This is a genomic window from Mucilaginibacter sediminis, assembly GCF_051903035.1.
In the GTDB taxonomy this organism is placed as follows: Bacteria; Bacteroidota; Bacteroidia; order Sphingobacteriales; family Sphingobacteriaceae; genus Mucilaginibacter.
Map to the genome: position 1 here is coordinate 3,918,739 of NZ_CP170602.1, position 57,671 is coordinate 3,976,409.

Annotated in this window: 42 protein-coding genes (1 of these 42 running past the window's edge); 21 read left to right on the forward strand and 21 right to left on the reverse strand. The window is 43.1% G+C overall.

Translation table 11 applies throughout. From position 1 onward, the window contains the following. Positions 1 to 145: 145 nt before the first annotated feature. The 3 genes from ACFGVS_RS15975 to ACFGVS_RS15985 are packed head-to-tail and all read left to right on the forward strand — an operon-like array spanning position 146 to position 6,092. Entirely contained in the window at positions 146 to 1,414 is a 1,269-nt protein-coding gene (locus tag ACFGVS_RS15975) for a glycoside hydrolase family 2 TIM barrel-domain containing protein (protein WP_439694696.1), read from the forward strand. After that, entirely contained in the window at positions 1,411 to 4,398 is a 2,988-nt protein-coding gene (locus tag ACFGVS_RS15980) for a glycosyltransferase family 2 protein (protein ID WP_439694697.1), read from the forward strand. Before ACFGVS_RS15975 ends, ACFGVS_RS15980 begins: the two co-directional genes overlap by 4 nt. 5 nt (positions 4,399 to 4,403) lie before the next feature. Continuing rightward, a complete protein-coding gene (locus tag ACFGVS_RS15985; RefSeq protein WP_439694698.1) occupies positions 4,404 to 6,092 on the forward strand; it encodes a hypothetical protein in 1,689 nt (562 codons plus the stop codon). 189 nt (positions 6,093 to 6,281) lie between these two features. On the opposite strand, the gene ACFGVS_RS15990 is transcribed toward ACFGVS_RS15985, so the two are convergent. The 3 genes from ACFGVS_RS15990 to ACFGVS_RS16000 form a co-directional block, all read right to left on the reverse strand. Beyond that, positions 6,282 to 6,671 (reverse strand): nuclear transport factor 2 family protein, encoded by a 390-nt coding sequence (locus tag ACFGVS_RS15990; RefSeq protein WP_439694699.1) that lies wholly within the window; start codon positions 6,669 to 6,671, stop codon positions 6,282 to 6,284. Positions 6,672 to 6,738: 67 nt separating this feature from the next. Beyond that, on the reverse strand, positions 6,739 to 7,578 hold the full coding sequence (locus ACFGVS_RS15995) for an MBL fold metallo-hydrolase (RefSeq protein WP_439694700.1): 840 nt from the start codon (positions 7,576 to 7,578) through the stop codon (positions 6,739 to 6,741). A 132-nt stretch (positions 7,579 to 7,710) separates the two neighbouring features. After that, positions 7,711 to 8,292 (reverse strand): Crp/Fnr family transcriptional regulator, encoded by a 582-nt coding sequence (locus ACFGVS_RS16000; RefSeq protein ID WP_274211506.1) that lies wholly within the window; start codon positions 8,290 to 8,292, stop codon positions 7,711 to 7,713. A 509-nt stretch (positions 8,293 to 8,801) separates the two neighbouring features. On the opposite strand from ACFGVS_RS16000, the gene ACFGVS_RS16005 reads away from it, so the two are divergent. After that, positions 8,802 to 11,732: an ATP-binding protein gene (locus ACFGVS_RS16005; RefSeq protein WP_439694701.1), complete on the forward strand. Its 2,931-nt coding sequence runs from the start codon at positions 8,802 to 8,804 to the stop codon at positions 11,730 to 11,732. A gap of 302 nt (positions 11,733 to 12,034) precedes the next feature. Beyond that, positions 12,035 to 13,696: a glycoside hydrolase family 28 protein gene (locus ACFGVS_RS16010; protein WP_439694702.1), complete on the forward strand. Its 1,662-nt coding sequence runs from the start codon at positions 12,035 to 12,037 to the stop codon at positions 13,694 to 13,696. 39 nt (positions 13,697 to 13,735) lie between these two features. On the opposite strand, the gene ACFGVS_RS16015 is transcribed toward ACFGVS_RS16010, so the two are convergent. After that, positions 13,736 to 14,194, reverse strand: coding sequence for an SRPBCC family protein (locus ACFGVS_RS16015; RefSeq protein WP_090643912.1), 459 nt, complete (start codon positions 14,192 to 14,194; stop codon positions 13,736 to 13,738). Next, positions 14,175 to 14,516 (reverse strand): ArsR/SmtB family transcription factor, encoded by a 342-nt coding sequence (locus ACFGVS_RS16020; protein ID WP_090642197.1) that lies wholly within the window; start codon positions 14,514 to 14,516, stop codon positions 14,175 to 14,177. Before ACFGVS_RS16020 ends, ACFGVS_RS16015 begins: the two co-directional genes overlap by 20 nt. A gap of 1,455 nt (positions 14,517 to 15,971) precedes the next feature. On the opposite strand from ACFGVS_RS16020, the gene ACFGVS_RS16025 reads away from it, so the two are divergent. The 3 genes from ACFGVS_RS16025 to ACFGVS_RS16035 all read left to right on the forward strand — a co-directional run bounded on the left by ACFGVS_RS16025 (position 15,972) and on the right by ACFGVS_RS16035 (position 21,613). Then, positions 15,972 to 19,001, forward strand: a complete 3,030-nt coding sequence (locus ACFGVS_RS16025; RefSeq protein ID WP_439694703.1) for a ligand-binding sensor domain-containing protein — start codon at positions 15,972 to 15,974, stop codon at positions 18,999 to 19,001. Between the two features lie 52 nt (positions 19,002 to 19,053). After that, on the forward strand, positions 19,054 to 19,680 hold the full coding sequence (locus ACFGVS_RS16030; protein WP_274211500.1) for a response regulator transcription factor: 627 nt from the start codon (positions 19,054 to 19,056) through the stop codon (positions 19,678 to 19,680). Positions 19,681 to 19,810: 130 nt separating this feature from the next. Beyond that, positions 19,811 to 21,613: an IPT/TIG domain-containing protein gene (locus ACFGVS_RS16035; protein ID WP_439694704.1), complete on the forward strand. Its 1,803-nt coding sequence runs from the start codon at positions 19,811 to 19,813 to the stop codon at positions 21,611 to 21,613. Between the two features lie 483 nt (positions 21,614 to 22,096). Here ACFGVS_RS16035 and ACFGVS_RS16040 read toward each other — a convergent pair whose 3' ends face one another. The 6 genes from ACFGVS_RS16040 to ACFGVS_RS16065 all read right to left on the reverse strand — a co-directional run bounded on the left by ACFGVS_RS16040 (position 22,097) and on the right by ACFGVS_RS16065 (position 33,346). Then, complete coding sequence (locus tag ACFGVS_RS16040) at positions 22,097 to 22,732, reverse strand: hypothetical protein (RefSeq protein WP_439694705.1); 636 nt, start codon at positions 22,730 to 22,732, stop codon at positions 22,097 to 22,099. Between the two features lie 32 nt (positions 22,733 to 22,764). Then, positions 22,765 to 26,304 carry a DUF6443 domain-containing protein gene (locus tag ACFGVS_RS16045; protein ID WP_439694706.1) on the reverse strand — a complete coding sequence of 1,180 codons (3,540 nt, stop codon included), beginning with the start codon at positions 26,302 to 26,304 and terminating at the stop codon, positions 22,765 to 22,767. A gap of 31 nt (positions 26,305 to 26,335) precedes the next feature. After that, the gene (locus ACFGVS_RS16050; protein WP_439694707.1) at positions 26,336 to 29,797 is read right to left on the reverse strand and encodes a hypothetical protein; all 3,462 of its coding nucleotides are present in this window, start codon (positions 29,795 to 29,797) and stop codon (positions 26,336 to 26,338) included. Between the two features lie 108 nt (positions 29,798 to 29,905). Beyond that, positions 29,906 to 31,009, reverse strand: coding sequence for a hypothetical protein (locus ACFGVS_RS16055; protein WP_439694708.1), 1,104 nt, complete (start codon positions 31,007 to 31,009; stop codon positions 29,906 to 29,908). 18 nt (positions 31,010 to 31,027) lie between these two features. Continuing rightward, positions 31,028 to 32,215 (reverse strand): hypothetical protein, encoded by a 1,188-nt coding sequence (locus ACFGVS_RS16060; protein ID WP_439694709.1) that lies wholly within the window; start codon positions 32,213 to 32,215, stop codon positions 31,028 to 31,030. Between the two features lie 747 nt (positions 32,216 to 32,962). Further along, a complete protein-coding gene (locus ACFGVS_RS16065; protein ID WP_439694710.1) occupies positions 32,963 to 33,346 on the reverse strand; it encodes a hypothetical protein in 384 nt (127 codons plus the stop codon). 158 nt (positions 33,347 to 33,504) lie between these two features. Between ACFGVS_RS16065 and ACFGVS_RS16070 the strand changes: the two genes are divergently transcribed. From ACFGVS_RS16070 to ACFGVS_RS16095, 6 genes are all read left to right on the forward strand, one after another. Next, complete coding sequence (locus tag ACFGVS_RS16070) at positions 33,505 to 34,002, forward strand: GNAT family N-acetyltransferase (RefSeq protein WP_439694711.1); 498 nt, start codon at positions 33,505 to 33,507, stop codon at positions 34,000 to 34,002. Positions 34,003 to 34,012: 10 nt separating this feature from the next. Beyond that, entirely contained in the window at positions 34,013 to 34,504 is a 492-nt protein-coding gene (locus tag ACFGVS_RS16075) for a MarR family transcriptional regulator (protein WP_439694712.1), read from the forward strand. A gap of 161 nt (positions 34,505 to 34,665) precedes the next feature. Then, complete coding sequence (gene uvrB, locus ACFGVS_RS16080; protein WP_439694713.1) at positions 34,666 to 36,690, forward strand: excinuclease ABC subunit UvrB; 2,025 nt, start codon at positions 34,666 to 34,668, stop codon at positions 36,688 to 36,690. Positions 36,691 to 36,893: 203 nt separating this feature from the next. After that, a complete protein-coding gene (locus ACFGVS_RS16085) occupies positions 36,894 to 37,142 on the forward strand; it encodes a DUF4834 family protein (protein ID WP_274211493.1) in 249 nt (82 codons plus the stop codon). Between the two features lie 6 nt (positions 37,143 to 37,148). Continuing rightward, on the forward strand, positions 37,149 to 37,436 hold the full coding sequence (locus tag ACFGVS_RS16090; protein ID WP_090642147.1) for a hypothetical protein: 288 nt from the start codon (positions 37,149 to 37,151) through the stop codon (positions 37,434 to 37,436). Between the two features lie 91 nt (positions 37,437 to 37,527). Next, positions 37,528 to 40,014 carry a YfhO family protein gene (locus ACFGVS_RS16095; protein ID WP_439694714.1) on the forward strand — a complete coding sequence of 829 codons (2,487 nt, stop codon included), beginning with the start codon at positions 37,528 to 37,530 and terminating at the stop codon, positions 40,012 to 40,014. Positions 40,015 to 40,076: 62 nt separating this feature from the next. On the opposite strand, the gene ACFGVS_RS16100 is transcribed toward ACFGVS_RS16095, so the two are convergent. Both ACFGVS_RS16100 and ACFGVS_RS16105 read right to left on the reverse strand, forming a co-directional pair. Beyond that, positions 40,077 to 40,838 (reverse strand): glycosyltransferase family 2 protein, encoded by a 762-nt coding sequence (locus tag ACFGVS_RS16100; RefSeq protein WP_439694715.1) that lies wholly within the window; start codon positions 40,836 to 40,838, stop codon positions 40,077 to 40,079. Continuing rightward, positions 40,835 to 42,094, reverse strand: coding sequence for a glycosyltransferase family 4 protein (locus ACFGVS_RS16105; protein ID WP_439694716.1), 1,260 nt, complete (start codon positions 42,092 to 42,094; stop codon positions 40,835 to 40,837). The genes ACFGVS_RS16100 and ACFGVS_RS16105 overlap by 4 nt, the downstream gene beginning before the upstream one ends. Before the next feature lie 188 nt (positions 42,095 to 42,282). Here ACFGVS_RS16105 and ACFGVS_RS16110 point away from each other — a divergent pair, with 188 nt between their 5' ends. Both ACFGVS_RS16110 and ACFGVS_RS16115 read left to right on the forward strand, forming a co-directional pair. After that, positions 42,283 to 42,789 (forward strand): serine acetyltransferase, encoded by a 507-nt coding sequence (locus tag ACFGVS_RS16110; protein ID WP_274211488.1) that lies wholly within the window; start codon positions 42,283 to 42,285, stop codon positions 42,787 to 42,789. Between the two features lie 16 nt (positions 42,790 to 42,805). Further along, complete coding sequence (locus tag ACFGVS_RS16115; RefSeq protein WP_439694717.1) at positions 42,806 to 43,561, forward strand: class I SAM-dependent methyltransferase; 756 nt, start codon at positions 42,806 to 42,808, stop codon at positions 43,559 to 43,561. Positions 43,562 to 43,582: 21 nt separating this feature from the next. Here the strand turns inward: ACFGVS_RS16115 and ACFGVS_RS16120 are convergent, their stop codons facing one another. The 8 genes from ACFGVS_RS16120 to ACFGVS_RS16155 form a co-directional block, all read right to left on the reverse strand. Beyond that, a complete protein-coding gene (locus ACFGVS_RS16120; protein WP_274211486.1) occupies positions 43,583 to 44,500 on the reverse strand; it encodes a glycosyltransferase in 918 nt (305 codons plus the stop codon). Positions 44,501 to 44,515: 15 nt separating this feature from the next. Further along, positions 44,516 to 45,289 carry a methyltransferase domain-containing protein gene (locus ACFGVS_RS16125; protein WP_439694718.1) on the reverse strand — a complete coding sequence of 258 codons (774 nt, stop codon included), beginning with the start codon at positions 45,287 to 45,289 and terminating at the stop codon, positions 44,516 to 44,518. A gap of 56 nt (positions 45,290 to 45,345) precedes the next feature. Continuing rightward, a complete protein-coding gene (locus tag ACFGVS_RS16130) occupies positions 45,346 to 46,842 on the reverse strand; it encodes an oligosaccharide flippase family protein (RefSeq protein WP_439694719.1) in 1,497 nt (498 codons plus the stop codon). Positions 46,843 to 46,916: 74 nt separating this feature from the next. Next, positions 46,917 to 47,924, reverse strand: a complete 1,008-nt coding sequence (locus ACFGVS_RS16135; RefSeq protein WP_439694720.1) for a glycosyltransferase — start codon at positions 47,922 to 47,924, stop codon at positions 46,917 to 46,919. A gap of 397 nt (positions 47,925 to 48,321) precedes the next feature. Continuing rightward, positions 48,322 to 49,125: a methyltransferase domain-containing protein gene (locus ACFGVS_RS16140; protein WP_439694721.1), complete on the reverse strand. Its 804-nt coding sequence runs from the start codon at positions 49,123 to 49,125 to the stop codon at positions 48,322 to 48,324. A gap of 402 nt (positions 49,126 to 49,527) precedes the next feature. After that, a complete protein-coding gene (locus ACFGVS_RS16145) occupies positions 49,528 to 50,382 on the reverse strand; it encodes a glycosyltransferase (protein WP_090642125.1) in 855 nt (284 codons plus the stop codon). 165 nt (positions 50,383 to 50,547) lie between these two features. Then, a complete protein-coding gene (gene typA / locus ACFGVS_RS16150) occupies positions 50,548 to 52,359 on the reverse strand; it encodes a translational GTPase TypA (protein ID WP_090642122.1) in 1,812 nt (603 codons plus the stop codon). Between the two features lie 164 nt (positions 52,360 to 52,523). Continuing rightward, positions 52,524 to 53,339, reverse strand: a complete 816-nt coding sequence (locus ACFGVS_RS16155) for an alpha/beta hydrolase (RefSeq protein WP_439694722.1) — start codon at positions 53,337 to 53,339, stop codon at positions 52,524 to 52,526. A gap of 135 nt (positions 53,340 to 53,474) precedes the next feature. Between ACFGVS_RS16155 and ACFGVS_RS16160 the strand changes: the two genes are divergently transcribed. The 5 genes from ACFGVS_RS16160 to ACFGVS_RS16180 all read left to right on the forward strand — a co-directional run. Continuing rightward, entirely contained in the window at positions 53,475 to 54,182 is a 708-nt protein-coding gene (locus tag ACFGVS_RS16160; protein WP_439694723.1) for an alpha/beta fold hydrolase, read from the forward strand. A gap of 42 nt (positions 54,183 to 54,224) precedes the next feature. Then, positions 54,225 to 55,310, forward strand: a complete 1,086-nt coding sequence (locus ACFGVS_RS16165) for an ATP-grasp domain-containing protein (RefSeq protein WP_439694724.1) — start codon at positions 54,225 to 54,227, stop codon at positions 55,308 to 55,310. Positions 55,311 to 55,395: 85 nt separating this feature from the next. After that, positions 55,396 to 55,824, forward strand: coding sequence for a hypothetical protein (locus tag ACFGVS_RS16170; protein WP_439694725.1), 429 nt, complete (start codon positions 55,396 to 55,398; stop codon positions 55,822 to 55,824). A gap of 5 nt (positions 55,825 to 55,829) precedes the next feature. Continuing rightward, positions 55,830 to 56,927 (forward strand): carboxylate-amine ligase, encoded by a 1,098-nt coding sequence (locus ACFGVS_RS16175; protein ID WP_439694726.1) that lies wholly within the window; start codon positions 55,830 to 55,832, stop codon positions 56,925 to 56,927. A 7-nt stretch (positions 56,928 to 56,934) separates the two neighbouring features. Continuing rightward, on the forward strand, positions 56,935 to 57,671 hold the 5' portion of the coding sequence (locus tag ACFGVS_RS16180) for a type 1 glutamine amidotransferase (RefSeq protein WP_439694727.1). It continues 94 nt past the right edge of the window; 737 of the gene's 831 nt are visible here — the first part of the coding sequence; its start codon is at positions 56,935 to 56,937; its stop codon lies off the right edge, out of view.

Here is a 57,671-nt window from a genome sequence, read left to right on the forward strand (position 1 = left end):
TGTATGTTTAGTTTCAAAAATATAACGTCTAAAATCAACCTTAATCACTAACCAAAACTCTATTTTTAAGCGAATTGGCCTAAAATTTATGATATTTTACTCTTTCAGATTAGTCGTCATTCATTTAATTTTAATATCCTGTTTTTTGTCCTTTGGCTGTAATAAAGCGCAACCCGTTAATAACGCCGGTAAAACAGTTTACATTAAAAATGAAAACGGCAAGTATACTTTATACCGCCAAGGCCAACCTTTTTTGGTAAAAGGGGCGGCTGGCTATACCAATCTTAAACGTTTAAAAGAAGCAGGCGGCAATACCATAAGGGTTTGGGATACTGTGAACCTGGCTAATATTTTAGACTCGGCACAGGCAAACAATTTAGCGGTAATAGTGGGCTTGCCCATGCCCCCAAGCCTCCGGATGGATGAGTTTTACAATACCCCGCAGGCTGCAGTTTTTACGAAAGAAATTACCGCTGTAATTAATAAATATAAAAACCACCCTGCCCTTTTATGCTGGTGCCTGGGTAACGAGCTCACATTCCCCTTGAGGCCCCGGTTTAACAGGTTTTATACTGTTTTTAACAACCTGATTGATATCATTCACCAGAACGACCCACAGCACCCCGTAACTACAACGGTTATGACCTTTCAAAAACAAAACATCTTTAATATAAGGTATCGTACCAATATTGATTTCATCTCTTTCAATATTTTTGGCTCGATACAAACCTTAAAGCAGGATCTGCAGGATTTTAAATGGCTTTGGAGCGGGCCGTTTTTAATAGCCGAATGGTCTATCGAAGGGCCCTGGGTAGCTGCCAAGCAAAATGCATGGGGCGCCTATGTAGAAGATGCCAGCACAAAAAAAGCCGAGCAATATTTAGCCACCTACCGTAACTATATGCCGGTGAATGATCCAAGGTTTTTAGGTTCGATGGTTTTTTACTGGGGCCAAAAACAGGAGCTTACACCAACCTGGTTTAGCTTTTTTGACGAGCATGGCACCCAAACCGAAGCAGTTGATGTGATGCAGTATTTATGGACGGGTAAAAAGCCCCCCGCTAAGGCACCGGATGTAAAATATATGCTGTTGAACGATAAAGGCGGGCACGATAACATTTTGTTGGGCCCCGGAGCCACAAGTTATGCTAAGGTTTATATGAATGGAACGGATACCGCTAAACTGAGATATAAATGGCAGCTGCTTGCCGAGGATTGGTTTAAGCCAAATGGTATTTTTAGCGAAAAACCGCCCAAAGATATCAAAGGTTCATTTATTGAAAATACCGGCCGGACGGTAAAGTTTAAAACGCCTGTTAATGAGGGGCCGTACCGTTTATACGTGTACGTTTATAATAATAACGGTTATTTTGCAACTGCGAATACGCCTTTTTACGTGCTGAATAATCCATGAATAGTAGTAACATAAAACCACCTTCAAAAAAACAGTTAGTTAATTTAAGGCTGATGATAGTGATAGGGCTGGCCTGCATGTTTTTTTTCATGTATAGCTTACTCCAAACATCTGTTATTGGTTATAAGCCACTTTACTGGCTGCTTATTGTAACTTTTGTTTACACCTTTTTTAAAGTAATTTATGAATGGTACCACTATTGGTCAATCAGGGTGCCGGCTACACCACCCGCAACCAGGCAATATACGGTAGATATTTTTACAACATTTTGCGCCGGCGAACCTTACGAAATGATTTTGGAAACCCTTACTGCTATCCAAAATATAACTTATCCCCATGAAACCTATTTATGCGATGAAGCCAACGACCCGTACCTGAAGGAGGTTTGTGCGCAACTCGGAGTACACCATGTTACCCGTGTAAAAAAAACGAATGCCAAGGCAGGTAATATCAACAATGCTTTGGCGCAATCATCCGGCGAATTGTGCCTGGTGCTTGACCCTGACCACGTACCTTTCCCGGAATTCCTTGATCCCATCGTATCTCATTTCGATAATCCAGAAATAGGGTATGTGCAGGTAGTACAGGCATATTACAACCAACATATTGGCTGGATAGCAAAGGGTGCGGCACAACAAACCTACCATTTTTACGGCCCCATGATGATGTGTATGAACAGCTATGGTACCGTACAGGCTATTGGCGCCAACTGTACCTTCAGGCGTACCGCGCTGGAATCAATTGGCGGGCATGCTGCAGGGCTGGCCGAAGATATGCATACCGCTATGCAGCTGCACGCCAAACAATGGAAATCTGTTTACGTGCCGCAGGTACTGGCCCGCGGCCTGGTGCCTGCCACATTATCGGCCTATTACAAGCAGCAAATAAAATGGTCGCGCGGGGTGTTTGAGCTTTTGGTTACTTCCTACGTTAAGCTGTTTACAAAGTTTACCTGGCGGCAAAAAATCCATTACGGATTGTTGCCACTTTTCTATTTATCTGGCTTTATTTTCCTGATCAATTTTTTGATCCCGGTATTATCGCTGTTCATGAATGTGTACCCGCTGAAAATAGATTTTTCGGATTTTTTGGTTATCAGCGTCCCGTTTATTACCTCAGTTGTTTTAATACGACATTTTGTGCAGGAATGGGTAATGGAGGATAACGAAAGGGGATTTCATGCAGTTGGCGGACTTTTACTTATTGGAACCTGGTGGATTTTTATATTGGGTTTTGTTTATACCATTATTCGTAAAAATGTGCCGTATATTCCTACTCCAAAGGATGTAAAAGATGAGAAAAATCTAAAAAACAACCTGCCCAACATCGTGGTGATGGTGGTTTCATTGGCGGCTATTACCTACGGGCTTTATACCGACTGGAGCCCTTTTACCTTTTTCATGTCGGCGATTGCTTTGCTTAATTGCATGTTTATGGTATTTATGCTTATTGCCAGTTCTGAGCTCAAGCTGCAAATGTATTTGGGCAATCATAGCACCATGTTCAATATAGCAAGTAACCTAAAAACAGGCAAAAAATATTTTTGGTTACTAAGAAGGAAGGTATATACCGGGGTAAGAAAAGTTAGCTTGATACTCACAGTACTTGTTATTTGCATAAGCATTTATGTTTCAAACGAGAATGCAGACAATGCGGCAGATAATGGCGGTGCCGGCTACGGAGGACTGCACAACGGCGAAAACTCCATTATAAAAAATAGCAGCACCGATACTGCGGGCCTATGGCAAATTGTTAATCAAAACAAATTATATGCGCCGGTAGCCAGGCCTGCACTGTTACCTGCTGATAGCGCTAACACTGAAAAGGGCGGGCTTGCTCAAGTTAAAAACTTGTTGTTAAACCCGCATTTTTTCACAGACGTTAAGGGTGTTATTTATACTAAAGGACACTATTGGTATAAAAACATATCGCCACTCACAAAAAAAATAATCGTCGATGATTTTGAAGAAATACATAAGGCCGGCATAAACACTGTAAAGATATACGGGCCTAATATTTACGATCGCTCTACTTTTGATGCCGCCGCGCAGCAGGGGCTTAAAATTCATTACGGTTTTTGGATACCCGATGCCCAGAACTTTATTGATGATACCAATAATTTAAATGACATAGCCAGGCTTATTTTAAAAACGGTAAACAAAAATAAAGATAACGCCAGCATTACCGCCTGGAATTTGAGCAATAGCAGCTATCAGCAGTTAAACCGGTTTTATCGCGCACCCCAATTATATTATGCGCAATACCACTATATTAAGTGGCTAAAGCAATTAGTTGCCAACATAAAGCATGCCGATCCGGCCAGGCCCGTAACTTTTGATGTGTTATCGGTACCGGCATTGGCCGCAACTGTAAATTTACTGCACGCGCAAATACCGGCTATAGATGCCTTTGGACTTATTATAGACGATAAGAGATCGTTAAAATACGTTACCGCCGGTATTGGCGCCCCATACTTTATCAGCAATGCCAATCCAAAAAGTTTAAAAGATGTTATATGGCCGCGGGGAGGCATTTTTTATGCCAGCTGGCAGGATCAGCAAAGTGGCTCAATTACCACTTTTGATGGCTTAAAAGATGTATGGGGCCGTAATAAACCCTATGTTCATCAAATAAGTACAACCTGGCATGGTACCGAACCTGTTAATAATTTGCCGCCTGTAAGGATTTTGAAACCTGCTTTAACAACCAATGCCGGCGCATCATTGCCTTACAGCGCATTGATATACGCTTATAATAAATGGAATATTGCTGCCTATTTAAAAACCGACCTGCGTTTTGAATGGTACCTGGTTAAAATTGATGCACTTGGTACCGCCACAAACATGAATAAGGTTGGCGAAGGCGCCATTGTGTATGTTAATATACCGCCAAACAGCAACAGTTACCGTTTATACATGATAGCGGTAAGCGGCAATAATGTTAATGACGATTATGTTACGTTAAATACGCCACTTAAAAATTAACAACCTTGAAAAGTACCCGTTCAAAACGTTATTTATTTATTGGTTTGGGCATTGTATTGCTTGTTGCGGCCCTTTGGCTGCTTAACCCCTGGTACCGGTCGTATTATCTTAATATTTATTACCCGGCAGACGATCGTTTGGTTGCCGTTTTCAACGCTAACAACGCAGGCAGCGATTCACAACCGGCTAACGTAGCATCATATAAGGCTGTTTGGCGAAATACCGCGCAGTGGACAGACAAAGGCGACATTGACAAGGAACTGGCAAAGCACGATGTAATGTTAACTGTAGAAACCTGGCTATCAGGCGTAAACTATAATACCAACGTTTTAACAGAACTTAAAAAAGGGAAATTTGATAGCCAGATAATTAAATTAGCCTCTATAATTTCAAGGGCACCGCACCAGGCATACATCCGCTGGAATCCCGATATGGAAGTACCTACCAATTTTTATCCCTGGCAATACCAATCACCCGCATCATACATTACCTCGTTTAATTACTTCGCAAAAAAGCTAAAGCAATACGCACCCAAAGCTAAGGTGGTGTGGGCCCCATCCGGATACCCCGGTGATACTGAATACTGGCCCGGAAATAAATACGTTGATTATGTAAGCATCACCCTTGGTAGCCCATCCGAATACAGCGTTAATTATTATCCGCTTGCCAAAACGCCACAGGAAATGATAAGGCAAAAGCTGCACCGCCTTCGGTTTATTAATAAGCCCGTATTAATGGTGGATGCGTGGAATATTACAAAGGGGGCTTTTCAGCCGTCATGGCTGGCCGAAGAGAAGGCATACATTAACAAATACCGCCAAACGGTATACTCCGATAGTAATTATACCGATAGCTGCAAAGCCAAACCGATCAGAAAAGTGCTGCAGGTTGGTGTGTTTGACCCGAATAAACGATTGCTTAATCAAAAAGCTATTAGTGTAGAGCATTTATTTACCGATTTGGGCGAAGTAGAACGTGGCGATTTTGGAAAGAAATTTTTGGAGGTTACCGGCAGGCACCATGACGTTATTGTTACTATGGAGCCCTGGAAAGATGCTGCCCACAAAGCCGATACCCTTACATTGGAGAGGATATTGAACGGCACATTTGACCAGCAGATTAAAAAATTATTCGGCATTATTTCGGCAACCAGGCAAACAGTGTATTTGCGGTGGATGCACGAAATGGAGATTCCGATTCACCGTTATGCATGGCAAAGTCAGGACCCGGTTACCTACATTGCCGCCTACCGCTATTTTATGCAGTTTAACGGCGGCCCAGGCAAAAATGTAAAAAAAGTTTGGGGCCCCGCGGGCGACAGAGGCTCGGCTGATTTTTGGCCTGGCAGCGATGTAGTTGATTATATAAGCATTGCCATTTATGGCCTGCCTGATAAAAACATCACCGATCCGGATAAGCAGGAAGCATTCAGCACCATATTCAACCGCAAATATTTCAGGATGAGATTTTTGGATAAACCCTTATTTATAACCGAGTTTGGCGTTAAAGGCCCGGAAAGTTTTCAGGACCAGTGGCTTGCCAATGCCGCCAAAACAATAAATGCCAACCCGCATATTTTTGGTGTATGTTACTTTAACTTATATGATAACCCTAAAGCCTGGGGCAGCATTAAAGCGCCCGACTGGAGTATGACACCCAAATCGATGGCTAAATTTTGCAGCCAGTTAAAATAGTAATGTGAATCGGATATCTATGTAAGCCGCCAGGTTTAGGCTATGATCAAAGTAATTGGCTGGTGATACCATGGTGTACTCTGCCAAAATAACTGTTGTATCCGGATATTTTATGGAGGCTTTTTCGGCCGCCTTAGGTGTAAGTTACCGGCCGGCATTACCAGGGTTGGATAACCGTGAATGGTTAGTTTACCTCATGGCATTGTTTACAGGCTGGCTGTCTACAAACTGTTCAAAGCCCGTAATTTTTCCATCTTTTAATTTCCAAACATGGGCTACCCTTGCTTCAAAGTATTTTCCGGTAGTTTTGTACGTGCCGGTATAAGTGCCGTAGGCAACAACCTTATCCTCGCCGGCCACGTAATCTTCGGGCGTAAACTTATAATCCACCCATTCGCTTCCTAAACGGCTGAAAACGTTTTTTTCAACACTGGCCAAACCAATATATGTTCCGGCATAGGGAAAGCCTTTGGCTTCTGTCCACGCAAGGTTTTCTGCTACGTACATAGCTAAATTTCTTCCATTCTCTTTTGAAGTTTTGCCTTCATAAGTGCTTTTTATAATTTCCAGATTGGTCATTTTATGTTTGCTTAAAAACAGCCTGGCGATGCTTTTGGCACCGCCAGGCTAAATGTGAATACTGATTTTACCATTTCATTTCGCCGGTGTTTACTTTCGCGCCTATTTGCAAGGCAATGTCGAAAGTAAGGGCAGGATATTTGGCTTTTAAAGCGGCAATTAATGTTTCGGAAGTTTTGTTGGTTTTTAAAGCTTCTTCATACACCTGGATATAGCTTTTGGTGTGCTGCACAGCGCTCAGGTCAAACGCACTTTCAGATTTAGCGTGGGCCGGAACTACAATAACCGGCTGTAGCGCTTCAATTTTATCTAAAACATTTATCCATTGTTTACGGGCATCGGCTGTTTGCGCATCGGCCATCCAAAGATGGAAAGTTGTTCCAAATACGTTGATGCCCCCCACAACCGCTTTGGCCGACGGGATCCAGACAAAGGTTTTGGAAGGAAATTCTTCCAGTCCGATAATTTCTAATTTCTCACCTTCCAGTTCGATGCTGTTGCCTTTTAATACCTGTGGCAAAACAACGTTGGATGTAATGCCTTTGCCCAGCCGCTCGCCCCACACTTCTAATTTTTTTTGTGCTGTAGCTTTAATATGCTCAACCGTTGCAGCCGCTGCATAAACGGTAACTTCGGGAAAATACTTTTTGAATACTTCCAGGCCAAAGTAAAAATCAGGATCGCCATTGGAAACATAAATAGTTGTTAGTTTTTTACCTGATTTTTTGATTTCGCCGGCTACTTTTTCGGCATCTTCCAATGTAAATTGCGCATCAATCAAAACAGCGTCTGTTTTTCCTGATACGATGACTGATGCTACCCCAAAACTGTTTTCTGATGCATTATATACCTCGAGTTTAAAATTGCCTGTTTCAATAGTTTTGAAACTTTGTGCTTGTACGTCCATTTTGAATGAAATTAAGATTGTTAAGAATATTACAGAAAGAATGTGTTTCATTTTATCGTTTTAATAATGCTGTAAAGATGCTATCATCCACAGCTCAAAAACATTGAACAAGTTCAATAAATGAAATACGGCTTATTTCTTACCGGCAATTTTCCGTCTTATTTTACTCAAAAATTCGTGGCTGATGCCCAGGTAGGCAGCTATTTGCAGGTTAGAAAGGCGCTGGTACAGGCCCGGATATTTTTCGATAAAGTCAAGATAAAGCTGGTCGGCGGTTTTACCCAGGTTGTCAATCATTCTGCGTTGTAAGGCAACATGTGTTTTTTGGGTCATCACCCTGAACAGCTTCTCTATTTTAGGCAAATTTATGTAGGCAAATTCCTTATCCTTTTTAGAAATTAAAAGCACTTCACTATCCTCCAGCGCCTCAATATAAAGTTGAGATGGTAAACCATTGGTGAAGCTATCAATATCTGTTATCCACCAATCTTCCATTGCAAAATATAGTATTTGTTCGAAGCCATTTTTATCAATATGATAAACGCGAAAAAGCCCTTTCACAACAAAGCCTTCAAATTTGCAAACTTCGCCCCCACGTAATAAAAAGCTTTTCTTTTTGATGGTTTTATGTTGAAACAAATCACAGAACGACTCCATTTCGGCATCCGAAAACGAGATGTGTGTGTTTATATTTTTCTTTAGAAGGGTTGTCATCACATGTTGGCTTAATATTCCTTAAAGTCATGTTAAACAGCAAACTACTGTTTAAATTAACCCGCAGATAAAAATGTGCGGTTAAAGATAAAGCTATCTTACTTACTTTATTGAACCAAATCTGTGCGAAGGCCTGCTATTTTAAGCTAAGATAAGCCAGTAACAGGTTATATTGCCTGATCTTTTTCATTGGAAGCAATAAATAAATATTAATATTTATTGTGCGGCAATTCAAACAATGTCCATACCTGGTTAATAAATTATTACATACAAAATTAACATGCCTACACCTCCTGCCGGGGACGCTGGAATTATCACATTAAACATGATTGATTAAACAAAAGGCTGTGACACTGGCAGTACAATAAAAACACCACAGAAAGGGCATGGTAAAAAAAATAACTACCAGTTAAACCAGCCTGTTTATAAAATGCCTTTGATTCCCGGCCCGAAAGTATTATTTTTGAGTGATAAGAATTATTTCTCATTTTCTGCCTATTATCGGAAATATGTTTTTAAACAAGCCTTTATGGCGCACCCTGCTGTGGTGTATGTTGCTGTGCGCCGCTAACGGGGCATACGGGCAGGATACTGTGGTAATACGCGGCAGCAGTTTTGGAACATTACACGAAGTATCCCTTCGCGATTCCCTATGGTTTTTTCATGCCGGAGAGTTGCCCCAGGGGAAACGGTCCTTAAACAGCACCAACGGCTGGAATGCGTTGCACTATACTGCTTTCGGAAAATCTGATCCACCACCTGGGTGGCAGGGGCTTGGCTGGTTTGGCCTGTGGCTAAAAGTTGACACAAACCTGGTGGGCAAAAAACTCTCCTTCCGCATCAATCACGATGGGGCATCTGAAATATTTATCGACGGAAAACAAGTAGGGGGCTATGGTAAGGTTGGCCATTCGGCGCAGCAAATGGAAGCTATACGCGCCCCAAGAGACCTTATCCCGCTGTGGTTCAATGACACACGCCCCCATCTCATCACCATGCATTACTCCAATTATTTTGGCGTTTACGCCAACTTTTTGGGGTTTGAGGCTTTGATAGGCGACTATGAACCGTTTTCAAAACACATTACCCACAGCAGACAACTTTTTAGCTTTGTGCCCATGTGCGCGGCTGCCGAAATTATATTGGGCGTTTTACATTTTTTGTTGTTCCTTTTTTATCCCAGGCAAAAACTAAATTTATACTATGCACTTTTTGTGCTATTGGTGGGTATTAACAGCATATGTATTTACTTGTTTTATTTTACAAGTTTTCCGTTAGTGCAGTATTATGCCGACTTTTTAACACAAGAATGCAAAGTTTTGATGATGTGGGGGGCCGTGATGCTACTTTATGTGCTGGATTATGGCCGGGTACCACGTTGGCGTGTGGTTGCATTAACCGGCGTGAACATGCTTTATTTCATAGGGTACTTTTTAAATTATTTTATTTTACGGGCCAATGTACACGACGATTATTTTTCTGTGGTTTTCTTTGTTTGCATCATGGATGGTTTTTGGTCTGCATTCCATCTAATCAAAAAAAAGCAGCGGGGTGTATGGCTTATCGCTACAGGCGTGGTAGCAGTTGTACTGGTTTACTTTTTTGCCTGGGCCGATGTGTTTCATCTATGGACCTATGAACTCAATTCTGTACGGGTGTTTGTAATGAGCATAGGCCAATTGATTCTGCCACTTTGCCTGTCGCTTTACCTGGCGCTTGATTTTGCCCGCACCAACCAAAACCTGGCAGCTAAACTGGCCGAAGTAGAAAAGCTATCTGCCCAGGCGCTTGCACAGGAAACCGAAAAAAGAGAACGAATAGCAGCTGAAGCTAAACGGCTTGAGGAAATTGTGCAACAACGTACAGCCGAACTTAGCGAAAAGGCTGATAAGCTGCGGGAAATGGATGTAGTTAAATCCCGTTTTTTTACCAATATAACCCATGAGTTTAAAACACCGCTAACACTTATTATCAATCCGGCCAATGAGCTGCTATCTGTCGCCACCGGCACGGATGCCACAAAATACATACGGCTCATCCTGAGTAACGCCGCGCGGTTGCTCCGGCTTATCAATCAATTGCTTGACCTGAGTAAGCTGGAAAGCGGCTTAATGGAAGTGAGCAGGGAACCATTAGATTTTGTGGCCCTTATCAGGATGCATATACACTCATACGAATCATTGGTTGTGCAAAAAGGGATCAGGCTGCATTTTGCATCAGACTGGGATAAGCTTTGGATACCGGGCGACCGCGACAAGCTGGATAAAATTATCCTCAATATACTTTCAAATGCCATCAAGTTTACCGACAATGGCCGGGTAGAAGTATTGCTGCAAAAAGATACCGGTGCGCCTGGTAATGTTTTGAGCATAACTGTAAGGGATACCGGGCGCGGCATTCCTGCTTCAAAACTGCCGTACATTTTTAGCCGGTTTTACCAGGCCGATCCTTCAGATACCAGATCGGCAGAAGGTACGGGCATAGGGTTGGCCGTAGCTAAGGAGCTGGTAGAATTGATGGGAGGCCAGATAAGGGCAGAAAGCATGGAAGGGCTGTTTACAGAAATTAATATCCGCATGCCCTACCAGGTTGCCGAAGCCGGCGGGAGCCCGCTGGCAGAAACCGTGTACAGTGAAGCATTATATTCCACCAATGCGGACGACAGCGCTCTGCCGGTTGTCGACACCGACAAACCACTGGTACTGCTCATCGAAGATCATGATGAGCTGAGGGAATTTATGCAGCAATCGCTTACCGGTAAATACCGGGTTATAAGCGCGGCCGACGGGGATGCAGGCATTGCCTTAGCATTGGAGCACATCCCCAACCTTGTTATTACCGATTTGATGATGCCCCGGAAAGATGGTTACCAGGTGAGCGCCACACTCAAAAAAGATGAAAAAACCAGCCATATACCCATCATCATCCTCACAGCGAAAGCTGATATGGACAGTAAGGTGCAGGGTATCGAAACCGGTGCGGATGCCTACCTGGGCAAACCTTTTGATAAACGCGAATTATTTGCCCTTATAGAAAACCTGATCAACGTGCGCAACCAATTGCGCGAACACTATAGCAGCCGCGACCTCTGGTTTAGCGATGTACTATCGATGCCCTCAATTGAGCAGGACTTTATCGCCCGGGTACGCAACGCGGTAGAAAGCCACCTGGATGAGGAGGGCTACAGCGCCGACCAACTTGCCCGCGACATAGGCCTCAGCCGCACACAGCTGCATCGCAAATTAAAGGGCCTTATCGGCCAGGCGCCTGGCGAACTGATCCGTATTATTCGCCTTCAATACGCACATAATCTTCTCCTGCGCCGCGTTGCCACCGTATCTGAGGTGGCTTATATGGTTGGCTTCAGCAGCCCGGCCAGTTTTTCGGCCAGTTTTTCCCGTCACTTCGGTTTTGCGCCCAAAACTGTGGGGGTAATGTAATTACCGCAGGTTGTCGGCCGGCAATTTGCAACAAACTCGATAGCATTTGCAACGCACACTAATATACTTTGCCAGTTTTCGCTATTTAAGGCTTCACTCCTAAAAATGCCCCCCAATATATTGCCCGGCAGTAAAAAAATACGGCCCGCCTTAATTATGACAATCGGGATTATTGTTTAGCCAAAACAGGTTAATATCCCCATCAAAATAAACCTAATTTTGATTTTGGCCGATACCTTAATAACCAATTATAGCAAGTTAAACAGGCCTGGGAAACATTTTATTTTATTACCTGATAACCAATGGAACCTCACGACGATAATTTTTCAAGGCGCAACTGGTTAAAAACAGTTACCAAAGCATCTGCAGGCGCCGGCATGATTGCCGCCACGCCTTCATTTTTACACGCACAGCCTGCAAACATCCAAAAAGCCGATCCGCTGTTGGGTACGCGCATTTATAACATCATTGATTATGGCGCCAAAGGCGATGGTGTAACACTTAATACCAAAGCGCTGCAGGCAGCCGTTGATACCTGTAATAAAGACCAGGGCGGCACCGTGCTGGTGCCTGCCGGGGTGTTTGTTATCGGCACGGTTGAGCTGAAAAGCAATGTTACCCTCCATATAGCCGCACAGGGTAAATTACTGGGCAGTGCCGATGGTAAACAATACTACGCCGCCCAGGCCATCCCACTTACCGGCGATACCACATTAAATGATGGCAATGTAGGCTTGTTATTTGCCGTAAAGGCCGAAAACATTCGCGTTGAAGGCCCAGGCACTATTGACGGGCAGGGCGCGCAGTTCCGTAGCCCCACAAAGGGTGCGCCATCGCCGGCCGGCATCAGCGGCAATCACCGCCCCTATCACCTGCTTTTTTACCAATGCCTAAATCTTATCGTTAATGATATATACCTGAAAGACTGTGCCTACCACTCTGTACGCATTATTCAAAGCAGTTATGTAAAGCTCGATGGCATCCACATCCGTGGCCGGGTAATCCATAATAACGATGGCTTTCATTTCATCAGCTGTCAATATGTTCATATGGTTAATTGCGATGTGCAATCGCAGGATGATGCCTGCGCGTTGTTTGGCAGTTGCAGGTTTATAACCATTACCAATTGTACGTTTAGCACGCGCTGGTCGGTTTTTCGTTTTGGCGGCGGGATTGCCGAAAATATTACCATCTCTAACTGCATCATTTTAGAAGCTTACGGCTGCCCTATAAAAATGCGTTGCGAACGGCACTCGCGGATGGAAAACATCTCGTTCTCCAACCTGGTGATGCATAAGGTAACGGGCCCTATATCAATCGGTATGGGCTCGGTAAATGATCCGGGAACTGCCCGTAATATATCCTTCAATGGCATTCATGCCAATGTGGTTGTCCCAGTGCAACTTGCTGATGCCGAATTTACCAGCAACTATCACCCCGGCGAAATCAAATCATGTATAGCCATCAACGGCGCCGAAGGCTTTTTGCTCGAAAATATCAGCTTTAACGATGTTCATATCACCTTTGCCGGAGGGGGAACTGCAGAAGACGCGGCCGTACGCGATGTACCTAAAAACGCGGGCGAATATTATGCCGACGGAGTTTTTCCGGCTTATGGTTTATATGCCCGTTATGCCAAAGGCCTTACACTAAATAATGTAAGGTTTGAAGTTGCCACGCCCGAATTGAGGCCCGCCCTTGTTTTTGACCAGGTAACAGATGCAGCAATAAACGGCCTCAGCGCGCAGGGCAATAAAGACGCCGAATCGGTACTGCGGATGATTAACGCGCAGGATGTTTTACTAACCGCGACGCGTGTACTTAGCCCGGCAGCCGTTTTTATGCGCGTTGAAGGCGCCGCCTGCAGCAATATCAAAATTGACGGCGGCGATATTTCAAAAGCCGGCAGCCCCTTATCCTTCGCGGCCGGGGCTACCAAAAATGCAGTAAAAATGCGCGATTAGCCTTTTTTTAAGGTGTTTCGCCACAGGCTACGTTTAAAACTAACTTATACCTTTTACGTATTGGTTTAGCTTTTCTATATTTTGCTTTAATCCTTCATCGGCTTTAAAGGTTTTTACCACCTGTATAAATTGCTCGTGCGTTTCAAACAGCATATGCCAGCTCAGGTATGTTTGGTCGCCCTGTGCCTCAAATTCAATAGTGGCAACAAACTTTGGGCTGCTAATATGCTCATATACAATTTTTTTGAGCGGCACTACCTCCTTAAATATGCTTTTGTTTTTATAATCTGTTCCGTCGGGGCCATGCATTACCAGGTCCCATTCGCCGCCGGGTTCAACATCCATTTTACTTATGGTGTTGGTAAAGCCATCGGGGCCCCACCATTGGGCAATATGTTCGGGCTGGGTCCATACCTCCCATACCAGTTCAACCGGGGCATCCAATGTGCGTGTCAAGCGTAATTCGCGGTCGGCAGTGTTACTTGTTGTGTTTTCCATTTCGTTCGTTTTTTAATTGTACTACATAGTTTTCAAGGTTATCTAATTTACTTTCCCAATGCTGGCGGTACTGGTCTACCCAGGCCGATACCTCGCTGAGCTGATCGAGCCGGGCTTCGCAAAACCTGTCGCGCCCTTGCTGCTTAACATTAATGAGGCCGCAATCGGCCAGGATCTGGATATGCAACGATATAGCCTGGCGCGTAACATCAAAGTTTGCGGCTATAGTGTTCACATTATGCGGCTGCGTAGCAATCATGTTAATTATCGCTCTTCGGGTGGGGTCGGCTATGGCCTGGTAAACGTCTCGTCTGGTTTTCATGATTTGCAAGTAAGTGCTTGCAAATATAAACGCAAGCATTTACTTGCGCAAATGTTTTTTTAAATTAGATTTGAGATGTTAGATATGAGATTTGAGACCCCCGAACAGCGGAAATCTGCGGGCAGCGGCCTGAAAACACATGCCATTGCTAACTGTGCATAACCACCTCGCAAATCATTTTTTACTTTTGAATTTTAACTTTTAACTTGATCATGGCGTACGCCGCCGGTAGAAGCGGCGCCAGGCTATCCACTCATACGCCTGCAGGCATTACGCTCATTGGCCGGTACCCGTTTCTATCCTTTACGCGAACTGCAGGTATACAAAAACACCCGGATGAAATTAAACAGCCGGGAGTTGCGATTGTCTATATGTCTAATTCAGGTGACTTAACTGTCGCCTTGCTACTGCCTTCATCGGGATGCGTTAAAAAAGTTATCCCTCGTTCCTTTGGATCATTAGATAAAACCCTAACAACAAAAACAGAAACGAGAACAACATGTACAATAGGACCATACGATTTCCCTTTTTCACATTCTCTTTCGGCTCTTTCTTGTATTCCTCTATTATTGACTTATACCTCTTACCTCTTATAAATAAAAGATAGCCGACAACCATTAACGAGAAGAATATAAGCCCTCCCGCGATTCCCCCACCTTGGAGCAGCAACGTAGCCCCAAACAGCCCGTAGGCAACAAAGAGCGCTGAATAAAAGTTGACGCCAATCAACAACGATAATAGTAGAACAGCGAACCCTTTGGCAACCATACCGTTTCCCAAGGAAACCTGCGATCTGTAAACTCGATAGTAAATATATTCCAGCGTATGTTTCATTGTGTCATTCTATTTTTCCATACGCCGCTGCCGCAAGGCTCCAGCCTTGTGGCCCACAGGCTAAGTATACGCCATTTCTTTAGGACAATCAACAATGTTTGTTATTTAACCTTAAGCTCTTGTATTACTCTTTTGCTCCGTTTAAAAATACAAAATCCCAGATGAAACGAACATCCGGGATTTGCATATTCATTACTTAGCACGGTGTTTACTTATCAGCGTGCCACAAGGCTGGAGGCGGCAAAAAACACTTGTGGTAGCTTGCCAGATTCCAATAGCGGTAGACTACTGACAACCGGGAAGATATAAGCATCAAACGATACCTTGTTTTTATTGCCTGATCGGGGTCAAATGATCCCGGTACCAAAGGGACTTGTATTGGCCAACAACAGCACAAATATTTGGATGCTTCTAATTTGACCGATCAATTTAGTGTTAACCATGTTAAAATACAAATAATTGATTATTAAGTATTTAAAAAAAATATATTTGAAATATGTTAAGTTATGTTAACCCTATTAGCTGCGTTTGCCCTGACGGTACCAGGCTGTTTGTATGTTAAAATATTTTTTAGCCAGGCAAACAATTAGCTGAATACCATATCTTTAACTATCTCGAAAAATGTACCGGAAATTCATTCTACTTTTACTGCTGAATGGTGTGCTGCTTGTCGTGCACGCACAAAAGCTGGATAAAATCCGGCCGGCTTATATTTCTGTAAAAGATGGTTTGCCTGATGCCACTATCAATACAATTTGCCAGGACGATGATGGCTTTTTATGGCTGGGCACCAACTACGGCTTAAGCCGGTATGACGGGGTTGAGTTTAAAAATTTTCATCATTCCAGAGCAACAAGCTCGCTGCCGGGCAATAATATCATTTCCGTACAAAAATTCCCCGGGCACCGGTTACTGGTAGCCACATCAACCGGCTTATGCATGTTTAATACCATGGCCAATACATTTAAAAACCTGCTGGTGCCGGCTTCGGCAAAAATGTTCCCTTTCGAAAATAATTTCTATATCGTATCGGTAGATAAGCAAAATAATATATGGGCGGCCTCGCAAACGGGACTTTATAAACTTGATCAAAACCTTAACATACTTCAATTTATCAAAGGGCCTAATGACCAGGGAGCAACCTGGGTTATGTTCGTAGAAAGCATCCACGCCCTACCCAACGGGAGCGTTCTTTTCAGATTGGTGAAGGGTAAAAAAATTCAATATCATATTTATACTCCCACAAGCAATAAAATTATTCCGTTAAACCAGTTAAAGGGGTATCCCCTATCGGTGATAGATAGTTTAAATGTCAGGGATATCGCATTTGATAAAAACGGAAATCTGTGGTTTGTGAAACACATGGTTGATAGTGTTTTCTTTTTGAATTCCATATCCGGCCAGGTAACGGCCTCAACTTTCAATCATTTGCCCGGAAAAGGCCAGATATATTATAACACGCACATCAACCTGCTAAACAATGGGCTTGCAACTTGTACCCTAAGCGATGGCGGGCTGGCGTACTGGAACACTGATACACCGGCCATTGGGCATAGCGGCTTTAAAAGCGGCATATTATTACCCAAACAACATGTGTTTTGCACGTTGTTTGATACCGAAGGCAACCTTTGGGTGGGCACCAACAATGGTTTGTATAAGTTTACGCTGATAGCCAACGGGGTTTCTACAACTGAGCTGCCGGCATATAACGCCGAAGATCAGCGGGGGATAGATCTATCGGGCACTTTTGTGGTTAAGGACCATATTTTTTTAACCACCACCGGTGGCGGGGTATTTTACACCAATCAGATCAATTCGCCATGGAAGGAAATATTAATGGGGGAAACTGCCGGCGTAAATGATACCTGGAATATCAGGGCTGCGGGCAGGGATAAATTTTGGATAGGTACGCAAAGAGGTATATATGAATGGAAAAAAGGCCAGGCCGTGCCCCGGCCGGTAAATGTGCCATTGATTGGAAAATGCCCCGTGGTAACCCAATTTACCGACAAAGAAAACTTACTTTGGATGGGCCTTGGCGAAGGTAATGGTCTTGCCGCTTATAATTTAACCAATAATAGGCTGCAGCTTTATTCAAAAAAGGATAAAAACAATCCACTGCCCATCAGGTTCCCTGTTTGTATTGCCGAGGATGAATTTGGCGACCTGTGGATGGGCGGTACCGAAGGCCGCGGGCTGGTAAAATGGAGTCGTGCTAATCATAAATTTGTGCTGTTCCCCACGGCTTATAATACCGATTTTGATAATGGCGTTATCAACGCCATTTATGCAGATGGCAGGGGTAAAATATGGATGGGCACTAATGCGGGCCTGGTGAAATTTGACATCAGCAGCCAAAAATTTAAAAAGGTTGATATGCCCGAAGCCCTATCATCAAACACCGTTTACAGCCTTGCTGCCGACAATAAAAGCCGCCTATGGATTGGCACTAAAAACGGGTTAAACTGCATGGAGCCTGGCACCGGTCACTTTTTTTTATTTGGTGGCTATTACCCATCGTCAGAAGATCCCGTGTTAAGCGTAAAGTACGACAGCACCGTAAATAAGGTGTATTTTAATACCGCACATATATTTTACTGCGCAATACCAAACCAATTGCTGCGGCCGCGCCGTGCCACGGGCGTATTAATTACCGCTGTAACTTCATCGGGCAATAATTTAAATCCGGCCCAAAGCATTAGCCTGCCGGCAAACGACAATAATATCAGTATTGCTTTTAGCGCGGTTAACCTGGTTGACGGCATGCAGAACCGATATTATTACCGGCTTAATAACTTGAGCAAAAATTGGATCTCGGTAGGTCGAACCCGGCAAATATCGTTTTCAAACCTGCTATCGGGCAATTACACTTTCAGGGTTAAAGCACAAATGGCAGATGGTACAATGAGTACAAACCAGGCCACTCTGCTTTTTTCGGTGCAAACTCCTTATTATAAAAGTTGGTGGTTTATCGTTTTAGCAATCATAACCGCCGGCGGCATTATTTATTTCATCTACCTTAACCGCATCAGGCAGCTATTGCGGGTTCAGGCTATCCGCAATAGTATCGCCACAGATTTACATGACGACATCGGCTCAACACTCAGCAACATCAATATACTTACCGAACTCAGCAACGCCAACCTATCGGCACCAGAACAAGCCCGGCGATTTTTGAAGCGGATAACCGAAGAAGTAAATACATCCAACCAATCATTAGATGATATTGTGTGGAGTATAAACACCCTAAATGACAGCTATGAGCAAACCGTGGCGCGGATGAAAAGATACACCGCCGAATTGTTTGAAGGTGCAAACATTGCCTATCATTTCCATTTTGACGAAAAGATAGCCCACAAAAAGCTGCACATGGAAAAAAGAAAAGATATTTACCTGGTATTTAAAGAGGCGGTAAACAACATTTACAAACACGCCGCCGCAACGTATGTCGACATTAGCCTGCAAACCAACCAAAACCATTTGCAAATGATTATTAAAGACAATGGCAAAGGCTTTGATACAACACAGCCTACGGCACGTAACGGTATAAAAAACATGAAAATAAGATTAGCAAAGTGGAAAGGGAGTATTTCAATTTTGTCGGCCAGCAATGAAGGTACTTTACTTACCATTATAATACCCCTGCTTTAATCACTCAAAAGAGTGATAGCCCTGTTGAATAGTAAACCGTAATTTAGCACTTATGCCGGTAAGTATAGTTTTATTTGAAGATAATGACCGCCTGCGCGAATCATTGGCCTACCTGCTTAACAGCGACCCTGAGTACGCAGTTAAAGGCGATTTTGATAATTGCAACCAGGCGGCAGAGATCATAGAACGGCTTAAGCCTGATGTTGTGCTGATGGATATAGATATGCCGGGCAAAACTGGTATAAGCGGGGTTGCTATGGTAAAACAAGCCCGCCCGGAAACTGCCGTAATCATGTACACTGTTTTTGAGGATGATGAGAAGCTTTTTCAGTGCCTTTGCGCCGGGGCCAACGGTTATTTATTAAAAAAAACGCCGCCGGCCCGGCTGTTTGATGCTATCCGCGAGGTATTGGATGGCGGCGCGCCCATGTCGCCCGTAATTGCCAGAAAAGTGCTCATGTCATTTCAGCAAAAAAACGACAACCAATACAACCTCACCTTGCGCGAAACTGATGTGCTGCAGCTTTTAATAAAAGGGAACAGTATTAAAATAATAGCCGATGAGCTGAATATGGCTTTTGACACCGTACGCTCGCACCTCAAAAAAATATATCTAAAACTTCATGTAAACTGTGGCAAAGAAGCGATAGCCAAGGCGCTGAAGGAAAAAATATTGTAATAGACTGATCAGGAAGGTTTGCCCGCAATTCACTCAAAAAGAGGATTGACCACCATCCTAAATATGCTCAATTTCATAGGCAAGTAAATGCGGTTTTAACACTTCGCGCTAAAACATCAAACTATACCTTATGAAAACAAAGCTCAGCTACTCCATTTGTATATTTTTTGCGATACTTTTTGTTTCGCCTGGCTGTAAAAAAAGCAGCCCGATAATCATACCTGTAAAACTGCCCGCGGTTAATACCATCAGCCCCGCTTCCGGCATTGCAGGCACTGTTGTTACTATCAGCGGCGCAAACTTCAGCGCTACGGCCGCCGATAATACCGTAAAATTTAACGGAACTGCTGCAAGTGTTACATCAGCTACCGCAAGCACTTTGGTTGTAACAGCGCCCGCGGCTGCCAGCACCGGGGCCATAACCGTAACCACAACCGGCGGAACCGCCACCGGGCCGGTATTTACCTACTTAATGGCGCCAACAGTTGCCACAATCAGCCCTGTTTCGGCCAAAGCAGGGGCTGCCGTAACAATTACCGGGACAAACTTTGATGCAACTGCTGTTAATAACACCGTAAAATTTAACGGTGTGGCAGCAACTGTTACATCGGCTACAACCACAAAATTGGTGGTTACCGCGCCGGCTGCGGCCACCAGCGGGGCCGTAACTGTAGCCACATCGGGCGGAACCGCTACCGGGCCTGTATTTACCTACATTGTAGCCCCAACTATCACGGCAATTAATCCAACCTCGGCTGCCGAAGGAGCATCAGTTACCATTACAGGGACCGATTTTGATGCCGTAGCTGCTAATAATACGGTTAAATTTAACGGGACCGCTGCCACCATTACCACGGCAAGTACTACGCAACTGGTTGTTAAAGTGCCAGGCGGCGGCAGTTCGGGTAATGTAACCGTTACCACTGTTGGCGGCACATCTAACGGCTTAGCTTTTACTTATACTGTAGCCGGCCCAAGTGTTTATGTACTTGGTTCTGATATCGTCAAAGGCTTTGGTTATTGGAAAAACTCATCCTTCACGGCCATAACCGATTGTACAACCCCTTACGCTATGGTTGGCTCGGGTACCGATATTTATGTAGCCGGGCCTGCATCTACCAATACACCAACTTATTGGAAAAATGGCACAGCTGTGCATCTATCTTCACAAACAGGGTACACGTTTTCGATAGTTGTTTCGGGTACCGATGTTTATTGCCTTGGCCAGATTAATGGTACTTACTATGTATGGAAAAATGGCACGGCTACCCAGTTAACAACTACAACAGTCACTAATATCGGAGGCTCGGGTACAAGTAATTATTTAAACAACGCTTTAGCCGTGAGCAATGGCGACACATACGTGGCAGGGGCGCGATACCTGGGAACTTCTACCATTTTAAAAGCTACTTACTGGAAAAACGGCACCCCAATTGACATAACCGATGGCATACACTCGGGTAACGCGCTGGCAACGGCAATAGCTGTTTCGGGCGGCGCAGTTTACGTGGCCGGCACTGAAGAAATAAGGGACCCTGGTACGGGCGGAATCATAAATAAAGCACCACGCCTCTGGAAAAATGGCGTTTCTATCCCGTTAAACACACCTGGCAACAGTTTATTCAACAGCGTTTCCAGCATACTGGTAGCGGGCAGTGATGTATATGTAGGCGGGCAATACAATGGGGCAGGGGCAGTTTGGAAAAATGGCACCATGCTTGCTCCATCGGCCTATGCAGTTGCCGAAAACGTATCTTCGCTGTTCTTATACAATAACACCGATTTGTATGCGGGCGGTGCATCATCGTCATCGGGCGAAAACGGTTACTGGAAAAATGGCAGTTTTGTTGAAATGGATCCCGGATGCACCATACTGAGCTCAAGCTGTGCGCGTACATCGGCTAACCAGGTTGTTTCTGTGTATGTTAAATAATTAATGCATAGGTAATGCAATAGGTTATTTCGGCCGGTATCAACTGCTTTCAGTAGCCTCCCACGCAGCCGCCCCGATACTTATCGTGGCGGCTGCGAAAAGAACAATAGTTATAAAAAACAATAAGCATAGCCGGTTGGAGACATTTTAACAGCAGAATACTATGGGATAGTAGGGATAACCTAACACATCAGCTAATCAACCCACCTCCCGCAACAAAACTTTTTGAATTTTGAATTTTGAATTAACAGAGCGTTCCCCCGCTGGTAGAAGCGGCGGTCAGGCTTTCCGCTACAAGTCCTCGCTTTGCCTTTGCCGCCCGCGCTGTGGGCTTTTCACTGCAATCCTTAACGCGAACTGCGGGGATACAAAAACACCCGGATGAAATTAAACATCCGGGTGTTGCATATTTATTACTTTGCATGGCGTTTGCCTATCAACGGGCACAACGCTTGACCCATGCGGCAGCTGGACGGAGAGGAACTATTTTTTTTCATATATCAGTCTAAACCTTAAATTACTATACTCGCTAAATGATTTGAGCCGTTGGCTATCTAAGAATTTCCATTTATAAGGGCTAATCCGCTTGAAAATTTTAACCATTGCAGGAAATCCATTATCAACATCATTAGGGTCTATCTTATCAGGGTCGTTAATCGGATGGATAAATGTAAAACAATCAAAATCCTGAAAATTATTTTCACATCCATTATAAAAGACTTTTTTTATGCTATCGGTCCCCACCTCGCTTCTCTTGGCCAACCCTCCTTTAAATACGAACATAACTTCGTAGGTCTCCTTTGCCTTAAAGTTGTATGCAAAACATAAATTAGCCAGGGAATCCCTGGATGAATTTACTCCTTGCAACGATCCGATATAAGAGCCATTATGTAATAGGTAAGAGCAATCGTTTAAAAACGGATCAAATAGCGAATCTGATTTATTGACTGGACTATTTAAAACCGGTTTATGGTATTTGTTATGTCCCATCGAATCCTTATTCAAAACTTCGTTATTTGAAATATGAGTATTGGGGCTATTACAAGCCATTAGCGTCATAAAAAAGAACAAAAAAGAGAATGAATTCTTTAATTCAACAGACTTATTGTATATATTCATTGTTGTTAATTAAATAACTGATTAATATGCTATTACCAATTTAAAACCCGCAATATCGCCCTTTTGAGGTCATCCCAGGAATGAATTTGATTGGGGTCGATGGTGCCAGCACTTTGATTGTTTAATGTTACAGAAACTTTTTTGGGCGGAGCTTTCTTCTCGTTTTTTTTATTATCATTATTATTTACAGGCTTACCTTTTACTCCACCAGCAGGGGTGTTTTCAACCTTTGGGCGAAAAAAACCTCTCCATCCGTTTTTTCTTTTGGAGAACTTTGACAAGTCAAAAGTAAATTCCCCTGTTCCATAGGCTGTCCCTCTGGCCTCAAGTGTGGTTATCGTGCCATCAGCTGCATTTACACTCTCCACTATCCCGGTATGCCCTTCGCCGGCGTCATCATCCCTCCATAAAAATATATCTCCCGGTTGTGGGGTATCGCTACTTATAAATTTGTTATCGTCCCCAAGCTTATCAACCAGTTCTGCAGTAGACCATGACTCCAGATTAGCAGTAATTCCATCGGCATACAATATTCTGCAAACAAATTCCGAACAATCCAGGTATTCTAATGCCGCAGGTGTATTACCTGTTCGCAGGTATGTCCTTTTTTCGGGTTTTCCTTCATATTCAAACTGTTGCTTATACGGAGTGCCGTTAAACGATTTTCCTTTCTTTATTCTTTCATCTGGCCCCATACCATAAATATCGATGTATCTTAAAGGATTATCAGCCCCATAAGCATATGGGGATATTCCTGAATATTGTGTAGCAAGTGGGTCAACCGAATTAAATCTTCCAGTCATAGGGTCGTAAAATCTTGCACCATAGTCGTATTGCCCGGTCTCCTCCTGCAACTCCTTCTTATTGTAAAGATAATCATTCTTTGGACTTACTGTGCTGCCCCGGCTGATCTCCATCCCAAAAGGATAATAATCATCCTGCTGTTTTATTGTAGTAGCCGAGTTCTGGTCAAAACTTATCCGTGTATTACCCAGGTGGTCAGTTAATGCATATTCGTATATATAATTGCTGCCGCTTTTGAGAGCCCGTCCCTCTCCTGTCTGTATAAAAACGATGGCCCCGTTTTCATACTGTATACCGTTTATGTAGTCCGTCGCCACCGTGCCATTGTTCTTTCGCAGCTTTTGCCCGGCGGCATCATAAGTATAGCTGAGGTTAAATCCGGTAGCAGTAACATTTTGCGGCAAGTTAAGCAGATTGTAGCTGATAGTTTTGCCTGTACGGGCATCGTAATTTACATTGCCGTTTACATCATAGGTATAGGTGCCGGCAGTGAGGCCTGTAACTGATTGCAATTGGTTTCCCGTATAAGCATAAGTATAGGTTGCGCTTTGCCTAGTCAGATGCTGAATGTTACCATTAGGATCATAATCTATCCCTTGTTCCGTATACCCTTCATTGGATACTCCCGCAGTGAGTCGGTTGAGTTTATCATAACTGTAGGTATAGTTTTTTGCCAGGCTGCCTGGAGTTCCCCAAAGCTGGTTGGCTATATTGCCATTGTATTGCGGTGTAGTACCGTCATTGTATTTTAATTGCATGGCAAACAACGGTGCCGAGCTTTGCTGCAACCAACCCCGCTCATTGTAGGTATAGCTGATATCCTGCAAAAACGGTGTAGCGCCCGTTGCACTATGCAGGTGTTTGGTTTTTAGCTGCCCTATCTCGTTATAGTCTGCCTGGCTTAGCAATACATTAGTGCCGCTGTTAATCTGCTCAAAGGTTTTGGTTTTACGGCCCATATGATCATACACGTAAGTATTGGCTACAGTAACTACCGGGCCGGTAGTACTGGTGGCATTATAATGCTGCCGGGTACTTGCCGTTACCATATTGCTAAAGTCATAAGTGCTGGCTATTATATCATAATTAGCCACATTGGGTGCGCCGCCACCCAGGTTATGTTGTTTATAGACCTGGATAGTGCGGCCCAGGCCATCATAATAGTTTACATTCCACAGCATACTGGTGGTACCCAATATATTTATCTTATTTGCGGTTAGCAGCCCTTTGGTTTGGGTACTTGAACCGGATGGTGCGGTAACAAAGGCTGCCGGAAGACCGGTGATATTGCTGAAGCTATAATCATCGTAGTAATTAATACTCAGATAACTGCTCGGCGCCGGGTAGCTGCTGATGGTATAGCCAGTGGTTGCGTCGGCAGTATTGCGGACATCCCACTGGGCGGAGGCATAAACATTATTTTGTAATGTCGGCTGTGCGAGTGCCGAAGCATCCGTCCACAAGCCGGTCATAATCACCCTCCCCTGGGCATCGTATTTGGTAACCGTCCATTGGTTGGAGAGTCGCTGTACAGCATCCTGGGTCAGCACCGGCTGGCCAAACCGATTGTATACCATATATTCCCAGCCTTTACCCGGCAGCTTTTTCCGGCTAAGCCTGTTACGCTCGTCGTAACGGTATTGGTAGCACAAATTATCCAGTGTGGTTTGGCTGGGCAGCCCTGTATCGGCACTGCTTATAGGCGGTAACACAAAAGCCAGATTGCCAAAATCGTCGTATACGTAATAGGTACTCAACACTTGTACCGTGGTCCCGGCCAGGTTAAAAGTGCGTTTTAATACCACATGGCCTTCTATATCTTTATATTCCTCGGTGCTCCCCGTTTTGCCGCTTATCCAGTTCTCGTCGTAACTAATGGTTACATACAGCTGACCGGCCTGGTAATAATTACCTGCTGCGTTACCCAGGGTAAGTGTTCGGCTCTGATCGCTGTTAATGGTGGCAGTATACAGGGTTGCGATAAAACTGTTGTTTACATCCGATATCGCAGTGGTATTATTGGTAGCATAAACCATTTTTTGAGTATGACCACTGGTGTTTCCCGCTACAGGCTGCCAAGCGTTACCCTGTGCCCCCTGCTCGGTTACCCGGTTAAGCGACGAGGGTTCGAAAATTGTTTGTGCGTATGGATTAGGATTAACTACAATGCCGTTACTTTGCTGGGTCCCGCTTACACCATTGCCTCCTGGATTATAAAAACTGCTTATATCAGTGCTAAGGGCATTGGTTTTATAACTACCATCGGCCGTTGCTGAGGTATATTGCTGATATTTATAAGCTTCGCGTCCGTAAGCATCGTAAGCGAAAGGTTGTACAATGTCTTTATCCAATGGTGAGCCTTTAACTATTATGGTTTGTAGGGGGCGGCCGATGCCATCAAGGTACTGCACTGTTTGCATCAACTCACAGGTGCTACGGTTGACTAACCCGGCCGCTGTGGTAATACCGCCTACGCGAGGCGTTGAAGTGAGGATATAGTTTTGTGCGGCACTCAGGGCTGTGGCTTGCGGCACGCAGTCGGGGTTTACAATATATAGGTTCAAGCTGCTACCTGAACCTGCCGTAAAACTGAAACCGGGGCTTAGCGTAATGCTGGTATTGCTGTAATATGAGCCTGCCGCCGGAGTTGTGGTCATAGGGGCATTTACATATGTTTGTGAACGGGAGCTTAAAGCCCAAAGCATAAGGCTTAAAGCTAAACAAAGCTGCTTTAGCCGTGATTGTATAGTGATATGGGTAATGGCCATATAGCTGGTGATTTAAGGTTGGTTTATTGATTTATTGTCCCTGGTAATGGTAATCCGTATGTTTAACGATATTCCCATCTTTATCCTTAATGTTTATCAATCGCTGATAGCCGTCATACTCATAATACGTAGTTTGGTTTTTCGCATCGGTGGCGCTGGTCATACCAATCAACGGGTCGTAGGTATAGGTAGTCATCTGGGCGGTGGCGGGGCAAAAGCGTACATCGTCTATCTGGGCATTAATTGCCGGTGATGAGCCAATGGTATAGGTGCTTCCTGTAACTGTAACCATAGTACTAACCAACGACCACACTGAGCCGGATTTTTGCCAGTAACTTAATGTGTAATTGCCGGCATCCAGGCCAGATAACGCTTTGGTATACGCGCCCGTGTGACTATAATGCCCTGTTCTGGCATCCGTGCTATTGCCATTACCTTCCTCAAAGCTATCAAAGAAGATATCGTTATAGTTGGCATCTGTTGCTTGTGCTACTGTGTATTGGTTATTGTAACCCCACTGAATGCCGTTAACACTTCCCAATGCCAGGTTCCTGCTCCTTAAATTCCCGGCAACATCATATTTGTTATAAAAAACCCTATCCTCAAATGCGCTTGTTTTGTATTGAGTTTGGACACTTGCAGGCTTTACCATATCGGCAGAAACATCAGTCCATATGTTATAATTAACTCTTAACCTGCTTAACAACACGTTATTTACAAACTCCTGCTTTTCCACAACGGGCGATAAAACATTATTTTGCTGCAATTTAACCAGGGCCAGGTAAGCCGGTGTTGTTAAGGCATCTATCTGGGCATTATCAAACGGATATTTACTGGTGGTTTTTAAGATGCGCCCATTGCTGTTAACAATGGTTTCATCAACCGGAAAATCGTGATAGGTATTATCATAGGTATAGGTTTTATCAGTTTGTATCGTGCCCGAATCTTCAAACTCCTTTATGGTTGTTTGAATTAGTTTATACGTGCCCGAGGTTATGGGTAGCTTTCGCACATAAAATTTATCGTAGGTAAACTGGGCTCCGTTACTCATGTCCCTGTTTAAACCTACCTTAACAAAATTATTTTCAACATAATTAAAAATGCCATAGCTATTAGTTACTTGTTTTTTTAACTGGTAACCCGAACCTGTATTTTTATATGTTTCCTCGCTGTTTAAAAGGCCGTTCATCCATTTATTTGTAACCGGGTAAATTGGCATTTCGGCCCCAGGCGGCATAGTATATAAGGAATAATCGCCACCGGAAGTATAGTAGAAAATGTTTTTACCGTTATTGGTAGTCGCGTCACCAGAATATTTTGTTACCACCGGGTAAGTTACAGGGCTGCCCGAGGCTAAGCCCAAGCCCCAGGTAGAAGTTGAGGTATAAATAGTTTTTGCAGTACTCAATATTGGGCAGGCGATACAACCTAAAACAGCGGAATCCCACTCATAATTTCTGTTATAGCTAAAACTATATAATTTATCGGCCGGACTGGATAGCACACCATATCCATTTTCACTTATGCCGTACTTATATGTATCTTTTGAGGATAGTACGCCGGTTGACGAATAGGTTTCAATACTGGCTATCCTTAACCCACCGGCCGGCCGCACATCGACAGTATTCACCGTGGTATTATAAGTTACAGATATAGATGCAGATACGCTGGATGAATTCACAAAACAATCGGCCCCCAGTTCATAAGTGTCACCCTTGTTTAAAACAACATTGCCAGAGTAGGTATAAGGGGAACCACCATTAGTATCGTGAGTTAGGTAAATTGATGTGCCGGTTGTAACATCAGTAAGGTATACGCCGGGGTAACTATCCTCCGCCTGTTCCTGGTAATCCGGGTTGGTGTATGCCGGCGCAGTTGCCTTGTTAAAGGTAGTAAAGCTTACATTAAGTACGGCGGGCAGTTGATTCTGTTCATTTTGAACAAATGTTAACCGCTGCGACGGATGTGGATCATTATAGCTGTTATTACCAAAAGCAGTTACTGATTGCGTAACAGGCACCGCTGTTGTGCTTGAGTATTGAAATTTGTTGGCCTCCCAATTAAAATTCGTGCTGCCGCCGGTAGGATAGGTAATAGATGTTAAAACCCCTGCTTTCATATAGTTTTCGTCCGAATTCCTGTTGGCCGCCCCAATCTGGTAACGCGAGTCCCAGGTGCTTTGAACAGGAAGCAGGCTGTGGGCGGTATTATTATTATCCGCGCCATTGTAATACCCCCAGAAATCCTGCGCCAATGATCCGCGATAGGTTGGCATTACGGCTGAATTATAATTAAAGCTGTGTTTGCTGACGAGTAACCCCTGGGCATCATATTCTTCCAGTCGATTTAACCTGAGGCGATAGGTACCTGTAGTGCTGGAATAATATGGGGCGCCTGTTACCACGGTGCCTGTGTAATGAAAATAATCTGTAATAAGTTTAATGGTTTTTAATTTGTTGAAAGCGCCATTGAGCGAATTATAAAAGACAATATTGTCCAGCCTACTCGATCCTCCATCCAGCCTGTCGGCTACGCGGTTAAACAATATTTTTCCGTTGGTAAAATCTATTTCCGTCAATCGCACCGGCCACCACTCCCGGATTGTTTCGGAATGATAATTTTGGACGCCAGAGCCTGAAACGTAAATCCAAAACTCTGATTGATCTCCTTCGCTCGCAACACAATTTTCCCCATAAGTGGCAGAATAATTTTGACTGTGCTCCGTCTCTACGTAGTCTGTTTCGTATTTTAATACAATGTTGTCTGTTTTTTCGGGATTTTGTATTTGAGTAAGCCACCAGGATGTTGTACAATTTTCCTGGGCTGTAGTGGAGCCGGTTTCTGAATCAGAATTCTCATTACCCGCAAAAGTGTAAATATTACCGTTTTCATCAACAATCTGGAAACCCATACCTACCCGGGTTATCTTCAGGCCCGTTTGGGGCATTTGGTATATATTATTAGATTGATCATAAGTAAACTGTCCCGAATGGCCATTGAAATTATAGTAATAAATATCAGGTTCAGTATCTGCTCTATTCATGCTTACGTCGAACATATACGAAGCATTGGCAGGGCTGTTGACCATCAGGTTATCATAGGTATAATGTGTCTGGCTTAAAAACCCCCCACTTCCTTCGTCGGGCTTGCCCATTACAACCCTGGTAATAAGACCTCCAGCGTTTAAAAGCCATCCGGAGCCTGTCCATGAGGCTAAATCATCAACTACAGATCCGGTCCCTTCATAGTTTAACGTAATTGGCAGTTGCAGGCTTGATGAATTAATCGTGTAAAGCGGGATGCCAATCTGCGGCCTGCCTGTATAATAGCTGACGTTGTAATTGCCATATTGAGCAAACCGGGCCGCTTCGGGCGAAGGGGGGCTTACTCTTGAATAATAGTTTACCAGGTCTGGCGTTTGGGAATATGATACGCCACTTAATTGTTGGAATAGCACAACAAATAAGATTTTTGCAAAATTTTTAATTTTCATTAGGGGTAAAATTTTCACGTTTAAAAGCAAATGAAATGGTTGTAGTAGCGAATTGACTTTTATCGAACATGCGCTAAAAAGGCAATAAATCCGTAACCAATTTTGCCATTACTCGGTTAACGATTGCATTTGTTTTTGTAAAAGATCAATTTGCGCCTGTTGCTTCTGTAATCTTGTTTCAAGAGCTTGGTTAGTTTCAGATTGCGCTTTTTCCTTTTTTTCCTTCTCAATCAAATACAAAGTCAACTCCTCTACCTTTTTAACCAGCAGCTTATTCATTTCGCCCAGGTTCAGCCCATCTTTGGCAACCTCAGCTTCAGACGGCATACCCGGTAAATGCTGGTTTTCATCGATGTAGTTTTTTACATCGGTAAGGGATGGGAGCTGGTAATCTTTTTTGAAAACGTAATCGGGCCAGTTAGCTGTTTCTACTTTTACCTGCTTTGACCGGATATTGCCATTTACAGATAGTGTTTCCTGTGGGGTGGATGTGCCAATACCTACATTGCCATTGTACAACCATGTCATCACTTGCTGATCGGGAATATCAGTTTGATTGCTTGCCCCATTCACAAACAGCTCTAATTTACTACCCCATACGCTTGGTCCGCCATGACCTATCCTAAATTCGGCACTTTCATTATAAGAATAGTTAGAAGTTCCTAATCTGGAAAGTTTAAAAACTGTTTTTGTAGGCGCTAACACTCCGCCCGGTTTACTGTCGGTTGGTTCATTTACTTGTAATCTACTCACGGGAGCAATCATTCCTATCCCAATATTTCCTGCTCCGTCAACAACCAGGTCATTACCATAATACCATTGAGCGCCTGTACCTAACTTATTAAACGACCGCCTGGTACCTATTATCATTTTTCCCGTGGCGTTACCATTATTCAAATTACCCGCCACCGTAATAATCCTACCCTGTCCCCATATGTTGGTCCCATCTGTATTTGCAGGGATTGCAAATTCCAATTGTGCCCCCGTACTGGCCGACCTTGCACCTGTATTCCCTTGAATGATTACCCCCCCACCATTTACTGAGTGCGCGTTATCACCGTCGGTATTTGTACCACTGCCAACAATATGGAGGTTTGTTGCAGGAGATGTAGTTCCAATGCCTGCATTGCCGGTAGCCGGGAATGTATTTTGTGCATAAGAAGAAAAGGCTGTAAATAGTACAGCTAACATTAGCATAAAAAATGATTTCATTTTTTTAAGAGTTAAGGTTTAATTTTTATTTAAGAGTTTTGTTATCGATTCAAGCTGGTTTTTAAGCAGATCTATTTCTTGTGTGTTTTTTTTGTTGATAGCTTCCTGCTCTTTTTCTTTCTTATCCTTCTCAATCAAATACAAAGTCAACTCCTCCACCTTTTTAAGCAGCAGCTTATTCATCTCGCCCAGGTTGATGCCATCTTTCTCAATTTGCTGTGCCGATGGGATTTCGGGCAGGTGCTGGTTTTGGTCGATATAGTTTTTTACGTCGGCGAGGGATGGCAACGTGTAGTCTTTTTTTAAAACGTAATCGGGCCAGTTGGCAACAAGCTTTACCGTTACCGCAGTTGCAATCATGCTGCCGCCAACTGCCAGTTTATGAGGTGAACCTGCAAGATTCCAGGCCGAATTATCTGTTGTGCCTATGCCTACATTCCCGGTGCCCGAAATAACAAGCTTATCTGATATAGTTCCTGCGTTATTGGTAGCAAAGCGCAAGGACGTAGTTGAAGTAAGGTTTACCCCGCTCTCTCTGAACGAGTATATCTGTGCGCCCAAAACATCGGGCGAAGGGGTTACGGGCGTGTAAAAATTTATAGCTGCGCCCTCGCCGGCCAGCTCGTTTCCGTTACTTCCTCTAAGTTCTAAACGCAGCAACTCGGTAACAGCGCCCGGGGTCATCACAGTGCTTACATGCAGAGGTGCAGCCGGGCTTGTTGTGCCAATTCCCACATTGCCGGCCGAGCTGACCCGCATCCGTTCTATATTAACGCCATCGGCACCTGCGGTAGTGAATGCAAATGCGCCGGGAACAACGCCACTTGCAGGAACTCCATCTACCTTAAAAATAAGTTGGCCCGAACGTTGCAGCGCGGTGCCATCATGGCCATAAAAATCAAGAAAGCCAATATAATCTCCGTTTTGCACGGCAAGGGGGGAGGCTGCTGTGCCGCGGGAACGCCCGAAATACAAGCGCGAACCTTGAACCGAATTGTTGAACGACTCGAAGCCAAAGTCGACAGAGGATCCGCTATTGGTGCTTCGGCCCGTAATGTTGTATAACTGAAATGGGTAAGCAGGGGTGGTTGTACCAATACCAACAGTGTTAGTAGTAGTGGTTACAGTACCAGCAGTTGTCCATTGGGCATGTACGAATTTCGAAACTGTTAAAATAATGATAAGCGTTAAGCATAGTTTTTTCATGATGGGAATAGTTTATTAGGGATTGTAAAAAATGTATATTTTATTATATGCGGGGAATCAATAAAAGCAGGCATAAAGGCAGTTTTATGGCCATGCTGAATAAGTTAAAATCAGGAATTGTTCGGGTTAGCTTAAGCGCTGCTTTGAGATGGTTCATGTTATCATAATAAGGATTAGGTTATAATTAAGCTATAGGTAAAACCAATTCCGATTACAGCATATCGCTTAATTGCTATATAAAAGTATATATTTTGTTTAATATGGAATATATATTTCACATTTTTTTTGACATAATTTACGCTGTTTTCCCCATAGAATAATTTTTCAATTAAAAATTTAGTAATCTATGGATCCATAACCGGGATGCAAGCAGAACTACACGGCTGGTACTATAAAAGTGGTGACGCTACCTTGTCAGTACCTGGTTTTAGCAGCAAGTTTTAGTATCAGGTAGCACGATTTTTAGTAGCCAATGTTTTAGATAGCCCCAGATTGGCGTTAAGAACAAAAATGAATACCGGCCCGCGCCTAACGCTTTGTGCACGTATGAATGTAAGGCCTGGCCCCGTTTCTACTAACGGGGAAACGTCCTTATTTAGTGGCTGGAGACTTGTTGATTAGGTGACTGGTTTTACCTGGTTAGTTAGATCAATCCTCACCAATTCCCAACCACTCACCTACCCACCAATTTTCCAGCTAAGTCACCTAATCACTACTCACAACAATTAAAAAGAATTTTTAGCCTGTTTACAGTAGCGTATTCATAAAGGTTTCTATTTGCACAACATCGTCTGTTGTAAGGTTTTTCCGGTTGCCCTCCCATTGCCAGTTTTTGTCTTCACCGGCATTTAGCACCAGGCAACCCAAATAGGCGCATGCAAAATCCTGTTCGTATTTGATGACAAGGCCTGGCCTAATAAAGTTTTTAAATTCCGGATGTTTTTCAAGCATCTTTTTTGTCTCTTCATCCATACGGTCCTGCAGGTTTTCTTCTATTAAACCCTCATAAACAAAGGCTTTAAAAGGTGGTTTTAATGACGGCAATGTGGGTGCATGCAACAAAACCGGGCTTATATGCAAATGCCGTTCCTGGCCTTCGGAATTTAAAGTAACCTGTTTTAAGTTAACCATTGGTTTAATTTACTGCTGTTAAGATACGTTTTTTACCTATAAAAGAAACCTGATTTGGGTATCGTTTATTAGTGTTATGTCATAAAATGCATCACAAGTAAATTTTTATTTGCAATATATGTAGTTAACTACGTAGATTTGTACATAAATTAATTGTCATGGATACTTCGCTTGAAATTACCCCTCTTGATAATGCTTACTGTGAGCAGATTATTGACATTATACTGCCCATACAGCAGATAGAATTTAACGTACCCGTAACGCTGGAAGGCCAGCCCGATTTGCTGGATATTGAAAGCAACTACCATAAAACCGGCGGCACTTTCCTGGGCGCCAAAATTGATGGCGAACTGGTGGGCACCATAGCCCTTATTGCCATTGACGGTAAGGCCGGGGCATTGCGCAAAATGTTTGTACGCAAAGAGTACCGGGGCAAAGAATTGGGCATTGCGCAGCGTTTGCTGGATGAATTGATTGCTTATTGCAGGCTACAGGATATTACAGCTATATACCTGGGTACGGTGGATATGCTGAAAGCCGCCCACAGGTTTTACGAAAAAAATGGCTTTACCCAACTGGCCAAACAGGATTTGCCGCCATCGTTCCCGCTGATGGGCGCCGATAATATTTTTTATGAGCTACATTTGAACAATTAACCACAAGCGGATGAACGTTATTGATGAATCGGGCATTTTAGCCATCAGCACCCGGCTGCAGCGCCTGGCCGATACCCTGCGCAAAGACGGCGTGCTGATTTACAAGGCCAACAATATTGATTTTGAACCGAAGTGGTTCCCGGTTATTTATACCCTGCATTTTAAACCCGTGCTAAGCGTGGTGGAGCTGGCTAATGAAATTGGGTACACCCACCCTTCCACCATCAGCCTGCTCAAAGAGCTGGAGAAGGAAAAGCTGATCCGGTCGAAAAAAGATAAGGCCGACGAGCGCAAGCGCCTGGTGATGCTCACCTCCAAAGGCCAGGAACTGGTGGAGCGCATGCGCCCCGTTTGGGACATATTCAAAGCCGCTGCCACCGAACTTACCAACACCCAAAACAACCTCATGAAAGCCATTGACGAAGTTGAGGAACAAATAAACCTGCAAAGCTTTTTCGCAAGAGCGCAGCGGTTAAAAGGGGAGAAACAGCAAATGGAGTGATCGTTTTGCGTCAGTCCAGGTCGAACATAAATCGGGAACACCTGTTGTAAATAAATATAAAAGATCGGCATCAACTGTTGTTGACATACTGTTGTCATTATTGCCTGGTTAATTTGATCTGTAAACCCTATTGCGGGATTATTTGTATTTTTACATTACACATGGATTTTAATTTAACTTCCCAATACTTCCCAACCGGCGATCAGCCCGAGGCCATCAGGCAACTGGTTGAGGGCGTAAACAACGGCGATCCGTTCCAGACTCTTTTGGGCGTTACGGGCTCGGGCAAAACGTTTACGGTGGCCAATGTTATCCAGCAAACCCAAAAGCCCACGCTGATACTGAGCCATAACAAAACACTTGCGGCCCAGCTTTATGGCGAGTTTAAGCAGTTTTTCCCGGAGAACGCGGTTAACTACTTTGTATCCTATTACGACTATTACCAGCCCGAGGCTTTTATACCCACCACTAACACCTACATTGAGAAAGACTTACAGATAAACGAAGAGATTGAAAAGCTACGGTTGCGTACCACTTCAGCCCTGATGTCGGGGCGCAGGGATGTGATCGTGGTGTCCTCTATATCATGCATTTATGGTATGGGTAACCCGGAGGATTTTGCGCAATCAGTATTTAAATTCGCGGTGGGTACGCGCATCAGCAGGAATGCATTTTTACACCGGCTGGTTGAAATACTGTACGCCCGCACCACAGCCGATTTTAAGCGCGGCACCTTCCGGGTTAAGGGCGATACGGTGGATATTTTTCCGGCCTATATGGACCACGCCTACCGCATTTCCTTTTTTGGCGATGATATTGAGGAACTGACGACCTTTGATGTAAGCACCGGCAAAACCATCGAGAAAATGACGCACATGGTGGTTTATCCCGCCAACCTGTATGTAGCCCCGCGCGAACGCTTTGTGCAATCAATCTGGGCGATACAGGAAGAACTGGAAACCCGCAAAAAGCAATTCATAAACGATGGCCGTTTCCTGGAAGCCAAACGCCTGGAAGAAAGGGTTAACTACGACCTGGAGATGATTCGCGAGCTGGGCTATTGCTCTGGTATCGAGAATTATTCGCGCTTTTTCGACGGCCGTTTGCCAGGGGCAAGGCCCTTCTGTTTATTGGATTATTTCCCGGATGATTACCTGATGGTTATAGATGAAAGCCACGTTACGGTACCCCAGATCAGGGCGATGTATGGTGGCGATAGATCGCGCAAGATGTCGTTGGTCGATTATGGCTTTAGGCTGCCGGCTGCGCTGGATAACCGGCCGCTCAACTTCCAGGAGTTTGAAAAACTGGCGCCGCAAACGATTTATGTAAGCGCAACTCCCGGCGATTTTGAGTTGGAAAAATCGGAAGGCGTAGTGGTTCAGCAAGTGATACGCCCCACGGGGTTATTAGATCCGGTTATAGAAATACGGCCGGTAATAAACCAGGTGGACGATTTGTTAGATGAGGTTGACCGCACCATAAAAATGGGCGACCGTATCCTGGTAACTACTCTCACCAAACGTATGGCTGAAGAATTGGCTAAATACATGGACAGGCTGGGTATTAAATGTCGATATATTCACTCCGAAGTAAAAACCCTGCAAAGGGTAGAAATCCTGAGGGGATTACGCCTTGGCGAATTTGATGTACTGATAGGGATTAACTTATTACGTGAGGGACTGGATTTACCGGAAGTATCGCTGGTTGCCATCCTGGATGCTGATAAGGAGGGCTTTTTAAGGTCAGAACGTTCGTTGATTCAAACCATTGGCCGCGCCGCCCGTAATGATCGCGGCCGGGTTATCATGTATGCCGATAAGATTACTGATTCGATGCAGATAACGATGGATGAGACCAACCGCCGTCGTGAAATCCAAATTGCATACAATACCGCACATGGCATTACACCAACCACAGTAGGCAAATCCCGCGAAGAAATTATGGAACAAACATCCGTTGTCGACTTTAAAGGGGGTGTTCAAAAAGCCTATGTAGAAGCAGATATGGCAACGTTGGCAGCCGACCCTATTGTTCAGTATATGACCAAGCCCGATCTGAAAAAATCAATAGATAATACCAAAAAAGAAATGCTGGCCGCCGCCAAAAATATGGACTTCCTGTTGGCAGCCAAACTACGCGATGAAATGTTTGCATTGGAGAAAATGATGGAGGAGAAGTTTTAATTGGATGTGCAAATTTCAAATATGCAGATATGCAGATGAGTGATTTTAAACACCAACGACAATGTATTGATTGTAAAATGATTGCAAGATTTTTCCATCTTTATACATAAAAAACATCTGCACATCTGAAATTTGCACATCTGCACATCTAAAAAACAATTTATCCGTTATATACTTATATTTGTAAGCTTAAAATTAATCAGATGTTACTTATTCGTTTCCTGATCATATCAATTTGTGTTTTATACATTATCCGCAGTTTAATGCGGTACCTGATACCTGCTTTATTTCAAAGCGTTATCAATAAAGCACAGCAACAGGCGCAGCAGCAGCAAAACTATCAGCAAAGAAAGCCGGAAGGCACTGTAAAGGTTGACTATATTCCCGAAGGCAAAAAAGGTAAGTTACCGGATACCGAAGGTGAGTTTGTTGATTATGAAGAAGTAAAATAACCCCGTATGTTGCCAGACGAAGTATACAAACGACGCCCAAACCACAATAATACACCGGAATCAATTACCCTGATCATTGCAAACTTTATTGTTTTTGCCGTAGCTACCCAGTTGTTTGTATCTGCTGCCAAAATCCATACTTTTTTTTGGGTGGTGGTTGGCGCACTGGCGGTTTATAACTTTTTTAATATCCGTAAGTATCGGGAAGATTACAACAAAGCACAGGTAATAGCGTATGTTTTAAGTTTGATTATCATGGTTATTTTCTTTTTTGTAATGCGCGGCCGTTCCTGAAACTGTTAAGCAATTCCTTTACAACTAATAATTCCTATTCCCGTTCAAATTTCTATTTTTGAGGAATTAATATCCATTTCAAAAAATATAAATGAATAACTGGTTCAAGCGCAATAGTATTCACCTCATTATTGCGGCAATTTTTATAGCAATTTCCTTTGCTTATTTCATCACTCCGTTAACACAGGGCAAGGTTTTATTTCAAAGCGACGTATCTCAGGCGCAGTCCATGCAAAAAGAGATTAACGATGTTAGGGCGGCAACCGGTAAAGCGCCGTTATGGACCAATCAGATGTTTGGCGGGATGCCTGCCTATCAAATCTGGGCCGCATTCCCATTAAACCTCACAACACATGTGATTAGCGTTTTGAAAACCGTGTTCCCCAACCCGGTTGATACGGTATTGCTTTATTTGCTGGGAGCCTACCTGCTATTCAGCGTATTGCGGCTTTCGCCCTGGTTGGCGGCAGCAGGGGCAATAGCTTTTGCATTTTCGTCATATAACTTCATCTATATCACCGCGGGCCATAGTAACCAGGCTTATGCTATAGCATTTTTTGCCCCTTTGCTGGCAGGCATTATTTTAACCCTACGTGGCCGCTACCTTTTGGGCGCTTCGCTTACAGCATTTTTCCTTGCTATGGAAATCCGCAGTAACCACGTGCAAATGACTTATTACCTGTTGTTATCTATAGCTATATTATTGGGTATCGAACTTTATCACGCTATAAAAGACAAGCAAACCAAGCCATTTTTAAAATCGATAGGCTTTTTGGTGGCCGGTATTGTGTTGGCCATCGCGGTAAATGCAAGTATATTGTGGACCACTTATGAATATAGCCAATATACCATCAGGGGCAAAGCAAATTTAACTGCCAAAGGCACAGCGGGCCCTAACCATGGTTTGGATAAAGATTATGCTTATACCTGGAGCCAGAGCGTTGGCGAGTGCCTTACCTTTTTGGTACCAAACGCCTATGGCGGTGGCAGCAGCACAGTTGTTGATGACGACTCCAAAGCAGTAAAAATATTAACCGATAAAGGTGTTGATGCAGGCCAGGCACAGGGTTTTGTTGCACAATCAATGTACTATGGTAATAAGCCGAGTACATTTGGCCCGTGGTATTTTGGGGCTGCCATATGCTTCCTGTTCATTTTAGGGCTGCTGATTGTTAAAAACCGTATTAAATGGTGGGTTTTAGGAGCAGTATTACTGAGCATGTTATTGTCTTTTGGCAAAAACCTGCCTTTCCTGTCCGATTTCTTTTTCAACTACGTACCCATGTACAACAAGTTCAGGGCGGTTGAGTCGACACTGGTGATAGCGGCATTTTGTTTCCCTATCCTGGCTTTACTTGCAGTGAACGAAGTTATCACCAATACCGATAAAGCATTTATTTTAAAGCGTGCTAAAATCGCCTTTTACATTACCGGCGGTTTATTATTACTGATGATAGCCATTCCGCAGGCGCTATTGAGCTTTAGGGCAGATGAACACCAGGCGTTTGTGGCTAACCTTACACAAATTTTTAAAGGTGATACAGGGATGGCAAACTCGGTTGCCAACGCCGTAGTGGATGACCGGGTGAGTTTGGAGCGTGCGGATGCCATTCGTTCGTTAGTTTTCGTGTTGTTAACAGCCGGTTTGTTATGGTTAATTATCAAACAAAAAATTCAAGCGAATATTGCTGCCCTGCTATTGGCTGTTATTGTTATAATTGATATGTGGAGCGTTGATAAACGCTACCTTAAAGATGCCAATTTTGTAGCCAAATCCGACCTGGAGCAACAATATACACCGCGTGAGGTTGATCAATTTATCATGAAAGATACCGATCCTAACTTCCGCGTATTTGACATGACATCCGGCGATCCTTTTCATGATTCGCATTCATCATATTTCTACAAAACAGTAGGCGGTTTCCACTCGGCCAGGCTAAGACGGTTTGATGAATTGATTGAAAACCAATTTACCAAAAGTGTAAACCACGATGTGCTTGATATGCTGAATACCAAGTATATTATTACCGCAGATCCTAAAACCGGAAATGCGGGTATGCAGGCCAATTCCACGGCTTGCGGAAATGCCTGGTTTGTGAAGAGCGTAAAATTCGCCGATAACGCCGACCAGGAAATGCAAGCCATCAGCAGCTTTTCGCCAAAAGACGAAGCCATTGTTGATAAACAATACAAAAGTATGATTGATGGAAAATCAGTAGGAACTGATGCTTCATCAACCATAAAACTAACAAGTTATACGCCGGAACACCTCACGTATGAAAGTGGCTCAACTGCGGCACAGGTAGCCGTGTTCTCCGAGATCTATTATGATAAAGGATGGAAAATGTTTATAGACGGCAAAGAAGAGCCTTATTTCCGGGCCGATTACCTGTTACGTGCTGCTGTGATTCCGATAGGCAATCACAAAATTGAATTTGTTTTCCACCCTACGTCTTATTATGCAGGCGAGAATATATCATTAGCAGGATCTATCCTGCTGGTATTGGCTCTTGGTGGAGCAGCGTATAGCGAAACAAAAAAGAAAACGATTGCCAAGCCGGCTACAAAAAAGGCTTAATAAAATTTTGAATCTTGTATGAAAAAGCGATGGGCAGACAGTTCATCGCTTTTTTGTTAATGTCAATCGTTTGTCCGCTTATTTTTCAGCCAATACCACGCCAAATTGAAAGCTATAACGAAATGGTTTAAAATCGTAGGAATTAATCCATAATATCGCTTCATAATAGCAAAACGCTCCTGCAAACTTTGCCGATGCTTTTTTTTAGACATCCCCCCTACCAGGTATTTGGCAACATACCTGTTTACGTTTATTATCTTTTTTGCTTTTTTTGCGGCGCGGATGATCCATTCAATGTCTGCACTTAACTGATATTGCATATCGTAAGGCTCGGCTAATGCCCGCCTTACGTAAATAGCCTGGTGACTAATACTCATGCCGTATTTGAACCCGCGCCACGTAAACTTTTCCGGGGCCTTATGTCGGCGCTGGCCTAAGCTCTCGCCGTTGCCTGCTATCATTTCGGTTTCGCCGTAATAAATATCGGCATTATCAGCTGCGGCAAAAACAGTGGCTACAGTGTCTGCATCAAAAAACTCGTCGCCAGAATTCATGAAGATAACGTAGTCACCAGAAGCCAACGCCAACCCTTTGTTCATGGCATCATAAATACCTTTGTCTTTTTCGCTTATTAGTTTTGCAAGTTTGGGTTTGTATTGCTCAATGACCTGTAAAGTGCCGTCGGTTGATTGGCCGTCAACAACAATATACTCAATTGCAGGGTAGCTTTGCCCCAGCACCGACAGCATGGTGCGCTCAATATCCTGCACGTTGTTATAAACCACGGTAATCACTGTTAATCCCGGCTGAGTGTTTTGGATCATGCTTGTAATATGGAGTTGTAAAGCTGAATGTATTGTTCAGCAACCCGTTTATTGGTGTAGTTATCCAGCACTTTTTGCCGGGCATTTTGCGCCAGTAGAACATGATCAGTAGTCATGATAGCAGCTATGCCATTTGCAATACCTTGTGCCGAACCTAAAGGCGCCAGGTAGCCGTTTTGCATGTGATCTACCATTTCAGGAATGCCGCCGGTGTTAAACGCCACCACGGGCGTACCGCAGGCCATGGCTTCCATTACCATATTGGGCAAATTATCCTCAAGCGATGTGGTAACAAATACATCTGCCATACTATATACTTCAGCCAGTCGGGCCTCGTCTGTAATAATATTAAGCTGATGAACCGCAAACGGGAGCGTTGTCACATCAAAATGCCTGTTCTTACCGAATATCACTATCTCAACGTTTTCCGGGCTGTCTTCCTTTAATAAATGCAGGGCCTCCACCAGGTAGGTAATACCCTTGCGTCTGTCATTAATATTTGCCGCGCCAAACAAAATCACTTTTGCACCGGCGCTAACGCCATGTTTTGCGCGGGCAAAAATTTTATCCTGCGGAGAAAACACTTCGACGTTAATGGGATTAGGAATGGCACGCATAATAAACCGCCCGGTGAGCGAGCTTTGTTTAGCCACGCTGGTTAACCATTGGCTGCAACCAACAAAAGTGAGGTTCTTTGCCCCTGTATACATAGTTTTTTTACGCTTCCAACCTTTGTGAGACAGATCATTAGGATCAGGATCACGCAAAAACGGGCAATTACCGCATTCCTGTTCAAAGCGAGTACACGCGCCGGAGTAATGACAGCCACCGGTAAACGTCCACATGTCATGCATGGTCCACACAATGGGTTTACCTGTATTAATGAGTTCGGTTAAATCAGTGAATGAAAGAAAGCCGGAGTTTGTCCAGTGAAGATGCAGTACATCCGCCTCTTTTATCAACAGGTGATCAACTATGCTGGTTCCTGCATTTGCTGTCGAAAACGCAAAACGCACCGTTTTATCTTCTTCATCAAAAAGTATAAAGGGTATCCGCTCGGCCAAAAAGAGGTAGTTTGCCTTTAGTTTGCTCGCGGTATCTTTTACAATCCCCGTTACAGCGCTATTGCCGGTCTTTTTATACTGTACCAGCATTTGCGCATCAACACCGTTTTGTCTGAGTGCGTTGAGCAGGCGCGCGCTTGCTGCAGGCGCACCGCCTCCGGCATCTGACGTGTTGATGAGCGTTACTTTCATTTAGTACAAGTATAGTAAAAAACCTGAAACACCCAGGAAAAGGCCGGAAGACTAAACTATTATTCAGAAAAAATTTTACTTTTGGGGAGAAGCGCGTTTTCATCCTGAGCTTGTCGAAGGATATGCGGGCGGGCCTTTGCGCTCTACCCTTCGACGAGCTCGGGGTGACATCCATTTTAATTGAATTAATGAACGCAATAGCCTACTTATTTCAGGATCGCAAAGCCAACCGTAATAATTTTAAGGGGCAACTGGTGCTGTTTTTATTCAGGCTGGCATCATTAATAAACCGCAGTATGATAGCCAAAATACTGCTTTATCCCTACCTGCTTTGGTACCGCTACATGGTTGATTGGGTTTGGGGCATTGAATTGCCGCGCAAGCTACAGGCCGGCAAGGGCCTCATTGTTTATCACGGGCATGCGCTGGTAGTAAATCAAGGAGTAATTTTGGGCGATAACTGCGTGCTGCGCAACTCGGTTACGATAGGCCACAAAAAACTGGCCGACGGCGGTTTTACCCGCTGCCCGCGCATAGGCAATAATGTTGACATTGGCGCTAACGCCATAATTGTCGGCGATATTGAAATTGGCGATAACGTGATCATAGGTTCGGGGTCCGTAGTAGTTAAAAGTGTACCCACCAATTGTACCGTCGTGGGTAACCCGGCAAGAATTTTAGAGAAAAATATTTAGGAGGCTGACCTGATAAATGGAGAATAAGTTAACCGACCGCGCGTTTTGGAAATCATTTTGGGAGTCAAGGATAGGCCTCATCTTCAGTATAAAACCCGATTATGTTTTTGGTAATATCCTGGCAAAGATCATCAAACAAAAAAACACAAAAACAGCTATTGAGCTGGGCGGTTTCCCGGGCTATTACGCTATTTACCTTAAAAAATATCAACAGTTAAATACCACCCTGCTCGATTACTTTATACACCGGGACCTGGTAAACCAATTGCTCGCTGCCAACGGAATGAACCGGGATGATATCAATATTATTGAGGCCGACCTGTTTAATTACATTCCCGCCGAGCAATATGACATGGTGCTATCATTCGGTTTGATAGAACATTTTGCCGATACCAAGGGCATTATTGCCACCCATCTTCCGTTTTTGAAACCCGCCGGCACGCTTTTTATTACGCTGCCCAATTTTACCGGTGTTAACGGATGGGTGCAGCGCAATTTTGACCGCGAAAACTACGACAAGCATTACATTGCCAGCATGAACCCAACCCTGCTGGCCGAATATTGCCGCCAGTTGGGTTTAAAAAATGTAGAGGCTTATTACCATGGCGGGTTCTCCATCTGGCTGGAAAATAAGGCGCATCAATCCGCAATTACAAAGGGTTTTGTTAAGGCGCTTTGGCTGGCTGGAAAGATGATCAGTAAGGTTGTACCGGTGGAAAGTAAGCTGATGTCGCCTTATATCGTGGTAAAAGCTGAAGCCGGAAATCAGTGATTAGTTAATTAGAGATCAGGGTTATTTTTTTGCTACGTACTTTACCCGCCATTGTTTTATCAAACGTATACAACGCTGCAATAAAGTCCCTTTGCGGTTTTTCAGAAAATGCCAGATGGCCTGATGGGCTTTCAGATCAGCTACTACCTCAAACGGGAAATTTTTAATCGGATTTTGCGCTATGCTCACGCCGTACATATGCTCAATGTTGGAGTGTACACCAGTGCCGTCATGCCCAATGTTATGAACCAAAGAATGCGAGGGGTGCAGTGCAACACCGCCTTTTAAAAACATAGATGCATACCAGCGTATGGCCCATGAGTTGTTTTTACGCGCCTTAAATTCAAGCATCTGTTTCCAGAAATTCCCTGCGCCGTTTATAGAGAATTGCTGGATCTTTTTTTTGTCGAAACCTGCTATCAACTTGTCAATATCAGGTTCAAAGTTTTTCCATGCCCTGTCCCAGGTGGCCCAGCCCCAACTGGTGGCTATAGGGTGAAAAAATGTTTCGGGCAAGGTTATATCGGCCAGCGGGAACATGTACGCACCTATGTGCATCGCTTTTTCTTCATGCTGGTAACGGCTAAGCGCTTCGTTAAAATATTCTAAGGTGTAAGGCGACGATAACAGGTCGTCTTCAAAAACTATCACCTTACCAAACTCATTTACCAGCTGGGTAACCCCGCTGATGATGGATTCGGCCAGGCCCAAATTATGATCGCGCAAAATAACTTTTACGGTTTTAAATCCTGTGGTTTCATTAGCCACTTGTCTTACTTCCTCAACTTTAGCACGGTCGGCTTCAGTTTTTGGCGCATCGCAAAAAATGTATAGCCGCGATTCATCTGCCAACACATTTTTTTTAAGATAGGTAATGGTACGGCGTGTATGATCGGGCCGGTTATATACAAACAGGGCTATTGGGGCAAGTTTTTGCATCGATCACGTTAAAAGTCAGAACAATTCGGGTTGATGGTCGGCTTTCTTACACAAAACGGTATAAGCGTTGGCAAATTGCTCGCGTACCTTTTTTCCCATCAATTTACTTAGAGCTTGCTTAACCGAATATTCGGCTGCTATGCTTATATTTTTCAGCAAGCTTTTGGTTTTCTTTTGATTAACGTAGGTATTAAACCTGGTAACCTCGGGCTCAATCATCGATGTCAGGTCATTCTCTATCTCAAAACCTTCGGTACTTAACAGGTAACGCAGAGAACTTGGCGTATATACATTGATATGCCCGTAAGCCAAAAAGTGCTTTATCCGTGCATCAACTCCTGCTTTATAATCGCGTGGAACCTCAATAACACAACGTTTTGCCACACGTTTTATCTCGCGCAGCAGCATGCGTTCATGCTCTACATGCTCCAACACATGCGACAGGATGATCAAATCAAAACTATCTGTTGCAAAAGGCAATTTGTAGCCATCAAATACCTGCACAGATTTGAGGTTTTTTATTTCGCGCGATTGAATATAGCTAACCCCGCTTTCCGAAATCTCGACAGCATGGTATTCGGCGGCAAAATTATTGTCAGACAAAATTTTCAAGATACTGCCATCGCCGGCGCCTACCTCCAATACTTTGGCAAAAGCAAGGCCTTTGCACACATCCACAATATGCCGCGCTTTGTATTTGGCACCCAGCATACGCCATGCCTCATCGTGCTTTTGATAAAATTTATCGTAGGCGGTTTTGTAATCGCCGCTTATAATTGACTCCTGCATTGTTTACGAAGGTAAAATTATAGCTTAAGTTTTTAAACAAAAAGGTAAACTTATAGCTAATTGCGTTTATTAATTGTAGCCACTCTTTTTAGTACCGAATCTACTTTTTCATTCACATCATCAGAAACATGAAGATAATATGTCATCAATATATAAATCAGGGTTGTTACTCCACTGCGTACCGCTATATCCAGGTATAAATTGGGCATACGCCAAAAGTACTTCCCCACAAAAAAACTTACAAGCGCAATAACTACAGCCACCAGGTGTTTATAATGGAATGGCTGCATTTTAAACCGCACCTTAATATAAAACCAGTTGCCCAAATTAAAAGCAGTCATCGTTATCAGGTATGCCAAAGCGGCGCCGGCACCTCCGAATTTGGGTATAAGCAGGTAGTTTAAAATTACGCATACTACTCCTGAAGTAATAACAAAGCCCATCGCCAGGCGGTATTTATGAGATGCCGCAATAATAGCGGTATTTAAGCCCCCGGTAATATCAACCAAAAATCCTAAACCTATTATGATAAACACGTTAAAGTGATCGCTATATTCTTTTTTGTGAAGAATACCTGTCAAATTATCTCTGTTAATAATAATACCAATAAACAACAGCAAGCCAACAACCAATTGTATAATAGAAGTTTTATAATAAAGGCCGGCAATAGTGGGCATATCTTTTGATTTCCAGGAGTCGGTTACTATTTGATAGGTTGTACGGCTTAACGCTTGCGCCGGAACCCCTATAACTACGGCTATATTAAAGAAAAAACTATAAACCCCCTGTTCAGACAGCCCGGACATTGAACTTAGCATAATTATATCTACTTTCTGCAGCAGTACATATATCGTAGTCGATATTAAAGTGTACAAACCATAAGTTATAAGTTCTTTACTGTTTATTTTCGAGATACTTTGTCTTTTTAGTTTGATTGATATTTTTTTGGACGCAGCTATGCTGATTAACAGCATAACAGATACTAAAAAGTTAATAAAAACGTATAAAATTATAAATCCCTGAAAATCGATCCACTTTACTGCAAGCATTAAAATACCTACTGTAGTAAAAAGCCGCAAAAGAACATCTTTTAAAAGGCCCGAAAAAACAGTTTGGTAAATAACCCTTCCTGTCATTTCAAGAAAATTAAAGCAAATGGTAAAAAAAGTAAGCGGTATCAGGTAATAATAATATTTTAAAAACAATGGCGATTTTTGGATATAACTGGCAACAATAACTGGCTTAAATACTATAAAAAGCAACGTTGCCGCTATAAAGCCAATTAACGAAACCATTGCCGCCCAATGCATAAAACCTTTATGCTCGCGGTCTTCTGTACGGTGATAGGCAAAATACCTGGCAATAATATTAGGGATACCCAACGATGCGATAATTGAATATAAAATGGCTATACCGCCAATTAAGTTAAATAAGCCATATTCCTTAGTGCTTAAATAAATAGGGTACAATAAAACCAAGTTTATATAACCTATAACCATACCGGTATAAGTTATAAGTGTATTTTTATAAGCGTTTTTTTTAACAATGCCCATGCACGGTATTTATAAAGCTGAATTGTTTAACAAATATTTACTAAAAAGAGTCCTGTTGTTTAAAAGCTGGCCTGCTAAAACTTTTCGTTACCTGCTTTACCTAATTTCCCCCCGAGCCCATCCTTTATCGCTACCAATAATTTTGAGTACGCTTCCCTTTTCGAACTTATCAAACTTATCACTTTCAGATAGCTTAAATACAACCCTTTGTTCAGTTTAAAAACCAGCATATTGCTGATAAAGTTATTGGAGTAAAAAAACATGCGGTTTCTGACATGATAATATGTTCGGAAATTCCATTGATCAAGTAAATGAGAGTGAAAGGGCCTTCGCTTATAATCTAATCCTTGCGATTTGTCAATATCAACTATCTTGCATAGAGGTATTAGCCAGATAATGCCCTTATTTTTGGTAATACGATAAGTGTACTCAGAATCGTCGACATATAAAAACAGCCTTTCATCAGGAAACCCAATATCATTAATTATTGTTCTGTGAAGCAATAATCCCCCATAAGGAACGTATGGCATCTGAACCCGGCTTTTATACGGCCCATCTTTCTGAAATTTATAGTTCAACTTACGATATTGGTTAGCTAATATCCTGAAAACATTAAATCCCATAAAATCGTTAAAAGTCAGGTAGCGAAGAGAATTTTCTCCTTTGGCTATTTTTACGTGTTGTATTCTGTCTTCGCGAAGGCAAAACAGAGCCTTCTTGTTGTCGGCACCTTCAATACTTTGCCATTCTGTCAGCAGCTTGGTAAGCACATCGGCACCGGGCAGGTTATCGTCGTCAAGCAGGAAAAAAAAATCGGCTTGGGTGTTTTCTACGGCATGTTCAATCGCCGTTTTATACCCCCCTGCTGATCCTGTATTCTCGGTATTACTTATAACAATTATTCTACTGTCTTCCAGTTTTTTTACTTCATCTGTCACACTATATGCCGAAGCATTGTCAATAACAATCACCTGCGTTATTTGATCATAGGCAAGTACGCGTTTTAGTACTTTTTCCAGAAACCGCCACCTATCGCCATAAGTAACAGTTAAGATACATACACTATTTTCTAAGCCTGACATCGGTCGTCAAAATTATCATTTTATCACTAATAACTAACATGTTTTAATTTATCAAACAATTGCAGTGTCCACTGTATAGTAGCATTTTTCAAGGTGGACGCTACTGTACAAATCCCTAACAATCTGGTATCCGATTTGCGTTAATTGCAAAAGTTGATTTATAAATATTTTAGGATGGCTTATTCATGAGCGGGCAAAACACCGGCAAATGATATTGTAAAGAACCGTTATTTACCTATACGAGGCTATATTTCGATGTTTATCGCAGTACAGCGATAAAAGGCTTTACAACTGACACCTGAAGAAACTGATTTGAAATAGCCCTTCCGCCACAAGCTTAAAAAAAAATCTGTCTGTTATAAAAGTACCGGCGCTGGCTTATGGCATTAAAATCAGGCTATTGCTTAATGCCGACAATGGTTAAATGATGTGGGAAAGATGAATCGGTAATAAGTACGGTAACGTTGAGGTAATTAAATATCTGGGTTAAAAGATCGAGGTTATACACATGTTGGTGCATACAGCGATTATTAATATTATCTAAACAACGTTGTTTAAATTGGTCCATATCGGTCACTCCCCCATCGCGTTCAAAATCATGTAAGGTTAGTACCTCATCAAGATGTGTTAAATCATTTTCATCAGTATTTTTATTATAATCGTCAATCAGGTGCTGCAGTTTAGTGATAGGCCGTTTATGATCAAAGGTATATTTTGGATTCGGCAAGATGAGTGTAAGCGCCCCGCCGGTTTTTAATACTCTGAGCCATTCTTTTAGCGCCTTTATTGGGTTGGCAATATGTTCCAGGCTGTGGCTGGATAAGATAAAATCATACGATGAGGAAGCTATAGGATTCAGGTCGATACCATCTAAAATATATTGATGCCCAACCAAATTTGCACCTGTACTATAAGTTGGCCCCTCTTTTATCGTGTTTTCCCACACGGTGTTGTTGCTGAAGTTGACCCCATCAACCTGTTTGGCCAAAGGATAAACAGGTATATAACCTTTAGCTCCGAATATCGGACTTGGCCCACCAATTTCGAGTCCTCTTTTTTCGCGGTATAAATAGGATATTTTATTCAACGAACCCAATTTGGTACGAAATTTCGAGTACAAATATTGCGCTAAACGCATTGGGGTTTTAGATAGCGTTGTAATGTACTTTATTTCCCAGTTTAGCTTTTCTTTAAAGGTCATTAGATAAATATAGAGGGTATCGCAGTAAATTAAGCCGCAAATATAGGCATAATCAATATTCATACAACACTAAGGGTGCCAGGCGAAGAAACAAAAGGAACTTTCTTCGTTTTCAAATATCACACCCATACAACCTAATTACAAAAACCGGATCAACAAGGATGGATCGGGATATAATCTGGCTCTAATGAATGCGGTGTGTGGGCGGCCCAGGGTATTGATTTTGCTGTGTTCCATACTGAAAGCTTCCCGGGTTAGGAGAATAAGCCGGTATTTAATAAAAGTCCATGCCTATTTTCAGCATTAGTATGCTCAATACATGTTTTTGGCTTTCTTTTAGACGCCAATAAAAAAACAGCATTAATTAACAAGTTGGGTAACTGGGAGAAGAATAAAATGCTGCTATTGAAGCTTACCTGTCTTTTTAGTGATAAAATGCAGCCATCCTTTTAGCATAAACCTGAGTTTTATCATCTTATGCTTTTCATATAATAAAACATGCCTCAGATCTCTAAACATGCTTAAAAATACATTATAACAAAAGTTGGGATAATGCCGCCAGTACTTGAATATAAACATTAGTTTATTTCTTGTAATATAATACCGCCTTATCTCGTTGTAATTAAGCGCGGTTATTTGGTAGCCCGCAGGCGATTGGTGTTTGGTTGCGTTGCCCAGGCCGTGCGAAAGGTGTACAGTATTAAGCCTTAGCACCTTAAAGTTATGCATATTTAGGCGCAGGCAGTAGTCCCAATCAACCGCATCAATAAAATATCGTTCGTCAAAACCGTTAATCTGCCGGTAAGCAAACAGACTAATTAGGTTTCCCGATGTCATGGTTGTTAGCACCACATCATCATGAGTTGCCGGCTTAACAGAAACATTGGTTTGATGAAATGGCGATACAATACCAGTAAACTCGTCATCCTGCTGTATTGCAAATTCAATTAGCCGTAAAATATCACCCGGCTCAAATTTGCTGTCCTGATCCATCGTGAGCAACCAATCGGCTCCGTTAGCGATGGCCAGCTTTGCACCCTGGTTTAAGGCATTAGCGATGCCCTTGTTGGTTTGGTTTTTTATATATACGCATTTAGAAATGGCGCTTAGCCCGTTAATAATACTTAAATCGGTCTCGCCAGAATTATCAATAATGTACAAATGCTCCAAACCATCAATATATGATTTGATATTACCAACAACCGAAATATCAGGCTGATATAGAACTACCACACCTTCAATTTTATTTTTCTGCATCAGCTTATCAAATTAAAAACGGCAGGCATTCGGGCATTATCGAGCATGTAGCCATGTTTACAAAAATATACAAAAGCAAATAACTTAGGTATCGCATTAATTATTGTTAAAAAAAAGAGGCAAACCTAAGCTTGCCTCTCTCAATATTATAATTCATCCACCAAATTATTGGCTTGTGAATTTCTTAGCGTTAATTTTACGCTCGTTTTCGTTCAGGTAGATTTTACGTAAACGGATGCTTTGCGGCGTAACCTCGATGTACTCATCAGCCTGGATGTATTCCATTGATTCTTCTAACGAGAATTTGATGGCCGGCGCAATCCGCACGTTGGTATCGCTACCAGATGCACGCATGTTGGTTAATTGCTTGCCTTTGGTTAAGTTAATAACCAAATCGTTATCGCGGATGTGCTCACCTAATACCTGTCCTTCGTAAATATCAACTCCCGGATCAACATGGAACCTGCCACGGTCCTGTAATTTATCAATTGCGAAAGCAGTGGTTTTGCCTGTATCCATAGATACCAAAACACCATTTAAACGGCCTGGGATAGTACCTTTCCATGGCTCGTATGCTTTAAAGCGGTGTGCCATAATAGCCTCGCCACCTGTAGCGGTTAATACGTTGTTACGTAAACCAATGATACCACGTGCCGGGATATCAAACTCCAGGTGTTGTAAATCACCTTTAGGTTCCATCACCAACAGGTCGCCTTTACGTTGTGTTACCAGCTCAATTACTTTACCTGCAACATCGCCAGGTACATCAACAATAAGCGTTTCAACCGGCTCGCATTTAACACCGTCAATTTCTTTAACGATAACCTGCGGCTGGCCTACCTGCAATTCGTAACCTTCGCGACGCATGGTCTCGATGAGTACTGATAAGTGAAGGATACCACGACCGTACACCAGGTATGAATCAGGCGATTCGGTTTCAACAACTTTAAGCGCCAGGTTTTTTTCCATCTCTTTGTACAAACGGTCACGTAAGTGGCGCGATGTAACAAATTTACCCTCTTTACCAAAAAAAGGTGAAGTATTGATGGTGAACAACATGTTCATGGTAGGCTCATCAATTTTGATAACTGCCAGTTGCTCTGGTTTTTCAAAATCGGCAATGGTATCGCCAATATCAAAACCTTCAATACCAACTACAGCACAGATATCGCCCGAGCTAACTTCTGTAGCGCGTACTTTACCTAAACCTTCAAAGGTATAAAGCTCTTTAATGCGTGATTTTTGAATGGTGCCATCGCGTTTTACTAAAGATACCGGCTGGTTTTCTTTGATGGTACCACGTGCCACACGACCGATAGCAATACGACCTACGAATGACGAATAATCCAAAGAGGTGATCTGCATTTGTAAAGTACCTTCGGCAATAGGTGCAGGAGGAATGTTCTCTAAGATAGCATCCATCAACGGGAAAATATTATCTGTAGGTGTTTTCCAGTCGGTGCTCATCCAGCCTTGTTTTGATGAACCGTAGATAACCGGAAAATCCAGCTGATCTTCAGTTGCTTCAAGGTTGAAGAACAATTCGAATATTTGTTCGTAAACTTCTTCCGGGCGGCAGTTTTCTTTATCTACTTTGTTTACAACTACAATTGGTTTTAAGCCTAAAGCCAAAGCCTTTTGGGTTACAAAGCGTGTTTGAGGCATAGCACCTTCAAAGGCATCGCAAAGTAGCAATACACCGTCAGCCATTTTCAATACACGCTCAACCTCGCCACCAAAATCGGCGTGACCAGGAGTATCTATGATGTTTATCTTAACGTCTTTATACCTTACCGAAACGTTTTTTGATACGATGGTGATACCTCGCTCACGTTCCAGGTCATTGTTGTCCAATATTAATTCACCAGTTTCCTGACCATCACGAAAGATGGCGCAACTGTGTAAAATTTTGTCAACCAATGTAGTTTTACCGTGGTCAACGTGTGCGATAATCGCAATGTTTCTTATTTTTTGCATGAAATATGCCCCTATAAATTTGGCGCAAAGGTACGTTTAATATATGAGAATTTAAAACGCAGTCAAGTTATAGTGACAGATTTAACAATTTCATTACCAAAGGGTGGTAATGATCTGGATTTAATATCGCTTTATTTCTTATTTCGACCACTATTACACCTATCCTATCTCCCAAACGCCCAACACAAAAACTTACCCATTACCCTACCCCAGGTTTCAGTGTTATGGCTGCCGCCAACTACTTCAACATATTGAATATCCGCAGGACGCGAATAGCCTTTTGCCTCCAGTTCCTTAATCAGGTCAATGGTGTCGTCAATCGCATCTATAATCCCGTTTTTATTGCGGTCGCTGGTTTCGTCTTTGGTGCCTGTTTGCAGCCAGAACTTTAAACCGGGCTTACCTTCGGTTTCTCTGATTAAAGTATGCGCAATCCGGTCGTTGTCAGTATATCCCTTAGCTAAATCCTTACTTCTCCACCAAAACGAGCCTGAAAACACCCCTACCTTATCAAACACATCCGCGTTGTTCCAACAAATGTCAAATGCCGATAATCCCCCTAAAGAAAAACCGGCAAAGGCTGTACTTTCAAATTCGTGAATATCTGTTCCGGCTTTTATCTGTGGCAGCAATTCAGTTATTATAAATTGAGTATAAATATCAGCTTTAGCGCCCCGCTTTTTAAAATCGGGCCGGCCGGCTACACCATATTCCTGCAGCCTATCTTCTCCGGCGTGTACGGCTGCCACCAACAATGGTTTTATGCGGTTGGCGTTATATAGTTGTTCCAGAGTTTGGTTAAGGGAAAGGTTTTCCAGCTCTTGTCCATCGTTCAGTAATAACAGGTTTAACTGCTCGGCAATTTCCTGTTCATCGGGTATTAATAGCGTGCATAATACCTCTCTTTTAAGCAAGGCAGAATTTATCGTTATCGTTTTTTCTATTATCGTCATCTCTGTTTCAACCCAGCCCCAATTCATCTTATGTTAATTTTAAAGGGCACAAAAGTACGCTATGTTTTCAAATTATTACGCTAACGTATTAATTTATCAGTTAGTTGCCTTTTTCAGTTAAAGCACTTAACTTACATCATTTAAAAACTTAAACTGCTCATTTTGATCGAAAAATATCATCGCTGGTACTCGCCAAATCTAAACCTGCATGTAGAAATGCTGGTATTTGGCGACCGTGGTTTTCCTGTCATCCTATTCCCTACTACCAAAGGGCGCTATCACCAAAACAAAGATTTTGGGCTGATTGATAGCGTAAAATGGTTTGTAGACGAAGGCTTGGTGAAGATTTATTGCCCCGATACATTAGACGACAGAACCTGGTATGATAAGGGCATCCACCCCGCAGACCGCGCCCGAAACTACAGCTGGTACGATAAAATGCTTTTACATGAGCTGGCGCCCTGGGCTATGCACGAAACCGGCATTGGTAAAGTAGCAGTTGCCGGATGCAGCTTTGGCGGTTACCATGCAGCAAACTTTGCTTTTAAACACCCCGAGAAAGTGGCGCACCTTTTTACTATGGGCGGCGCCTTTGATATCAAAATGTTTACCGACGGCTTTTATAACGACGATATTTTTTACAACAACCCGGTAGATTATTTGCCCGGCAGCAACGCGGGCGACTTATGGAACATCAACATCATCCTGGGTACATCTGAACACGACATTTGTAAAGATTATAACATACAGTTATCAAACATACTAAACAAAAAAGGCATTAAGCATTGGTTGGATATCCGCCCGAATGCCAGCCACGATTGGCCGATTTGGAAAGAGATGTTTCCGCATTATTTATCAACTATAAAATAATTATTGATTTAAAAGCTACAACTACCAAAAAACATATACATAATGAAAAAAATAGGCATCTTATTCGGACAGGAAAATTCGTTCCCACAAGCTTTTGTGGATAGGATAAACCAGAAGGCAGAGAAAAACATATCGGCGGAATTTGTACGCATTGATAAGGTGATGCAGGCCGAGCCATTGGATTATGCTGTTATTATCGATCGTATTTCGCAGGATGTTCCTTTTTATCGCGCAGCATTAAAAAATGCCGCTATTTGCGGTACTGCTGTTATCAATAATCCCTTTTGGTGGAGCGCCGATGAGAAGTTTTTTAATAATGCGCTGGCTGTAAAAATTGGGGTACCGGTGCCTAAAACGGTGATACTACCCTCAAAAGAGTTGCCCGATGATACTACCGACAAATCGTTCCGCAACCTGGCCTACCCACTTGATTGGGATGGCATTTTCCACTACGTTGGTTTCCCAGCCTATATGAAGCCCTTTGATGGCGGCGGCTGGAAAGAGGTTTATAAACTGGAGGATAAAGAAGACTTTTTTGATAAATACAACAAAACCAAACAATATGTAATGATGCTGCAGGAAGAGGTTGTTTTCGACGATTACTTTCGCTGCTACTGCATTGGCGGCAAGCACGTACGCATTATGCAATACGAGCCGCGCAACCCGCATCACCTGCGTTATGAGCACGGCAAAGCCCCGGCAGCCAAAAAACTTTTAGATACTGTTAAGGATTATGTAATAAAACTTAACCAGTTTTTAGGTTATGATTTTAATACCGTGGAGTTTGCCATTCGCGATGGTATCCCCTACGCTATTGACTTTTGCAACCCCGCCCCCGATGCCGAAGTTACCAGCGTAGGCCAGGACAACTTTGAATGGGTAGTTGAAACCGCCGCCGATTACGCCATTGAACGCGCAAAAAAACAAAAGAACGGCCTGGATAACCTTACCTGGGGCGAGTTTGTAAAAACATCGGCAGCAAAAACACCGCTGATTGGTGTAAAAGCAAAACCGGCTAAAGTGGATGTATCCGTGGGTGTAGTTGAACATGCTATTGTGGTAGAAGGGGAAGTAAAAAAGAAAGCGGCAGTTCCAAAAAAAACAACAGCTAAGAAAATACAGAAATAATCTAAGTTAGGATTGCTGTTAACCTACCGGTGATTAAGATATACACCGTGGGCGAAAGCTCGGGCAAAGGCAACAACTAAATTATATGCTTAAATTAAAGGGTGCTTATTCGAATTTAAATGTATGCCTACTAATTGTACTTTGTGTATTATTTAGTTGCAGGCAAAGTAGTAAAATCGAAAAAGTATTAATAACGAGTGAAAAAGATAGCATCTGGTTGTTAAAAGGTACCGGTAAAGATACAAGTATACATTTTGGTCATTTTCAACTTGAAAATGGCGGCCGGGCCCGGTTTTTCATGAGTGCTGTTGATAACAAACCGAGTGCTGAAATAACAGGAGTTGAGGGAGAGATTAAATATACCTGGACCCTTGATAAAAACGACAGCACGTTGCATTTAGGCGATGGAACTCCTTTTAAGATTAATAAACTAAATAAGGATACCATTTTTATGACCCAAAACGATCAGCAAAAATTTCTGTTGATAAGACGATATTACAAACCAACCCTTTAACCAATATGAACAAGTTTACCTTAGGTGTTGAAGAAGAATTTATGGTGATTGACCCTGTAACCAGGGAGCTAAAATCGCACGAGCAAAAAATTGTGGATAGCGCGCAAAAAATCCACGAAGACCAGGTGAAGGCCGAAATGCACCAGGCAGTTGTGGAGGTAGGCACGCATATTTGCCATAATACCACCGAAGCCCGCAAAGAGGTAAGCAAACTGCGCACAACTGTGGCCATGCTTGCCGGCGATATTGGCCTGCGCATAGGTGCAGCGGGAACGCACCCGTTTTCGCACTGGCAGCATCAGCTCATCACAGATCATCCGCGTTATTTCGAGATTGTAGATGAGATGCAGGAAGCTGCCCGTTCCAACCTTATTTTTGGTTTACACGTGCATGTGGGCATCCAATCGCGGGATATGGCTATCCACATTGCCAACCAGGTACGCTATTTTTTGCCACACGTATATGCCTTATCAACCAATTCGCCTTTTTGGGAAGGGCGTAACACGGGGTTTAAATCGTTCCGTACCAAGGTTTTTGATAAATTTCCGCGTACCGGTATTCCCGATTATTTCAGCAGCATCGAAGAATATGACAATTATATCAAGCTGCTGGTAAAAACCAACTGTATCGATAACGCTAAAAAAATCTGGTGGGATATCCGGGTTCACCCATTCTTCGAAACCATCGAATTCCGTATTTGCGATTGCCCTATGCTTGTTGATGAAACCATTGCTTTTGCAGCGCTTTTTCAGGCGTTGTGCGCTAAGCTATACAAGCTCCGCCAGCAAAACATGAAGTTTATAACCTACTCGCGGGCGCTTATTAATGAAAATAAATGGCGGGCCGCCCGTTACGGCATCGATGGCAAAATGATTGATTTTGGTAAAGAGATGGAGGTAAACACCCGGTCGTTAGTCTTGGAATTGCTTGATTTTGTCGACGACGTAGTCGACGACCTTGGCTCACGTGATGACCTGCAGTATGTACATAAAATACTGGAAACGGGTACCGGGGCCGACAGGCAGCTGGCCATTTACCAGCAAAATAATAACTTTGCGGATGTGGTTGATTACATCACATCGCAAACACTAAAGGGACTATAACGACAGAATGACAACGAAACCGGAAATAAAAGTAGCTATACTTGATTTGTATGATGGGATAGCGAATGAGGGGATGCGCGGTTTCCAGGATATTTTAAACAGATATAAGGCAAAACACGATTTAAATATCACTTATAAAATTTTTGATGTTCGCAGGGGATGCGAAGTGCCGGGCCTTGATTTTGACATTTACATATCAAGCGGAGGGCCGGGCAGCCCGTTACATGAGGGCACAGAATGGGAAAAAAAATATTTCAGGCTGACCGACAAGCTCGAAGATCACAATCTGTCCAACACTATCGATAAAAAACATTCTTTTTATGTTTGTCATTCTTTCCAGCTAATGTGCCGTAAGTACGAACTGGGAGATATCAACACCCGCCGTTCGCCATCGTTTGGCGTGTTGCCGGTAAATAAAACCGGGGCCGGTTTAACCGAATCACTATTTGAAGGCCTTGCCGAACCATTTTACGCAGTTGATTCAAGAAGCTGGCAGGTGATCAATCCGAACGAAAACCGGTTTAAAGAATTGAATATGCAGCTGGTGGCTATCGAAAAAGAGCGTCCGCATATTGATCTGCCGCGCGCCATGATGGCCATTCGTTTTGACGAGTACTCATTTGCTACCCAGTTTCATCCCGAAGCCGACGCCAATGGCATGAAAAACCTGCTTTTAAAAGAAGACAAAAAAGACGAGGTAATTAACGAACATGGCGACGTAAAATATAAGGAAATGCTGAGCCA

Bases quoted from the DNA above. Each gene is read 5' to 3' on its own strand.
- ACFGVS_RS16105 (WP_439694716.1), bottom strand. From the start codon at position 42,094: ATGAAAGTAACGCTCATCAACACGTCAGATGCCGGAGGCGGTGCGCCT.
- ACFGVS_RS15980 (WP_439694697.1), top strand. From the start codon at position 1,411: ATGAATAGTAGTAACATAAAACCACCTTCAAAAAAACAGTTAGTTAAT.
- ACFGVS_RS16140 (WP_439694721.1), bottom strand. From the start codon at position 49,125: ATGACCTTTAAAGAAAAGCTAAACTGGGAAATAAAGTACATTACAACG.
- ACFGVS_RS16030 (WP_274211500.1), top strand. From the start codon at position 19,054: ATGCCGGTAAGTATAGTTTTATTTGAAGATAATGACCGCCTGCGCGAA.
- uvrB (WP_439694713.1), top strand. From the start codon at position 34,666: ATGGATTTTAATTTAACTTCCCAATACTTCCCAACCGGCGATCAGCCC.
- ACFGVS_RS16085 (WP_274211493.1), top strand. From the start codon at position 36,894: ATGTTACTTATTCGTTTCCTGATCATATCAATTTGTGTTTTATACATT.
- ACFGVS_RS16110 (WP_274211488.1), top strand. From the start codon at position 42,283: ATGAACGCAATAGCCTACTTATTTCAGGATCGCAAAGCCAACCGTAAT.
- ACFGVS_RS16005 (WP_439694701.1), top strand. From the start codon at position 8,802: ATGTTTTTAAACAAGCCTTTATGGCGCACCCTGCTGTGGTGTATGTTG.
- ACFGVS_RS16155 (WP_439694722.1), bottom strand. From the start codon at position 53,339: ATGAATTGGGGCTGGGTTGAAACAGAGATGACGATAATAGAAAAAACG.
- ACFGVS_RS16040 (WP_439694705.1), bottom strand. From the start codon at position 22,732: ATGAATATATACAATAAGTCTGTTGAATTAAAGAATTCATTCTCTTTT.
- ACFGVS_RS16075 (WP_439694712.1), top strand. From the start codon at position 34,013: ATGAACGTTATTGATGAATCGGGCATTTTAGCCATCAGCACCCGGCTG.
- ACFGVS_RS16070 (WP_439694711.1), top strand. From the start codon at position 33,505: ATGGATACTTCGCTTGAAATTACCCCTCTTGATAATGCTTACTGTGAG.
- ACFGVS_RS15990 (WP_439694699.1), bottom strand. From the start codon at position 6,671: ATGACCAATCTGGAAATTATAAAAAGCACTTATGAAGGCAAAACTTCA.
- ACFGVS_RS16165 (WP_439694724.1), top strand. From the start codon at position 54,225: ATGAAAAAAATAGGCATCTTATTCGGACAGGAAAATTCGTTCCCACAA.
- ACFGVS_RS16020 (WP_090642197.1), bottom strand. From the start codon at position 14,516: ATGAAAACCAGACGAGACGTTTACCAGGCCATAGCCGACCCCACCCGA.
- ACFGVS_RS16035 (WP_439694704.1), top strand. From the start codon at position 19,811: ATGAAAACAAAGCTCAGCTACTCCATTTGTATATTTTTTGCGATACTT.
- ACFGVS_RS16045 (WP_439694706.1), bottom strand. From the start codon at position 26,304: ATGGCCATTACCCATATCACTATACAATCACGGCTAAAGCAGCTTTGT.
- ACFGVS_RS16000 (WP_274211506.1), bottom strand. From the start codon at position 8,292: ATGACAACCCTTCTAAAGAAAAATATAAACACACACATCTCGTTTTCG.
- ACFGVS_RS16145 (WP_090642125.1), bottom strand. From the start codon at position 50,382: ATGCAGAAAAATAAAATTGAAGGTGTGGTAGTTCTATATCAGCCTGAT.
- ACFGVS_RS16010 (WP_439694702.1), top strand. From the start codon at position 12,035: ATGGAACCTCACGACGATAATTTTTCAAGGCGCAACTGGTTAAAAACA.
- ACFGVS_RS16055 (WP_439694708.1), bottom strand. From the start codon at position 31,009: ATGAAATCATTTTTTATGCTAATGTTAGCTGTACTATTTACAGCCTTT.
- ACFGVS_RS16170 (WP_439694725.1), top strand. From the start codon at position 55,396: ATGCTTAAATTAAAGGGTGCTTATTCGAATTTAAATGTATGCCTACTA.
- ACFGVS_RS16095 (WP_439694714.1), top strand. From the start codon at position 37,528: ATGAATAACTGGTTCAAGCGCAATAGTATTCACCTCATTATTGCGGCA.
- ACFGVS_RS16015 (WP_090643912.1), bottom strand. From the start codon at position 14,194: ATGGAAAACACAACAAGTAACACTGCCGACCGCGAATTACGCTTGACA.
- ACFGVS_RS16135 (WP_439694720.1), bottom strand. From the start codon at position 47,924: ATGTCAGGCTTAGAAAATAGTGTATGTATCTTAACTGTTACTTATGGC.
- ACFGVS_RS16120 (WP_274211486.1), bottom strand. From the start codon at position 44,500: ATGCAAAAACTTGCCCCAATAGCCCTGTTTGTATATAACCGGCCCGAT.
- ACFGVS_RS16060 (WP_439694709.1), bottom strand. From the start codon at position 32,215: ATGAAAAAACTATGCTTAACGCTTATCATTATTTTAACAGTTTCGAAA.
- ACFGVS_RS16130 (WP_439694719.1), bottom strand. From the start codon at position 46,842: ATGGGCATTGTTAAAAAAAACGCTTATAAAAATACACTTATAACTTAT.
- ACFGVS_RS16050 (WP_439694707.1), bottom strand. From the start codon at position 29,797: ATGAAAATTAAAAATTTTGCAAAAATCTTATTTGTTGTGCTATTCCAA.
- ACFGVS_RS16115 (WP_439694717.1), top strand. From the start codon at position 42,806: ATGGAGAATAAGTTAACCGACCGCGCGTTTTGGAAATCATTTTGGGAG.
- ACFGVS_RS16100 (WP_439694715.1), bottom strand. From the start codon at position 40,838: ATGATCCAAAACACTCAGCCGGGATTAACAGTGATTACCGTGGTTTAT.
- ACFGVS_RS16125 (WP_439694718.1), bottom strand. From the start codon at position 45,289: ATGCAGGAGTCAATTATAAGCGGCGATTACAAAACCGCCTACGATAAA.
- typA (WP_090642122.1), bottom strand. From the start codon at position 52,359: ATGCAAAAAATAAGAAACATTGCGATTATCGCACACGTTGACCACGGT.
- ACFGVS_RS16175 (WP_439694726.1), top strand. From the start codon at position 55,830: ATGAACAAGTTTACCTTAGGTGTTGAAGAAGAATTTATGGTGATTGAC.
- ACFGVS_RS16025 (WP_439694703.1), top strand. From the start codon at position 15,972: ATGTACCGGAAATTCATTCTACTTTTACTGCTGAATGGTGTGCTGCTT.
- ACFGVS_RS15995 (WP_439694700.1), bottom strand. From the start codon at position 7,578: ATGGACGTACAAGCACAAAGTTTCAAAACTATTGAAACAGGCAATTTT.
- ACFGVS_RS16090 (WP_090642147.1), top strand. From the start codon at position 37,149: ATGTTGCCAGACGAAGTATACAAACGACGCCCAAACCACAATAATACA.
- ACFGVS_RS16065 (WP_439694710.1), bottom strand. From the start codon at position 33,346: ATGGTTAACTTAAAACAGGTTACTTTAAATTCCGAAGGCCAGGAACGG.